The sequence below is a fragment of the Microcoleus sp. A2-C3 genome (genome assembly GCF_036706065.1).
GTDB lineage: Bacteria > Cyanobacteriota > Cyanobacteriia > Cyanobacteriales > Microcoleaceae > Microcoleus.
In genome coordinates this window covers 1-57,671 of the sequence record NZ_JAUBVX010000028.1, presented here as the reverse complement: position 1 = coordinate 57,671, position 57,671 = coordinate 1, and the positions used below count along the sequence as shown (strand labels likewise).

Sequence of the window (57,671 nt, the reverse complement as noted above, 5' to 3'; positions counted from 1 at the left end):
GCCCTTGTGCACATAATACTGAATTCGCTCCTCTTCAAACGCCGGATAAGGCACTTCCGGCTCAATTTCCCACTCTCGCTTAACTTTCTGACTTTCTCCTAAAGGAATTCCGGCGATAAATTCGTCCCAAAAAGTCGAGGTTAAGCCCTTTGTCATGCTGTCAATAATTTTAAAAGCCCATCCCGAAGGATTGCCAAATCCTAAGTTGCGATCTCTGGCATATTCTTCTAAGGTGCGCTGAAAGTTATGCAGTTCTGATTGAGAATTCCAAGGCCCGCTAAATTGGTAATTTGGGTTGACTGTAACGGCTATTTTTTGGCGAGGTTCCCCGAAATGTTTGTCGCTTTTAACTACAGGCTCTGGGGGTGAAGTTTCGGCGAATATTTCTAAAGGACGATTGTTATGTTCGCGGCTTGTTTTTGTTATAATATCATCGGAATTAGTTGTCCACAAGTTATTAACTTTTTCCTCAAAAGCGTCAATATCCGCCCAGAGTTCGAGGATTTCGGTGTTGGGATTTGTTGATTTTGCTTTCAGGAGCGATCGCACTTTCAGCAGTTTTATCGCAATTTCTTGTTCTTCGCAATTTAAACCAGTAGCTTTTTCAATTTCACTGCTATTAGTTTTCACCCATTCGTCCGAGTTGCACTGTTGTGCTTGCCATTGCAATAATTGACAAAGAAAAATACTCGCCGTGACTCCGCCCGTAATTTTGCCTAGAGTGGGATAGTAGATGGCGGGATTTCCTAGATTTCCTAAAAATATTCCTATTTTCATTTTTTAGATTCCTAAGTCCCTTGAATCGTAGGGTGCGCATTGCGCACCTTACCCTTGAATCGTAGGGTGCGCATTGCGCACCTTACCTCGACTAAACTAGCATTGAAAAACTTAAGATTTTCTTTAAGCTTCTGTCTATTGCCGACGGAATGGAGTTTCTAGAGGAAAGACGGGGATCGTGTATGCGATCGCCTGATTGACAGAACCGAGTTAAGCGTAATAATAAATTATTCACTGTACAGATCCTCCCAAAATGAATCCAGAACGCCAAGAGGCTTATTTGAACTTAATCGAGCGAGTGCTTACCTGTCCCAACGGCCAAGAACCAGAGGTTTTAAGTTCCTGTTCAGATTTAATAGATGCGGGATTTGTGCAGATGCTAATCCAGATATCAGCTTCAATGGCCGGCGAAGGTGACGCAGATACTGCTAAATTTTTAGTGCAACTTGCTCGTTTGCTGGGGAAATCTTTGGGTTTGTCACCGGATATCGTGCCTGCTGGCTACAGCAGTGCACAGTAGTAGGGGAAAAGTGCGATCGCCTCGTTATATCATGTTTTGATAAATTGCGGCGAATTTAACTGCATCGATGGCTTTACAGTTTATATTCCAGAGGCTCACAAAAATCATTCACCCCAGTTTTAAATACATAAATAATCACCGATGTTACCAAAATCTGCGGGCAAGTTTTGGCTGCGACTAAATCTCTAAAAGCAGCATTCAATTGTCCGTTTATCAACTCTTCTTTTACCTCAGATTTGCAAATAGCAACGCGGCATCTTTTTGCCAATCCGTCCAACCAATTTTCAGAGATATTCGGTTCTTGTCCAGCTTGAATTGCTAGAGAAATCGCTGCATCTTCGATGTTGCCTTCACAATCTTCGATTTCGTCTAGGGCTTTGAGGGCTTCGGGATATTCCGCTAATTGCGATCGAAATTGGGCAATTTCTTGTGAGGTAATAATCACCATAAGATTTTCCTGTGTTTCCTGCTGGCGGATATGTTTAGAAGTTAAAGTTGGTATTATAGCATTTTTTGCTTGAGGTTGGGATTGGGCGATTCCCTAGGGGAGAGCTCTACCGCGCGTACTTAATTACATTTTCAACTGATTTTTGCCACTTCGCAATAGCCAGCCTGGAGGTTAAATCCTCATCTCAAAGCGGAAGTCGGCGCGATGAAGACTGATGTTAAAATTGATTGATTTCCTCTGTTATTGCGAAGTTCGTGAATCAATCGCAGACATTAGGCGATAAATCTGTCATTGACACAAAAGTGACTGAATATCAAGACTGCAACCACTTCATCAGCTTATCCGTCGCAGTACCGATAGACTCTCCCACCTGTTTTTTCAAACGCCATCGCTGAAACGCTTGTTCGTAATCTTCCCCTTCAGTTTGATAAACATTCCAAGCATTTAGCGACAATCCCAATCCCCACGTTAGTAAAATGAACAATGACCAAGAAAGCTCGTGCGATCCTGCTAGATTAAACAAAACTAAAAAAGTATTGATAATGCCGTACTTTGTCAAGTTTTTCCGCAATTTGCCGCGACGGTAAGAGTTAAAAACCAGCTTTTCTTGAAATTCCCCTCTAGTGGCTAACCATTGCTGTTCCGCCACCACAATATCCTGTTCGGAAATGCCCAATTCCGCCGCAATCTCGAAAAGCTGCACTCGGGAAAGTTCGCCTTCATCTTGTCGCCGTGCGATCGCAAGCTGTAAAATACCTTGAGCATCCTCTGAACCGTAAATTTGACTTATTTGACTGTCATTGGTTGCCATAACAAGTTTCCTATAATTCCTGATATCCTTTCTATGATAGAGATAAGCGCAGTTAAACGGTAGGTAGGGACATTGGCGGATTTCAACACCCGAACAGTTGAGTTGACGCATTGGGCTGAGGGCATTGCTAATTGGTAGTAAATAACCAATAACCAATAACTCATAACTAATGACTAATGACTACTGACTACTGACTACTGACTAACCCAAAGTATACATCCAGCCATCCCGCGCACAAATCCTCACAATGCCATCCCAAACAACAGGCGTCGCCTCAAAGGATAAACCCGGTTTAAATCTCCCCGATTCTTTTACCTTCAAACGGTAAAACTCGCCCTTAGCATTTTTCAAAGCATTCTTATCTCCAGATTTCGCTCGTTCCCACTTCAACTCAAACAAATAAACACCATTATATCCCGCACTAATCAGTTTATTGCCATCAGCAAAAATCGGAGTCGAAATCGAAGAACCAATCTCTTTTTTAAAGACTATTACAGGAGTATCATAAGACTGGTTGCGCCAAGGTACAGCATTTTTTTTGCCTGTCATCATATCTTGGGAACCGATATACAAATTGCCGTCGATCGCATTTGTGGCAAATAGCAGCGGAAAGTCCCCAGGATTGTACTCGTCATTCAGCGCCACAGAGCCGATTATCCCACCTTCCCAACTAGAAAGTCGGCGATTTCCGGTTGGCAAAAACCATTCAACGCTGGCATTCGGTGCTTTGTTCGGATTTAGTTTGAGGACTCCACCGTTACCCGCAATGTATTGTTTTTCAATCGCACAAAACAGTTTTCCAGATTTAGAAATTACAGCACTTCCATCTATATCTGAACCAGTATAGAAATCCCAAACAATTTTTTTTGTTTTAATGCTGATACCGTAAATATGACCAGAACCCGCAGCGATAAATAGTTGATCTTTGAGCCTGGACGGCGATGATTCTGCTACCAAATTGCCGCCATGCTTGCGGATATCTCCCGCTGCATAAAGCTGCACTTCCGACAAGATCTGCGGTTGCTTGATTCCTTGTTTAACTTTAGCTTTGCTGGCAGAACTATTCAGAAAATAGCCGATCGCATTTTCCCCCGCATTAAACAACACGCCATCGCCCAGATACAAAGCGCTGCTGTCATTATCCTGACTGTAGCTGGGCGTTCTCCTGATGTCCAGATTCCAAAGTTCCTTGCCTGTTCTAAAAGATATTGCCCTAAAACTCGGTACAACATTTTTGCCACCCCCGCCGCTGCGGCTGCCTTGCAAAATCACAATTCTATTCTCGGCCTTGGCTGTTTTGTCAATATAAATTGTTGAACTTCCTTTAATTATATCATCAAATTTATAGCGCCAAACTTCTTTATTGGTCGCCATATCTATTTTGTGCAAATAGTGGTCGAAAGAACCTATAATTAAATAAATTTTGTCTCTATCTCTGGTAATTGTTGGCTGTCCAGTCCAACCGGCGCCACTCCAAATTTGCGATTGCCTACCCAGAAAAGTCCGGCCGCTTCCTAGCTCAAATTTGTTGATTAACTTCAAGCCCTTGGGAACACCTCGACCGTAAAATGTGCGCTGGTCGTTTCCTAAAAAAGTCGGCACGAATAATTCTACTTCTGGAACTACTTTTTTGGTCGAAACTTTGTTGTTATTAATTTTTAATACAGGTGGACTCGATGGTTCGGCTTGGTTGGAGGATTCGGCTTGGCACTGTTTGAGAACAGCGGGAGGAACTGCCACACTCAGCAAAAATTGTCCAAGCCGTAGATTGAATTTTCTGCGAGATGATAAACTCATTTTATATGGAAATAATCAGTGATTATATTAAAACATGATTGTCGCCAACAACTCAACTTAAATAGTCCGCGCTAAACTACTATAGAACTAACAAGCGCAGTCAGTAAGAGTTAAAGTAGATTTGATTATGGTCAACCGTCTTGCTCAATCCCAAAGCCTTTATCTGCGGAAACACAGCGAAAACCCGATCGACTGGTGGCCCTGGTGCGACGAAGCCCTAGAAACGGCCCGCAGCCAAAATAAGCCGATTTTTCTGTCCATTGGCTACTCTAGCTGCCACTGGTGTACAGTGATGGAAGGGGAAGCATTTTCCGATCGCGCGATCGCCCAATACATGAATTCGCACTTTATACCGATAAAAGTCGATCGCGAAGAACGCCCGGACATCGACAGCATTTATATGCAAACCCTGCAAATGATGACAGGCCAAGGCGGTTGGCCCCTCAACGTTTTTCTCACTCCCGACGAGCGAGTTCCCTTCTACGGTGGTACTTATTTCCCCGTAACTCCGCGCTACGGACGCCCCGGATTTTTAGAAGTTTTGCAATCAATTCGCCGATTTTACGACACAGAAAAGCAAAAATTGCAAGCGTTCAAAGGAGAAATTTTAGACAACCTCCAACAGTCGGCGCTGCTGTCAGCAGCCACCGCAGAATTGAATCGCGAAGTATTCCAAAAAGGCTTAGAACTCAACACCGGAATTATTGCCGGCAGCAACCCAGGGCCCAGTTTTCCAATGATGCCTTATGCTGAGCTAGCATTGAGGGGAACGCGCTTTAATTTTGATTCAAAATATGACAGCAAACAAGTCTGCACTCAGCGCGGATTAGACTTAGCATTGGGCGGCATTTACGACCACGTAGCGGGGGGATTTCACCGCTACACGGTTGATGCAACTTGGACTGTGCCACACTTTGAAAAGATGCTCTACGACAACGGTCAAATTGTTGAGTATTTAGCGAATTTGTGGAGCGCGGGCTTCCAAGAACCAGCTTTTGAAACTGCGATCGCAGGAACTGTAGAATGGTTGAAGCGAGAAATGATCGCACCAACTGGCTATTTTTACGCTGCACAAGATGCTGATAGTTTTAACACTTCAGAGGAAGTTGAGCCGGAAGAAGGAGCTTTTTATGTTTGGACTTACACCGAACTACAAACGCTGTTAAATACTCAGGAATTGGGGGAAATTCAAACACAGTTTACTGTGACTCGTGGTGGCAATTTTGAAGGCAAGAATGTATTGCAGCGCTATCAGCAGGAAAAACTCAGTGCAACGGTAGAAACTGCTTTAGCTAAACTTTTTGCTGTACGCTACGGCGACAATCCCGATACTGTGAAAACTTTTCCGCCCGCCCGCAATAATCAGGAAGCTAAAAACGACACTTGGCCCGGTAGAATTCCCGCAGTTACTGACACGAAAATGATTGCGGCTTGGAATAGCTTAATGATTTCGGGTTTGGCGCGGGCGGCGGCTGTTTTTGGAAATTTGGAGTATTTGGAATTGGCTGTGAATGCTGCTAATTTTATCTTAGATAATCAGTGGACTGACGGGCGGTTTCAGCGGCTAAATTATGATGGACAATCTGCTGTGGCGGCGCAGTCGGAAGATTATGCTTTGTTTGTGAAAGCTTTGTTGGATTTGCATCAAGCGAGTTTGATGTTAGGAAACGGGGAAGCAGTACAACAATTGCCGAATTCTCAGTTTTGGTTGGAGAAAGCTGTGCAGGTGCAAGATGAGTTTGATGAGTTTTTGTGGAGCGTGGAATTGGGAGGGTATTACAATACTGCTAAGGATGCTAGCGACGATTTGTTGGTGCGGGAACGCAGTTATATCGATAGTGCAACTCCGGCGGCGAATGGAATTGCGATCGCTTCTTTGGTTCGCTTGGCATTGCTGGGCCAGAATTTAGAATATCTCGATCGCGCCCAACAAGGTTTGCAAGCTTTTAGCAGTATTATCCGAGATACTCCCCAAGCTTGTCCGAGTCTGCTTTCGGCTCTGGATTGGTATCAGCATTCTACCCTGATTCGCACGTCGTCAGACCAGATTTCGGGGTTGATTTCGCGGTATTATCCGACTGCTGTATGTCAGATTGAGGCTGATTTGCCTGAAGGTGCGATCGGGTTAGTTTGTGAGTGTTTGACTTGCAAAGAACCTGCAAAAAATCAAGAGATGCTATTAGCAGAAATTCGGCACAGTCAAACGCGAGGATAGAAGGAGAAGGAGTGAAGTCCGAACGATCAAAATGCTTCCTAGTAAGGAATGCAAGTCTTTTCAAGTTTAGCCCTCAATTTGCCAAAATCTTGACTAAATTTTCTATCGTCACCTGGAAAGCATGGGCGATTAACGCCTGCAATTGACACAAGCCCCGATGTACGAGAGTCTTCGGCGGTAAAAATTATGTAGGAAAAAAACTTGACATCAGCGGGTAATCGAAAGTAAAAATAAGTAAAAGCAATAACAATAATGAGGCTTTATGTTTGATTCGCGATCGGCGATCGGCAAGTATGGCATTGATATAGCCTTTCTCAGAAAGATCAGGTACGCGAACGGGATATGGGATATGGGATATGGGATATGGCATACCTCACTTTTTTGAGAATCGCTATAAGTTGCTATCTCTTACAACAATTTTGGCTAAAATACATCCGGGAAAATACGGAGTATTTCTGAGTTTTTCACAATAATTTTTCACAATCTAAAATCTAAAATGGCAACAGCTATTCTCGACCTGGAAATATCCAAACTCCCGCCAGAAATTACGGTTGAGGAGCGTTACAGCAAAGCCTTGGTTTTAATTCGACTGCACGGAAAACCGATCGCCCAAGCTCAACTTTCGGTAGTCGGAGGTCGCATTGAGGGTTCCCAATTGCGGGAAACTCTGATGAATGCTGCGGGCGATAACCTGTGGAAAAATTGGCTCTACGATGCTCTGGAATGGGACGAACGCGGGGCGGTAGAGACAATCCCGATCGCCACTGTAGCGGTTTGTACGCGCGATCGCCCGGAAGATTTGCAGCGCTGTCTGGACGCGCTGATGCTGCTCCCAGATGACGGTCAGGAATACTTAGTAATTGATAATTGTCCCGCCACGGATGCTACTCAGGAACTGGTCAAAAATTACCCAAAAGTCCGCTATGTGCGGGAAGATGTACCAGGCTCCAGCGCCGCCCGTAACCGTGCTTTACGTGAGGCTAAACACGAATTCGTAGCGTTTACAGATGATGATGCGGCCCCAGATCCGAATTGGCTGCGATCGCTCTTGCAAAATTTTAGCGATCCGCGAGTTATGTGCGTCACGGGGCTGGTGATGCCCTTGGAGCTCGAAACAGAAGCGCAAGAATGGTTTGAGCGCTACAGCCCCCACGGACGGGGCTTCTATCGCCGAGTTTTTGACGGGGCGCAGTGCAATCCGCTGATTGTGGCTCCGGTGGGTGTTTCGGCGAGTATGGCTTTGCGCAAAAGTTCGATCGACCATATCGGCTTGTTTGATGAAGCTTTGGGGGCGGGAACGCCTACTGTCGGAGGCGAAGACTGCGAATTGTTTGCTCGTATTTTGCGATCGGGCTACTGCATCGTCTACGAACCGAGAGCCTTGAGTTGGCACCGCCACCGGCGCACTTGGGAAGAATTGCAAAAAACGCTCCAAGGCTACGGCATCGGAGTCTATGCTTTCTGGACGCGGATGTTTGTCATCAACAGAGAATTCAGTGTGCCTCTATTAGCTTGGGGATGGCTGCGGCACAAGCAAATTCCTGAATTAGTTGCTTCTTTGCGAAAGCAACCGGATTCGATTCCGAGCGATTTGCTGTTGGCTCAATTGCGGGGCTGTGTCAGCGGGCCGATGGCTTATTTTGCTTCTCGCAAGCAGTTGAAAGTTGACAGTTGACAGTTGTCAGTTGACAGTTGTCAGTTGACAGTTGACAGTCAATTACCGATTACCAATTACCAATTGCCAATTACCAATTACCAATTACCAATTACCAATTGCCAATTACCAATTACCAATCAAATCGAATATGAATAGAGAAAATCCAACTGTTAGCGTAATTATTCCCACTCACAATCGCAGTTCTTCGCTGCGGCGGGCTCTCGATGCTCTGCACTCGCAGACTTATCCGATCGACCTGATGGAAGTTATCGTAGTCGCAGATAGCTGCATTGACGATACTTTGGCAATGCTACAAGACTACAAAGCTCCGTTTAAACTGCACGTGATCGAGGTAAATTGCCGGAGTGCTTCCATCGCCCGCAATACGGGCGCAGCTTCGGCTACTGGGCAGTTGCTGCTGTTTCTGGATGACGATATCGAAGCGCTGCCGCCTTTGGTGGAAAGTCACATTGGCACTCACCAAGAACGTCCGGGCTGTGCTGTCATGGGCCCTTATCCGCCAAAGTTGCAGGGAGGAACTAGATTTTTTGATGTGGAAGTGCGGGCTTGGTGGGAAGAAAAATTTTACCAGATGAGCCGCCCGGATCACCGGTTCGAGTACCAAGATTTGCTCAGCGGCAACCTTTCTCTGGATGCAGAATTGTTTGCTCGTCTCAATGGCTTCGATTCAGCTTTCGGGAACTGCGGCGGAGAAGATTATGAGTTTGGGGTGCGCTTGCTGAAAGCTGATGTCTCTTTTCTGATGGCTGCGGGCGCGGTGGGCTATCATTACGAACACGAAACTAACAATCTCGATCGCTCTTTCCGGCGTGCTCGTCAGGAAGGGCGATCGGATGTTTTGATCGGTCATCGACACCCGGAACTCAGACCGCTACTGAAGATAAAAAACTACGAAGTTCCTTATTCTTTGGCAGACAAAATTTTGGTGGCGATCGCATTTTTCTGGCCGGCGGCTGTAGATTTACTGGGCCTGGGGCTGAGGAAATCCCTTGATTTGTTGGAAAGTTTGGGGATGCGGACTACTTGGCGGTGGCTGCGGGGCAAATTGCGGGGTTATTGGTACTTCCGGGGAGTGATGGATGAATTGAAAAGTCGATCGGCAATTTCTAGTTTTATGCAAGGAGGCTGGGCCCGTGCCGATTTGAGCGATCGCGAAATTGAAATCGATTTGCACGAAGGTTTGGAAGCGGCAGAACGATCGATCGACGCTGAACGGCCCGATGGCATTTATCTCCGTTACGGTGAACTGCCGATCGGCCACGTCACTCCCAAATTCGGTGTCGAGCCGCTGCGGGGCGTCCACCTGCGTTCAATTCTGGCAACTCTGGTATCGGATCAATTGCTAGCTGCGATCGCGGTTAACGGTATGCCCAAAAGTGCCGGAACGGATCTCGAAAAGCCTTTGATTGCTGTTGAGAGTTATGAGTTAGTCGCTAGTCAGCAGTCCTTAGTCCTTAGTCCTTAGACAAGATGGAGATTTCAACTTAAACCTGAAAACTTTTCATGTCACCGTCGCACTATTTTTAGGAGCAATTTATGGCAATAAAACTGCTGGAAATCGAATTTTCAGAACCGATAAATCCGATTAGGGGACTTGAGAACTACGAAAAAATTCGCATTTTGGTGCGCTACCGGGGAGTGCCTCTAGAATGGGTGGAAATATCTAACAATCCTTGGCTGGCAATTATTCCGGGCGAGCGGGTGCGATCAACAATTGTTGCGCAAATAGGCAAGGAATTGACGAAAGCAATTCTCGCTCTTCAGTTGGGCCTGCAAACAAAGCCAAATTATCCGCTGCCGCCGATTAGTGTGGTCATCTGCACGCGCGATCGCACCGACTTACTCAAAGGCGCTCTGGAAGCAATTCTCGCGATCGACTATCCCCACCGCGAAATTATCGTGATAGACAACGCTCCTTCCAACACCAGCACCGCTGAATTGGTCGCGCGATTGCCGGTACGCTACGTCAAGGAAGAACGGCCAGGATTGGATTGGGCGCGCAATCGTGGCATCGCTGAGGCCCGCCACGAGATTATTGCTTTTACTGACGACGACGTGCGGCCCGATCGGGGATGGCTGCGGGGGATGGCTGCGGGCTTTGCAGACCCGGAAATTATGGCAGTTAGCGGTTTAGTCGCACCGGCGGAACTGGAAACAGATGCTCAAATTCAATTTGAATTCGGCTACGGGGGAATGCTGCAATATCTCCACAGTTTTAAAGTTGATGGTAGCAAGCTCTCGGCGCGGGAGTTGTTGTGGTCGAGCGCTTACGGTGTCGGGGCGAATATGGCTTTCCGGCGGCAAGTGTTCGCGGAAGTTGGGACTTTTGACCCGGCTTTGGATGTGGGGACTCCGACTCGCGGGGCTGGGGATATTGAGATGTTTCACCGGATTTTGGCGAAGGGATACTCGACTTTTTATGAGCCGAGAGCTTTTGTTTGGCACGTACACCGTCGTAGCGGCGAGGCTTTGAGCAGGCAGTTAAGGGATAATGGGCGCGGTTTTGGGGCTTTTTTGCTGACGTGCGATCGCAACCGTACAGTCAGTCGCCTGGAAATTGTGCAGTTTGCTTGGTCTCAGTGGCTGAACTGGTGGCTGCTGCGTCGATTGAGGCGTCCGGGCTGGTTTCCCCGTAAGTTGGTTGTCAGCGAGCTGCTGGGAGCTCTGCAAAGTCCTTTTACTTACAGGGAAGCGCAGTTGCAAGCTCAACGCTTGGCGGCTCTCCCGGGCCCAGAATTGCAGGAAGTTGAACAGCCGGTAATTGCTGGGGGTGTGCAGTGAGAAATGCGGTAAAACGGGTCGATCGGCGCAAAATTGCTCATTTTTTCGATTTGCTGCGGGAGTTGGTCGATCGCGATATGAAATTGCTTTACAAGCGATCGACTCTGGGGATTGCTTGGACTTTGATCAATCCGCTATTGCAGTTGGCTGTTTTTTCCTTTGTATTTCGATCGGTAATTCCGGTGAATATTCCGCAGTTTTCTTCCTTTGCTTTCAGCGGTTTGTTAATTTGGACTTGGACTCAGACGGCGTTGTTTCAAGCGACAGGACTAATTACTGGCAACCTGGCTTTAATCAGGCAGCCGAATTTTCCGACAGCAATTTTGCCGATAGTTACAACTACAACCGGATTGATTCACTTTTTGCTGGCGCTGCCGGTGCTAATTATCTTTTTGGCGATCGACGGAATTCAGCCAAATGCGGTGCTGTTTTTTCTGCCGTTTTTGATGATTATTCAATTCATTTTGACGGTCAGTTTGGCTTATCCACTTGCTGCCATTAACGTGACTTTTCGCGACACTCAGCACACTTTGGGGGTGCTGTTGCAGATGCTATTTTACCTGACTCCGATTTTTTACGACTTGAAAAGCGTACCCAAAGAATTTCAGCCTTTATATCAGTTAAATCCGATGGTGCCACTGATTGAAGCTTACCGGGCAATACTGCTCAAAGGTACTCAACCGGACTGGCAAGCGCTGCTAATTGTTAGCCTCGTTGTGGCGGCTCTTTTGCCGATCGGACTGGGAATTTTTAGACGGCAAAGCGATCGATTTGTGGAGGAATTGTAAATGCGTCAATCTATTGTTGTCAAGGGTTTAGGGAAACGTTTCAACCGCTACAGTGCCGATCGACCTCTGACAATTATGGAGGCGGCTTTGTGGGGCTGGTGGCGGATGAAACCCCAGGCACGTTTTTGGGCGCTGCGGGATATCAGTTTTACTGTTTCTCCCGGAGAAATGCTGGGAATTCTCGGCAAGAATGGGGCGGGGAAATCGACACTGCTGCAACTGATTGGCGGTATCGGCCGCGCTGAGGAAGGAACTATTCAAGTTAACGGCAGAATTGGCGGTTTGTTGGATTTGGGTGCGGGTTTTCACACGGATTTAACTGGCAGAGAAAATGTGTTTGTGGGTGCGGTGGTGGCCGGTTTAACTCGCCGGGAAGCAGCGCGCCGATTTGACGACATTGTTGAATTTGCAGAATTAGAACAGTTTATTGACAGCCCGATGCGCACTTACAGTACGGGGATGCGAATGCGGTTGGCTTTTTCGGTGGCAATTCATACCGATCCGGAAGTGCTGTTAATTGATGAATATTTGTCGGTTGGTGATGTGTCTTTTCAAACTAAATGTTTGAACAGAATCGCGGAGTTTAAGGCTCAAGGATGTGCGATTGTTTTGATTTCTCACAGCGCGGCGCAAATTCAGAAAATGTGCGATCGGGCTATGTGGCTAAAATCCGGTGAAATCGTTGCTTACGGGGAACCAGAAGTGGTGGCTGGTCAGTATTTGTCGGAAATGCGATCGGAAACTGACAAGCGCACTCCCATGCGTCCTCCTCAAGTCACAAGTACGGGTTCAGAATTGCGAGTTAATGAGAATCGCTTCGGTTCTTTGGAAGTAGAAATAACTGATGTCAAAGTATTGCCGGATGAAGAAATAGACAGCGGCGATACTATTACTATTGAAATTAATTATACGGTTCCGAAACCGATTGCTGCTGCGATTTTTGGCGTGACAATTAGCCGAGAAGATGGTCAAAGTTGTTTTGAAACTAATACTAATCAAATGGGCCGGTTAATCCCGCTGGCGGCAGGTAAAGGCAAAATCCGGCTGCACATAGACAGGCTGGATTTAGGAAACGGGCAATATTACGTGAATCCTGGGGTTTATGAGAAGAGTTGGGCCTACGCTTACGATTATCAGTGGCACGTTTATCCGCTATATGTGCGATCGACTGTACACCAAAAAACGATTCTTTGTCCGCCCTACCACTGGGAATTTGACGGCAAAATGGAGGCGCTGGATTTGCCAGAAACAACTGACAAAGTTCACGCCTTGAATAAAAATAATCCCAGCTACGCCAAGATTTCAACTCAGTTGAAAAATAAGCAATCACCAGACTTTTTAATGATTGGCGCTCAAAAGTGCAGCACCGAGGCTTTATACGGCTATCTAGAAAATCACTTGCAAAATATCAAAGAAGGTGCTAAGCAAGTACACTTTTTTGAATTAAATTTCGAGCGCGGTGTAGAGTGGTATAGCAAGCAGTTAACGCGGAGTGTCGCGGGTGAAAAAGTGCTGCTGTGGGAGATGACTCCTTACTATATTTACCATCCGTTGGTGGCCGAGCGGGTTTACAAGTGTTTCCCGGATGTTAAGCTGATTGTGATGCTGCGAAACCCGGTACAAAGAGCATGGATGCACTATCATTTAGAAGTGGCGATCGGCTGTGAAAAGCTGGATTTTGAAAAGGCGATCGCATCTGAACCAGACAGGCTAAAAGGTGAAATTGAAAAAATCAAAGCCGATGAAGGTTATTACAGTTTCAATCACCAGCATTATTCCTATTTGTCGCGCGGAATCTATGTCGAACAAATCAAGAATTGGCTCGATTATTTTCCCAGGGAACAGTTGCTGATTCTCAAGAGCGAAGATTTTCATAAAAATGCGGAGGATGTGTTTTATCGGGTGTTAGATTTCTTGGATATCAAGGCGAGTGCTGTCAAACAATATCAGGGTAATACTGTTGAGGATTACAGTAATATGCCTGCCGAAATAGAACAACAATTAACCAATTATTTTAAGCCTTACAATCAGGATCTTTCTGATTTATTGAAGGAGGATTTTAGTTGGAGTTAGGCGAAGAGTTTTTAACCGCAGAGAGCGCGGAGAACGCAGAGGAAGAGGAAAGAGTGATGTTGATAAATTATTTGTGATACAATGATATTCTTTATTCTCTGACTTTGTGTCTTCTGCGCTCTCTGTGGTTTATTTAAAATAATCTCATTCACAAACCATTTATCAAGTATAAAAATGCAACGAATATTTTTAGTAGGAGCTCCAAGAAGCGGTACTACAATTCTTCAGAGTCTATTAGCCGCTCATCCCGAAGTTATTTCGTTTCCTGAATCTAAGTTTTTTCACTATCTCTTGTATGAGAAGTTTGCGGGAAAGTTGCAAAGTAGGATGGAAGCTTTTTTTAATGATGAGATTAAGCATCCTGAACTTTTAGAGGGTTTTGATAACAGTCAAAGTGTGGAAACTAAGGCTAGTTGGTTTGTGGGCGTTTTGGATAGCTTGGCTACGGCACAAAACAAAAGCATTTGGTTGGAAAAAACGCCGGAACACATCTATTTTATTGAGGATATAGAGCGCTTTTTGCCGGATGTTAAGTTTATACATATTTTGCGAAACAGTATGGATTGCATAGCTTCTATGTATGAGGCTACTCGAAATTTTAACGAATTATGGGGTGGTGGTTGGGATTTAGACCACTGTATCGAGCGCTGGGAATATGCGCTATTAACTAGCCACAAATATTTTAATAAATCAAATCATATATTAGTTAAGTACGAAGAGCTTTTAGATAATAAGATTAAAATTTTAGAAAAAATATGTAAGTTTATTGGCATCGAGTATGATGGTACTATGCTGGACAATTATAAACAGCAAGCAGCAAAATTGAGTCTGAATTTACCTTGGCATCAAGGAATTCAGAGAGATATTGCAAGCACTAAATCTCACAAATATCATTATTTATTTAATAAATATGAAATTGCTTATATTTTAAATAAAATTACGTTGGTAAATCAAGAAATTGCCGGGAAAGTTACACTGGAAGTTACCGAACCAATTTCGGATATTTGCTGTTTGTCGCAAATATACGATCGCCTGTGCTGTAAAATCAACCTAGAAGGCAATGAACTGGGAACTGTGGAATTGCCCATCTGTGACGGGATTGTGACGGGTGCGGTGTTGGTAGATGCGATCGCAGCTCAGTTTGCTTGGCCAATTCTCGATCAATTTTTTCAACGTAATCCCGGAACTCCGCAACTTGAATGGCTACTATTTTTACAAGAAATCTGGAATCGTCCGCATTGGCTTGAGACTAATTTTTACAATCCCGAAACAGCCGATGAAACAGTCACAATCACCCTCGATGGAGACTTGATTGCTGTGGAAGTTAGCGCAGAATTGCCTAACATCAAAGTTGAGCTTTCTGAAATTGACGTGTTGGTGACAGTAGGCGGTGTGGCTATCGGTATTGTAACTGTTGCGGTGGAAAATAATTTTGTTTCTGCTCAAAAAGTGCGATCGACAATTACCCGAAATATCGGTTTTGAGTTGTGCGTCGCCACCGTGCGAGAAGCTTTGCTGGGACAACCGCTCGATGGTGAGATGTCGCTGCGATCGCGCTTAGCCTCTGCTGCTCAACAAAGGTCGAATCTGCCCAACTGGTTGAATGCAGAGGGTTCTGGGGGCATTTACCCGCCAAATGCCGTGATGTTCGGCAGGCGATGTGGTGCAACAGGAACCAGCATCAGCCGCCGCGCCGCACTCCCAGCGCAGGCGCTGCGGGAATTAGCCAACTCAGCAGCAATCGCAGGGGAAGCGATTATCCAAATTCCCCGAGAAAACGAGTTACCAAATCAAGTATTTTACGCACCAGAAATTATTTGGCAAAAATCGCCTTACCGAGAAGTTTCTCACTCAGTCAAACCTCAAGTATTTGACAATGATAGCGTTACAAAAAAACTGCCGATTCTCGCCTACCGTCGCATTTCTCCCGATGGTTTAAATGCAGTTACTCCGCAGGTTTTTGAACAGCAGTTAGAATCTCTCAAAGAGAATGGTTATTACAGTACGACTTGGGAAGATTGGCAAAGTGCGAAACTAACTAAAACTCCTTTACCAGGTAAAGCCATCTTACTTACTTTTGACGGTGGCTATCTCGACTTTTTCACCTACGCTTTCCCTTTACTAAAATGCTTGGATTTTACAGCCACTGTTTTTTTAATAGCCGAGTCGATAGGAAAGACAAATAGTTGGGAAAAAGCCGAATTTGAAGAAGTGCAGTTAATGGGATGGCCAGAAATTCGGCAACTGCGGGATGCAGGAATTGAATTCGGTTCGATGTCTGCTACTCATCAACCTCTGACTACCTTGTCGCCCACAGAAATTGTGCGCGAGGCGGCGAAATCCCGCGCAATTTTGGAACGAGGATTAGGGAAATCCGTCAGATATTTTGCTTATCCCTACGGGGATGTCGATAAAATTGTAGAGCATTTAATCGGAGCGAGTGGGTATACTTTTGGTGTATCATATAAGTCAAATTTTAGCAATTTTGACGATAATTTAATGTCGCTACCGCGCATTCAAGTCACAGCAGAAAATTTCTGGCAATTAGGTTTTTAGCCAGATTAATTTGTCCTTATTCAAGATACAAGGGGCGGGTTAAGCTAGCAATCTCAACCAAAAGCAGACAATTTCGGTACAAAACCCGCCCTAACCCAGCGACTTTCTCAGCCCCTGCACCAAAACCTGAAATTTCCGCCGCAAATAACCGCCAAATCCCCTAGAAATCTTCTCAAATTTATAATCAAATAAAATATCCATCACATCTTCAGTTTTCATGTACTTCAAATAAGAAATCATTTTATCAGTCAGTTCATCATTAGCATCATCAATATACTTTCTTACCGCCAACTTTTCCGAAATATGCCATTTCTTATCGAACTTGCGGTGCATTTCCGTCTCATAATCTCCAAAATCTGAGATTTTCCCATCCAGATATTTTTCAATGTATTTCCCGGCTATTTGGGCACCATCCATCCCGTGTCTAATCCCCTCGCCGCCCAGAAAATTAACTGTTGAGACAGTATCGCCGATCGCAATTATATTCTCCTTATAATAAATATCCCGCAAACCGCGACTGTACTTAAGCGTCGAACCGTGTTTGTCAATAATTGTATAATTTTTAGACTTCAAATATTCATCAATCAACAAATCAATATATTTTTTCAGCGGTGACAAATGCTTAATTGTTTTGGAATCCAAGAAAATGCGACCCGCACCAACTTTCAGCCTATTTTGTTCCATTGGAAATATCCAAGAATAACCTTTAGGCATCCATTTATCGCCCAAAAAGAAGATTAAATCATTGGCATATTTATTGTAAATTTCCGGTTCTACTTCAATTAAATATTCGATGCCGGTTCCCGACAAAAACTCAGGCTTATCATTTTCTTTTGCATACATAATCGCCCTAGCAAAGCCAGTAGCATCAACCAAGACTTTCGTGCTAACTTTGATAATTTGACCGTCAGATAACTGTTTAAACTCTACTGCGGTTTCGCCGTTAACTTGCGAATGTTCGGTGTAGCGACAACCAAGCCAAACTTCACCGCCAAATCGCTCAACTTCCTCGGCTAAAAATGCTCTAAATTTAGCAAAGTTGAGCACAACTCCCAAGTTTTCGGGAGACTCCCAAGTTTGACTGACTGTGCTAGTTTCAATAGTAAGTTTGTGCCAAAAACTGCCGATGACTGATTCGGGTAAATCGAATTGAGAGAGGGTTTCTAAAGGTGTGGCGGCGCTGGAAAAGTCGTTTTTATTAAAATTGTCGTTTTGTTCGGCAAGCAAGACTTTGCGGCCGGATTTGGCTAATATTCTCGCGCAGTGACCGCCTGCGGGGCCTGCTCCTACTATTACTATATCAAAACTTTTTAAAGTCATCTTGCTATTAATTTACTTCTAATGTCAAAACACCCGCCGAAATATCAACTACCAAGCGCCGATTTTTCAACAGTTGGCGGCCGATTAAAAATTCGGGAACTCCCGCACCTACGTGAATGGGAATGTCAAACTCTTGACCCTCAAGACGCACTTTTCCTGCATAAAGATCGAAATTAAATTCTCCTTTAGCTGTTCGCATTTTTTCTTGTTTCACATATATCCAATCAAGTCCCTCTAAATCTTGATCGTTCATAGCTAACCAGCCTGAAAAACCTGTATCTAGCAGGGCATCAACAGGTAATTCTAAGCCGTTATCAGCAATCAATTCAACTTCAAAAAATAGCTCGTCCTGATCGCCAAATCTTCCTTCAATCATATCGTGCCACAAACTCCAGTTTCATTGATCCGAAAGACGTGCAATTTAACTTTCGGGTATTTTTCATGGGCTATGTTTGCAACTAGCATATCATCCTTGTCGATAAAATATTCACCGCTATCGGGTTCAACGGCCATGTACCAGTTGTAGTGGGTTTTAATCAATTCTGGTTTTAGGCGATCGAAAATAGGTTTGCAGCGCTGATAAAATGCTTCTCTTTCAGCATACCATTGGGCTATTTCTTCTGAAGAACGTGTGCGTTTTGGGTGCAATCTTCTCCGGGGAGTTCTGCTAGTTGGGTTGAGATAAGTCATGGTTGATTCTCCTTTTGTGCAGTAAAGGTGAAGTAAGGTGAGCAGTGCCCACCCTACAATTATAGCTAATTAGACGCTAACGGGTGATTGTTTGCGGCTGAATGTTGCTAAGATGCGATCGCACATTTGCGACGGATTTAATCCCAAACTGGCAAATGATTGTTCAGGCGTTGCATGATCCACCAATGTATCTGGTACGCCCAAGCGCATCAGTGGTACGAGGATATTGTTATCCATCAAAGATTCGGCTACTGCTGAACCGAAGCCGCCCATCAAACAGCCTTCTTCCATAGTGACAACTTTGCCGATTCTCTGTGCTAAAGGCAAGATTAATTCAGTGTCCAAAGGCTTGACAAAACGCGCGTTGATGACTGTTGCTTCGATGCCGTGTTCGCTCAAAATCTCGGCGGTTTGCATTGCCGGATAAACCATCGAACCGTAACCTAATATCAGCACATCGTCGCCGTTGCGGAGAATTTCAGCTTTGCCGATCGCCAATTCTTCCCAACCTTCTTCCATCAGAGGTACGCCGTAACCGTTGCCACGCGGGTAACGCATCGCGATCGGGCCGCTGGTGTGGTTGATTCCCGTGACTACCATCCGCTGCAATTCCGCCTCGTCTTTTGGCGCCATAATTGTCATGTTTGGCAGACAGCGCAAGAAGGAAATGTCGTACATTCCTTGGTGGGTTGGGCCGTCGGCACCGACAATTCCGGCTCGATCCAAACAGAAGAAAACTGGCAAGTTTTGGATGCAGACATCGTGAATTATTTGGTCGTAGGCGCGCTGCAAAAATGTCGAGTAAATCACTACAACCGGGCGCATTGCTTCGCAGGCTAAACCAGCAGATAAAGTGACGGCGTGCTGTTCGGCAATCCCGACATCAATGTACTGTTTGGGCAGTTTTTCCTGAAGTTTGTCCAGGCAAGTTCCGGTTGCCATTGCTGCGGTAATGCCGACAATTTTTGGATTATCTTCTGCTAGCTTGACTAGGGCGTGGGCAAAGACTTTCGAGTAAGCGGGAGGCTTGGGTTTGGTGGATGGAATGCCTTTGCCGGTGGCTAAGTTAAAGGGATTTTGGGCGTGATATCCTACTTGGTCTTTTTCGGCGATCGCATATCCTTTGCCCTTCACTGTCACCACGTGAACTAACACAGGGCCTTGGATAGTATGACCTTGTTTGAAAGTAGCAATTAACTCTTCCAAATTGTGTCCATCAACCGGGCCCATGTAAGTAAAGCCCAATTCTTCAATTACGGCTCCAACTTTGGACACTGCTAACCGTTTCATGCCTTCTTTGAGGCGTTCCATTTCTGGGGTAAAAGTTTCGCCCACAAAGGGAATCTGTTTGAATTGTTCCTCTAAGTTATCTTTGAGAAACTGCACCGGCTGCGAGAGTCGCATTTTGTTCAAATAGCGGGTAATTGCGCCGACATTGGGCGAGATTGACATCTCGTTATCGTTGAGCACCACCATCAAATTGGTTTTCGGCATATGGCCCGCGTGGTTAATCGCTTCCAGTGCCATGCCGCCTGTCAATGCGCCGTCGCCGATGACTGCTACAGTTTTAAAGTTTTCTCCCTTGAGGTCGCGCGCCATAGCCATTCCCAGCGCTGCGGAAATGCTCGTGGAGGCGTGACCGGCGCCGAAGTGGTCAAATTTGCTCTCGCAGCGCTTGAGATAGCCTGCAACGCCGTCTTTTTGGCGCAGAGTGTGAAAATTGTTGTAGCGGCCGGTGATCAATTTGTGCGGATAAGCTTGGTGGCCGACATCCCAGGTAACTTTGTCGCGATCGAGGTCGAGTGTTTGGTAGAGTGCTAAGGTGAGTTCGACTACACCCAATCCGGGGCCTAGGTGTCCGCCACTGGCAGCTACTGTTTCTAAATGCTTTTCTCGAATTTGTCGGGCAATTTGTTCAAGTTGATGAATCGAGAGGCCGTGTAATTGGTTTGGATGAGTCAGTTCGCTGAGATGCATATTTTAAAATCCCGCTCCTAAGAATTAGGACGAATCCTTAACAGATATAGGTTATGCCTGCGGCGTTCGGTACGCGCAAACGTTAGAATAGTTTACCTGTTATTTGAGAAAATTGTTAGGCGTAAAAATTTTGCTATTTATGGCCTGGTAATTATAATAAACAAATTGTGCGCCGTCAATATAAAAAATGCTTATCTTGTTAGCTGCTGAGGGCTAACTGTTAGCTGCACGGGGATTATGAGCCATAATCTGTTATAATTTTACTGAATTCAGTAACGAGGCAAACTATATGAACTTGACCGCTACTCAACACAAGTATATAGAACTGAATGAAAACAACGTTCCCTACATTGCGGGAACAACCATGAAAGTAATTGAATTAGTTTCCGGTCATCTTGCTTTTGGCTGGAGTCCCGAAGAAATTAAATTTCAACACCCATATTTAAGCATGAGTCAAATTTATTCTACCTTAGCTTACTACTGGGATAACAAAGAAGAACTAGACGCCGATATACAGCGACGACTTGAGAATGTTGAAAAATTACGTCAAGAAGCGGGTGAATCTGCTTTGGTTAAAAAACTTCGCACCCAGGGGCTAATTAAATGACTCTAGCCCTTTACATGGATGAACACGTTCGCCGGGCAATTATAAATGGTTTAAAGTTGCGCGGTATAGACGTTATCACGGTACAAGAAGATGGCAGAACTGGCACGCCTGACACTATTTTACTCGATCGCGCTACTGACCTCGATCGCGTTATATTTACCCAAGATGATGATTTTTTAGTAATAGCCAACCGTCGCCAGCAAGAGGGAGTAAAATTTAGTGGAGTTATTTACGCGCATCAACAATATGTAACCGTTGGGGAATGCGTCCGGGACTTAGAAATAATTGGGAAAGCCAACGAACCCGAAGATTTAGTTAACCAAGTTCAATACTTACCTTTATAATTAGTTTTTGCTAAATTAGCAGGTGACACAACTAAATACTTTGTCGTTATTACTAATTACCAATCTAAGTCGATCGATCGCCTTTTCGGTTAGCATTAAGACAAGAAAGCCGATCGCCCTTCACGATTTATCGCTTACCAATTCAAGCACAAAAGGGCGATCGCACTTATCCGTTAAAGCATTCGCTCTATCTCAGATGTCCGAGCATCTGGCAATTTCTCGGCCCCTGTCGTATCAAAAACGATCGCGTGTTTAGTATTTGGCAACAACCGCCGTAAAATCTGGATATAGCCGTCAGCATCGCCACGCCGATGGAAGCGCGCCACTACCAATCGCTGCATATTTGGCAGTTGCCGCACGATGCACCAGGGATGAGTGTTTAATTTTGGCCTTGATGTTGGTATCATAGGGTAATGTTTCCCCGCCGAAAGCGGGGTTGGCTAGAAAAGCGATCGCCCTTAAGTTTTCGAGGCTAGGAGGGCGATCGTTTTTAATGTACATAGATATTATATGTTGCATACGCATCAATGTCAAGTTAAAACATGGGATACGTTAGACTGCGGATTCGAGAACTAGCTGAACAAAAGGGTTGGACGCTAAAGCAAGTTGCCGATCGATCCGGAGTCAATTACAACACTGTCAGAAGCTACGTTCAGCGCGATACTTTGAACACAGTCGATTTGTCTGCTGTCTACAAAATTGCCCGCGCTTTCGACGTGACGATGGAAGATTTAGTCGAGATTTTGGAAGATTGAGGGCGCACCAATGGGGCGAGTCAGGCTAAAAATTCGAGAGTTAGCCCAAGAAAAGGGATCGACACTGCAAGATATGTCTCCTGGATCGCCACAAGGTTTGCTTAGAAAAATGTATCAAACTTTTACAAAGAAACCGATCGAACTCATAAAGCCGCTATCTTCGTGATCAAAGCACTTCGTCAGCATGAGTCTGGTTCTCCAAGTTTGGATTATTGGACTATAAACCGCGCTCAACACCCTATAGATAAAGATTTGTAAGGTTTTGTCAACATCTTTGGGCTACTGAATTAAAATCTTCTCATAAAAAAGACTAGCTTTTAGTAGGCGCAAATTATGAACAAGGTTTAAAACTCAGCTTATGAGACCGAGTTTGCTGCTCTTACAAGGTGCAATAAAATGTAACTTTTGATGCAAGAACCACTAGCATGAACTTTGCCGAAGGCCGAATGCCCATTTCTGCCAATACCTTCGGAAAATCGCTTTCCTCTCCGGGCATCAAATTTTAAGTGCAGTTACTTTGCTTGCACGACGGGAACCGGAGCCCGATAGGAAAAATTTAAGTCCAGGGCAGACGCACCAGAATTTTGAGCGATCGGGTTTTTTACCGAAGCGACGGCGGCAACAAAGTCTTGTCGTCCATCAAACCTGGTTTTTGTGTCCAAGACTCAACTCGATCGAATGAATGCAGTCGCAGCCAACATTTAGATGTTGCGATACTGCAAGTTGCGCGCTTGCACAGGGAGCTAACCGCAGTGATGGATCTCGATTGTTTACCTTACGGCGCAGGCCACGCAGAGGAAGGGGTCTGTCTGCTAGTGCGAATGGGGCCCTACCGCATTTTACTCGACTGCGGTATAGAGGATGTCGCACCCCTGTCAGCGACACTAGATCGATCGCTGCCAGCCGATTTCGTGGTGTGTACCCACGCCCACTCCGACCACGCCAGAGGTTTGCTAGCACTCCACCAAGCTTTCCCCCAGTTGCCAATTTACGCCAGCGAAGTGACAGCGCGACTGCTACCGCTCAACTGGCCGTCCCAGGCTCAGCAGCCGGAGTCCCATTTCTGTCAGGCACTGCCCTGGCAGTCGCGGATCGAACTGCACCGGGGACTGAGCGTGCAGTTGTTCCCGTCGGGCCATTTGCCGGGAGCGGCGACTGTGCTCCTAACTTATCAAGCCCCCCACCGCACCTACACCCTGGTTTACACCGGCGACTTTTTTCTGTCGAATTCTCGTTTGGTGGAAGGTTTGCCGCTGGGAGAACTCCGGGGCATGAAGCCGGACGTGTTAATTTTGGAAGGCAGTTACGGCACGGCGCGCCACCCTCACCGCCGACAACTGGAAAATCAATTAGCCGATCGCATCCACCGGGCGATCGCCGACGGGTACTCGGTACTACTACCTGCGCCCGCCCTAGGTTTAGGTCAAGAATTGCTGATGCTACTCCGCAGCCACCACTACTTTACCGGCCGCGACTTGGATATTTGGGTGGACGGCACTGTCGCCGACGGCTGCGACGCTTATCTGGAACTGCTGCCCCATTTTCCCACCGCCGTCCAAAATTTTGCTCTCCACCAACCTTTGTTTTGGGACGAAAGGGTAAAACCCCGCGTGCGCCGGCTGTCTGCCGAACAGCGAGCCGAATTGGGCAAAACGCCGTGTATTGTGATTACTGACCAAATAGCTGATTTGGGTTTGTACGTTGCCGATCGCACAAATCCTTGGATTTTACTCGCACCTCACAAACCTGGATATCCCACCAGGGAATGGCTGGGCAATTGGGCCGAATCAGGAGTTCGGCTCATTGAAACTTATTTGCTAGCCGATCACTGCGACGGGCCGGGAACTACCCAGCTCATCCACAATTTGCGTCCCCAGCACGTAATTTTAGTGCACGGTTCCCCTGCATATTTGGCTGACTTGGCTAACTTGGACGAGCTGCGAAACCGCTACCAGTTGCACACTCCGGCGGTAGGAACAGTTGTCGAATTGCCGATCGGGGAAATGTTTTTGCAGCCCGCCATCCCCGAAACTAACTATGAAGGAGAACTCAGCGAATTAGGTACAGAAGTAGCAATTAGCTTGCCAAGTCCGATTACAGCCGATCCTCGGTGGGCAAATTTTGCCGATACAGGTTTAGTAGAAGCACGCTGGCAAGGCGAAGAACTCGTACTGCGTGGCATCTCCCAGCGGGAACTGCTGTTTCAAGGCAGCGCCGTTCAGGCTAACCTAGAATGCTGTGGCAATTGCCAGCACTACCGCGGCCAGCGCTGTTGGAACCAGTCCAGTGCTTTATTTGGCTTTAAAGTTACCCCCGACGGTTACTGTCCGGTATTTGAAGCGATACCGGAGTCCGAACTTTTCTTAGATGAGGAAATAGATGGCGATTGAGATCCTCCCCGGCGTAAACGCACTCCTGATTCCCAAACATCGCTATTTGGGTTCTGCGTCCGGGACTGTTCTGGTGGCGCAGACTGGAAAACCTGCGATCGAGCTTAAATTTAAATACAAAACCAGCTTGATTGGTGACAATCCAGTAGATTTTTCCCCTCAACCGGGTTTTTTGCCCAATTCATCCACAAAAAAGGGAGAAAAGTCGTTTTCCTTTCCCCCAACTATTCTTTTTGCCTCAAGCTCTAGCTCAAAACTATTCTAAATTCGAGTCCGGGTAGTGATTGCGAATTTGCTCGGCTTCGGGACAATCGTCAGTAACTAGGGGTTCGCAGTTAGTTCTCGACACCGAAGCCAACTTCTGGGAAACAGCTCCAATACTCTCTAGACGCACCATTTCTTCCCAGGAGCTAATTTCGTCTTCTTCGTCGGTTTCGTAGCGCAGCGTGACTAGATCCCCTTCAATATCTAGGATACGAGCGCGCTCTATCCAACGTTGCTGATCTCGAAGAAAAATAGAAACCTCACGACCATCACAACAGAGTTGATAGATTTTGCGCTGTAGCATTTGTCAGTTCTCCTGCGCAGTGTATTTAATCAAAAAAGATTGCCTGTTTACAGTTAACGTACTTTGGGTTTTACATCGGAAGGCACAGCCCTATGGACTGGCCAGTTTCACCAAAAAACGAGCGGGAAGCCCCTGGCTTTAGACATGGGGAGGAACGTGGTTGCGACGACCCTCGCCTTGAAAATTCCCTTTCTGGAAAGAGGGGTATGGTTGCCCCTCTGTGGAGATATGGTTGTCTCCGAACTCCCATTTCTGGGGTAATGTTAGCTTCGACCTGTTATAAGAGCTTGTTAGACTTGCCGCACTGTTCCAGTGACCTTGGAACTGTTTAACTGCAAATGACAGAGCAGGGAACTAGCTACGCATTCGCCTGGTGTCGTGACTCAAATAACGGCTACCTATTGCTAGGTGGTCTGGTCAGAATGGCTTGTTAGATTGCTCTTTCAAGCCCCTAGCTTTTAGCTATGGGGTTCCTGACGTTTTCCGAAACTGTGGCACCGATGGGAGTTACCAAATTTTATTTTACCATCAAATCTCTCCTGTACGCCATTTATCGAATTGCAGATTTTGCAGCCTGCGACATCCCTCGCGGGAGGCATTTGCCAGAATAGATCGGAGCATCCGGACTTGACTGCCGCGATCGCTCAAACAGCCACCCTCAAAACAGACTGTGCTGCTTTGTCGATCGGGATTGCCGCTGTTCTCAAACCTTTACAATCAGTAGGTCGGCAGATAAATGGTACGTCAGTTTTGCCGTAAAAGCCTAAAAACTCCCCCCTTTGTACCATCCCGTTACAGAACCTACGGGCATAGACTTAGGATTATCCACGTTGCTCTGCCGGGAGTGACGGTAAAAAAATACAACTGCCAGTTTCCCTAAAAAAGGCGAAAATCAAGCTAGGGAAATTGCAGTATATCCATCGAAACAAACAGTTAGGCAACCTAAAATCGGGAAGAAAAGCCTCAAAAAACGCCAAAAAATATTAATTATCCAATCCTCGCCAAAAAACACGGGCATATTGCCAACAACCGACGAGACTTTCGGCAAACAACAAAAACAAAAATTAGCCAGAAATACGATACCGCTCTGGGTATTTTTGAAGGCTATCTGGCTGATTACCAACGCACTATTATTTAAAAATATGGGCACTGCCAAATGAAACATTCTCTACATATACTATGACAAAGCATTGCTGTTTCTTGTTACAGGAAGTTCAGCAAATTACTTTCCTAGAGTTGGCTCTTCCTCTTTGTCTTTCTCCTTTTGGGTAGATTCATCATCAGCTTGACCGACCCCTTCCTTGAAACTCCGCAGCGTTTTGCCCAAAGCATTTCCCAACTCAGGAATTTTTTTGGGCCCAAAAATTAGAATAGCGACTACCGCAACAATGCCCAATTCGGGCAATCCCAGACCAAACATACAAAATCTCCGTGCTTACCTACTTGGCTTTTTCTCTGCGAATTACCGCTAGTGCATTCATTTTAGCGGAGAGTTTCGGCAAATGTTACCTATTACTCTGGTTTTTAGGGCAATTTATTGCCCCGTGCCGCTGGGAATACCTAGACTCAAGTCGCAGGGCTTTCTATCTTGGGCAGATTTTTCTGTAAAACTTACTCGATCGCACGTCGCTCTGCTGGTATCCTTAAAAGTATCTACCTTTTTTACTGCATCCTGCAACCGTAGAATCAAGTTTTATTAAGCGATCGCCCGATAAATAGAAATGTTAGAAATATCCCAGTCTTCCCTGCGCGAGCAACAGCACCCTCTCATCCGCGAATTAGCAGACCGGATAGAATCAGTATGGCGTCGGTACCTCGACCTCGAACCCTACCACCTCCCCGCTGAGTTGGGATACGTAGAAGGGCGCTTGGAAGGAGAAAAACTGATCATAGAAAACCGCTGCTATCAAACTCCCCAGTTCCGCAAAATACACCTCGAACTCGCTAAAGTCGGGCCGCTGCTGGATATCCTGCACTGCGTGATGTTTCCGAGACCGAATTATGCTTTGCCGATGTTCGGCACAGACATCGTAGCAGGCAAAGGTCAAGTTAGCGCGGCGATCGCAGACCTTTCTCCCCTTAATCCCGATCGAACTTTGTCGGAAACCTATCGCACCCAACTGGAAACTCTGCCGGTTAACCAATTTTCTTGTCCCCGCCAAATTCCTGAATGGGGCGATATTTTTTCGGAATTTTGCCTGTTTGTGCGGCCAGATTCACCGGAAGAAGAAAGCCGATTTATCGACATAGTTGAATCCTACGTGGAAATTCACTGCAAACTCGCAGTGGCTTGCGAACCAGTTTCTGCCGCCGAAGCATCGAAAATTCTCGACGCTCAAATTTACTACTGTACGCAGCAGCAGCAAAACGACAAAACTCGCCGCGTACTCGAAAAAGCTTTCGGTCAAGATTGGGCCGAAAATTACATGACTGAGGTGCTGTTTGATTTCCCTAAATAGTTGAGATGAGTTTACAATACTTCATAGTAGGTGTGCAAAAACTTAATCAGGAAATCACCTACTTCTATAAGTCATGGGCAAGGAATCACGGGATAAGGATCAATCATTTTTTAAACCCCCAGGGCCGGGAATCATCGGTTTAGCGATCGCCGCTACTCTCCTTACCACAGGATTCGGTTTTTGGCAAGTATCTCAAATCAGAAAAGCTGAAGAGTTAAAGGCGGCGGCTGCAACTGCTGCTGCAACTACTGCCTCCACCCGCAACAGCGTCACAGCTTTGGGTAGGTTGACTCCGCAGGGGGAAGTGATCAAATTGTCTGCCCCTTCGGCGTCGGAGGGCGCGAGAATTGAACTGTTGAAAGTCGAAGAGGGCGATCGCGTCAGTCAAGGACAAATCATAGCAGTTCTCGATACGCGCGATCGACTCCAAGCAATCCTCCAACAAGCTGACAAAGAAGTCAAAGTCAAACAAGCAGAATTAGCGAAAATTCAAGCAGGCGCAAAAACAGGCCAAATCGGCGCCGGGAAAGCCGAAGTTGCCAAGTCTGAAGTTCAACGTCAAAGAGAAACCGAAGGCGAAGGAGCAAATGTTGCCCGCTTAGAAGCTCAAATGCGAAGAGACATCGAAGCTGCACAAGCTAACGTCGCTAAATTTGAGGCTCAACTACAACGAGAAACCGAAGCCGAACGAGCTAATCTTGCCAAATTTGAGGCACAACTGCAACGAGAGACAGAGGTACAGCAAGCTAAACTTGCCAGGCTGGAAGCTCAAGTGCGTGGCGAAATTACCTCTCAAAATGCTACAGTCGATCGACTAAAAGCCGAATTAGCCAACGCCCAAGCCGAAGAACAACGTAATAAAGAACTCTCCGAAACAGGCGCAATCTCTGCTTCAGCCTACGATACCAAACGCTTAGGAGTAGAGACAGGCCGCCAGAAAGTTAAAGAAGCTGAAGCTATATTAGAAAAAACCGTACAAACACTGCGACAGGAAATAATTGAAAATCAAGCCACAGTCAAACAAAAAGTAGAAACAGGCAAGCAGGAAATCAATCAATCCCGCGCCAATCTCAAACGCAAATTAGAAACAGGCAGGGAGGAAATTAACCAAGCTAGAGCCACTTTAAATCAAAAGATAGAAACGGGCAGAGAAGAAATCAATCAAGCCGAAGCAATGCTCAAGCAAAAAGCAGAAACCGGCGCAGAACAAATCAATCAAGCCAAAGCAAATCTAGACCAAATTGCCGAAATTCGTCCCGAAGATGTGCAAGCCGCCCAAGCCGCCGTCGAAAGTGCGATCGCCACCAAACAAAAAGCCCAAGTAGACTTAAACTTAAGCTATGTCAAAGCACCCGTATCCGGTTCCATCCTCAAAGTTAACACCCGACAAGGAGAACGCATCAACACTCAAGACGGCATCGTAGAACTAGGCCGTACCGATCAAATGTACGCCATAGCCGAAGTTTACGAAACCGACATCACCAAAGTGCGAAACGGCCAGCGCGCCACAGTTACCAGCTCAGTTTTTGTAGGCACATTAGAAGGAACAGTCGCTAGAATCGGCAAACTAATCGGCAAAAAAGATGTCCTGAATACAGACCCCGCCGCCGACACCGATGCTAGAGTTATCGAAGTAAGAATTCGCCTCGACCCCGAATCGAGCAAAAAAGTTTCTGAGCTGACAAACTTGCAGGTTGAAGTCAAAATAGCTATCTAAATAATAGTATTTTTAAATCAAACCCCCTTGTTTTTGCTTGTTTGTTTCTTGCTCCTTTTTTCTTCCTTCTTCCTTCTTCCTTCTTCCTTAATTAGATATGGCAAAAATACAGCTAGCTTGGGCACAGTTAACCCGCGAAAAAATGCGCTTAGTCATCGCGCTAGCCGGGATTGGTTTTGCCGATTTACTAATGTTTATGCAGTTTGGATTTAAAGACGCACTATTTGAAAGTTCCGTCAGCTTTCATGCGAAGTTAAAAGGGGATATTTTCATCACCAGCACTCAATCTACGGCTTTAATAGCCATGAAAAGTTTTCCCCAGCGTCGCTTGTATCAAGCCTTGAGTTTTAACAGCGTTACAGAAATTAGCCCGGTATATCTAGGCTTTGGATTATGGAAAAATCCCGATCCAAACGAGCGCAAAACCCGCCAATTGATGGTCATAGGTTTTGACCCGACTCGTCCGGTTTTTGATCTGCCGGAAATCCAAAATAATTTGGACAAAATCAAAATTGCCGATGTGGTTTTATTTGACCAAGCTTCCCGCCCGGAATTTGGGCCAGTAGTGGAATATTTCAACCAGGGAAAACCTGTTGAAACAGAAGTTGACAACCGCCGCATTGTGGTAGATGGTTTATTTACTTTAGGGGCATCTTTCAGTGCTGATGGAAATATTGTCACCAGCGATTTGAACTTTCTGCGGATTTTTGCGACGCGGAGAACCAAAGGTTTAATTGATATCGGTATTGTGCACTTGCAGCCGGGAACGGATGTGAAGGCTGTTGTCGAAAAAATGAGGGCAACTTTGCCGTCAGATGTGCGAATTGCTTCAAAGGAAGAGTTTGTAGCTTTTGAGAGAAAGTATTGGGAAGAAGGTACAGCAATCGGATTTATTTTCACTCTCGGCGCGGCAATGGGATTTATTGTGGGGATAGTGATTGTTTATCAAATTCTTTATACTGATGTTACCGATCATTTGCCGGAATACGCGACGTTGAAGGCGATGGGATATAAGGATTTTTACTTTTTGATCGTGGTGTTTCAAGAAGCTTTGATTCTGGCAATTCTTGGTTATTTGCCTGGATTTGGGATTTCTGTAGTGCTGTACAATTTAGGGAGAAGTGCTACGAGTTTGCCGATGTATATGACTGTAGGGAAGGCTGTAACTGTGTTTGTAATGACAGTTGTTATGTGTTCTGTGTCGGGGGCGATCGCAGTTAGGAAGTTGCAGGCGGCCGATCCAGCAGATATTTTTTAGGGAATTAATTAATTAATAAGTTCTGCCTAAGTAATTATGGCTCTAACGCTATAACGCTATGCTATTAAGATAGCATTCATCTCGATCGCACTCTCCCTCGGTTCTGCGCTATGACCCAAAGCTTCAACCCCACAGCGTTGCCTCCCGCCTTTCCCGATCACACCCAACTCCCAGAATCTGACGGCACGTTTGTGAAGAACTTTCAAGAACATCCTCAGAGCATCTTGCTCACGGACTCCCTAGAAATTACCCTACAAAATCTGCATCCCGACGGACAGTATGCGATCGGGCAAGATTGTGGCATCTACTGGCGCGAAACCGAGCCTCCCGAACGCGGAGCCGAAGCACCTGACTGGTTCTACGTCCCTAACGTGCCTCCCCGCTTAGACGGGCAATATCGGCGTTCCTACGTGTTGTGGCGCGAGTATATGGTGCCGTTAATTGCGATCGAATTTGCTAGCGGTGATGGTTCAGAAGAACTCGACAATACTCCTTTATCTGCTTTGCCATCCGGGGGAAACCAGAAACCGGGAAAGTTTTGGGTATACGAGCGGATTATCAGAATTCCCTACTACGCTATTTACAAGATCCAAACCAATGAATTAGAAGTCTACAATTGCGTAAATACTAGATATCACCGCTTGGAACCGAACGATCGCGGACATTACCCGATCGACCTGATGGGTATAGAGTTGGGCGTGTGGTCTGGTAGCTATCAAAATCAGACACAACATTGGTTGCGCTGGTGGGATCGCGAGGGAAATTTGTTGTTGACGGGAAGTGAGCGAGCTAGACTGGAGAGCCTCCACGCCGAACAGGAACGGCAACGCGCCGATGCTGAGACTCAACGCGCCGATTCTGAGACTCAACGCGCCGATTCTGAGACTCAACGCGCCGATCGCGAACGAGAACAAAAAGAGCGATTGGCGGCTTATTTGCGATCGCAGGGCATCGATCCGGATCTCATTTGAGCCTTGGCTGTTGCTCCATTTTTTGAGGATAGGAATAGGGAGCGATCGAACATTCGAGACTCTTCCTCGCTAAATAATGCCAAAACAAGGAGCGATCGTCAATTATTTATGAACGCTAAACCAGTTGTTTCAATTAAAAATCTCAATCATTCCTTCGGCGAAGGACAACTTCAGAAGCAGACATTATTTGACATCAATCTCGAAATTGATCCGGGCGAAATTGTGCTAATGACTGGGCCTTCTGGGTCTGGCAAAACCACATTGTTAACCTTGATTGGAGGTTTGCGATCGATCCAAGAAGGTAGCTTGAAAATTCTTGACCAAGAATTGCGCGGAACTAAGAAAAATAAATTAGTAGAAGTCCGCCGCGACATCGGCTATATTTTCCAAGCTCATAATTTGCTGAAATGTTTAACAGCGCGGCAAAATGTGCAAATGTCTCTGGAACTGCACAACCATCTTTCTGAGCAAGAAACTAATGATAAAATAGAGGGAATGTTGGAAGCTGTAGGGTTGGGTGACAGAATGGATTATTACCCGGACAGTCTTTCTGGCGGACAGAAACAAAGAGTTGCGATCGCCCGCGCGTTAGTCAGTCAGCCAAAATTGGTATTAGCAGACGAGCCCACAGCAGCCCTAGACAGCAAATCAGGTCGAGATGTGGTAGAAATCATGCGAGGTTTAGCCACATTACAGCACTGTACCATTTTGCTTGTCACCCACGACAACCGCATTTTAGATATAGCCGATCGCATTATTCACATGGAAGACGGCCACCTCGCACAAGACACAGCCACAACCGCCACAACCGGCGTTCTTTCCGGCAAATAACGTTAATTAACATCAACTTATTTGCGGGAACTAGGGCGCTTCACCCCTGTCTTTGTAGAACTCTTAGATGAACTTTTACCGGGCATCTTTGTCGTACCTTTCGTTACTTTTGAACCCTTAACAGCGGCCAACGCACTATCATTTTCATTCCCTGGTCTGCCCGCGGCCGCTCTAGTAGTCCTAAAGGTGACATTCACCCCTTCATTTGACTGTTCCAGCACCAACATCGGCGTTGGCTTTGCTTTTTGATCCCACTCAATGTGAACGATGCGACCTTGAATTGTCGGCTGCCAACTGTCGTGATCGTCGGAAGGACTAAGGTAAGTTTCCAAACAGTCAATAATTTGATTAATTGTTGCCGATGTTGCCTGAGTCGGCAGTTTCATCAGCTTAATTTGAATCCGAAACAGCACTCGCTTTTCTATTTTTACTGCCGGATCGCCAGTTTCGTATTCGATATCAAACATCGAATCCACTTGTCTGCCACTGCCCGCATTCCCACTTTTGTCTCCTACACTACTCTGAGTCGGACGCAGGGCAATACTAATTTTATCTTTGACTTTTACTTTAATTTGGTTCACAATGGCAAAGTGAAAAACTTCTTCCGCCATCCGCATTCTCAGGTAGTCTAAATTAAAGTCTCGCGAGTGGATGAGGTCGGGATTTTTCTCCATCTTTGACAGAGTTTCCAGAGCCATCTTGTATTTTTTCTGGAGTTCTCGATTTCTGAATTCCTCAAAGTTTAGTTTCTTGCTCAAACTGTCCATTTTTAGCTTGCTAAACACAGCTAAACCGACAAGCAATAACAACAGTAATCCCGACGCTCCCATCAAGATTTGATCTGAGGCTAAACCGGAATGTTTAGCCTGTTTGGGTTTGGGAGAGGCTACTGCCAACCTTGGTTCTACAAGGATGATTTGGGTTGACATGGGCTTTTAAAGGGTAAATTTTGACGCTATATTTATACAGGACTCCAGAGTAGAGCTGGCAGTGCAACTCGATCGACCAACATTGACATCATTCCACCACCATCTTGATACAACTGGATTTCTGCAACTCGAAGACGCACCCTCTAATTAATACTCGATCTTTAACTGCAAGCAAGTTCCCGAAATATCGGAAAATCCCGCGCTGGCACTGGCAAAAAGAAATGGTGAATTGTCTGTGATAGATTATACCAATATAAGTCAAAAAAATGTTGGTTCGGCGAGCTCCGTTTCTAGGCAAAAGAACAGTAGATACACATAAACTAATAGTAACTCTGCGATCGATCGCAAAAAACACTTCTCTCCGAACAACCCATCACCCGGACGATCGAGGGGCGGACTCTCGCTGGGGTGCTAATTGCTACTGTTCGATCGCTCCCGCCCTGCCAGTCCACCGGGCGGCTGGCTGTGAGAGTCGAACTCTCTTTGCGATCGAACAACGTGTCCTTAGCTAAGATTACAGCTAATACCACCAATATTCGATCGTGACCTACGAACCCCTCCACCACAAATATCGCCCTCAGACATTTGCCGAATTAGTCGGTCAAGAGGCGATCGCCCAAACCCTAACCAGCGCCATCCTGCAACAGCGCATAGCACCAGCATATCTATTTACCGGCCCCAGAGGCACCGGCAAAACCTCCAGCGCCAGAATTTTCGCCAAATCCCTCAACTGTATTTCTACCGGCGTTCCCACCCCAACACCCTGCGGCAAATGCAACGTTTGCCAAGAAATTGCCAGAGGTTCCACCCTAGATGTCATCGAAATCGACGCGGCCAGCAACACCGGAGTAGACAACATCCGGGACTTGATCGAACGAGCGCAATTTGCCCCCGTACAGTGTCGCTATAAAGTATATGTAATCGACGAAGTTCATATGCTCAGCAACCAGGCATTTAATGCCTTATTAAAAACCTTAGAAGAACCACCAGATCGCGTCGTATTCGTCCTCGCCACAACCGACCCTCAAAGAGTCTTACCAACCATCATCTCACGCTGCCAAAAATTCGACTTCCGCCGGATTCCCCTCGACTCAATGACCGCCCACTTGCACAAAATTGCCCAATTAGAAAACATCAACATTGCCAGCGATGCAATACAAATGGTTGGTCAAATTGCTCAAGGAGGACTGCGAGACGCCGAAAGCTTGCTAGACCAACTCAGCTTATTTCCCGGTCAAATAACAGTAGAAAAAGTTTGGGATTTAGTCGGCGCAGTCCCCGAAAACGACTTAATGGAACTGCTGCAAGCGATCGCAAACGATGACTCTACAGCATTAATAGACATGACCCGTCACCTAATGGATCGTGGCAGGGAACCGCTAATCGTGCTGCAAAGTCTCGCCAGCTTTTACCGAGATTTGCTCATAGCCAAAGCAGCACCAAAACGCTCAGATTTAGTCGCTTTAACAGCCGCGACTTGGGAAAAACTATGCAATTTTGCCCGCAATTGGGATGCCGAGTTAATTTTAGCAGGTCAAAAACACTTGCAAACCCACGAAGTGCAAATTAAAAACACCACTCAGCCGCGATTGTGGCTGGAAGTGACCCTGTTGGGATTATTGCCCTCAGCCATTAGAACTCAGCCACAACCAACAGCCGAACCAGGTAGAAATATTGCTCAATCCCAAATTCACCCCCCCCAACCCCCCCTTGCTAAGGGGGGGAGTTCCACAACTGATATCGAACAGCCTCCGGCAGCCAAACCTCAAAATCAACATCCAACTTCGCAACCTATTGCCGATCGCACAGAAAGCACACCTGCCGCACCGATTTCCGCACCTATACCAACTGCTGAAACGAATCCAACAAATTATTCACCAACTAATTCAGGTAGCGAAATTGATTTAGATAGAGTGTGGGAACAGGTACTTGATCGCGTGCGACCCAACGGGACTCAATCGCTACTCCGCCAACACGGACAGCTAGTAATTTTTAGCAATGATAGTGCTTATGTTAAGATTAGTTCCCAGCCGTTGCTCAAGATGGTTAAAGACAAAGTAGCTAATCTTGAAGAAGCTTTTGTGCAAGTTTTCAACCGTCAAGTCACAGTAAAAGTGGGAGTGACAAATCCCGCTGAAATTAATAGTTCCCGCGATTTACCAAATTCTCACGGACTTGTTGCCGAAAATCCTAGAAATTCTGCTTCTGTTATTGATGCGAATCAACACTTGCAGAACTCGGCGGCTTCTGAGATTTCCGATGATTTTTTGGGGAACGGAGCAACAGAGCAAACAACATCCTGGACGCCTGAAAATACCGCCACCAAGCTACCAAATGTTTCTGAACCGCTGCGGCAGACAAACATTTCTACAGACTCTCAGAATAAGTTAAATACTCAAGCTGTAGCGGTGCGGGCTGATGCTCAATCTGTCGCGAATACGAGTAAACAATGGGCTGAGATGTTTGAGGGACAAGTAGTCGATTTGTCGGATGATTTAGAAATTTGGGAGTCGGAAACTTTTAGATTGGAATCTGAACCGGATTTTCCTGAGTTATCTGCTGAGGTTGATGGGGATGATTTTATGGGTTGGTAAATTTCTACTGGGGCGGCAGCGAAATGTGCAAGATTTCGCCAATCGCCGACAATCCCGCCCTAGTGTAAACTCGAAATTCCTCCTCCTGTAGCGTCATCAAAAAAGCCACCTCAACACCCGCATCAAAAGCCTCTCGCAACAACCGCGCCGTCAAAGCCCCTGCGACACCCCGCCGCCGAAAAGAAGGGCGCACACCAATTCCCGCGATTTCCGTCGTTTGATTTTTCGGGGGCGTGCAGACTCCAGCGCCAGCAGGTTCGCCCGTTGCTGCGACGCGGGCGAGTACCGCAATGCCACCCGCCGCCAGACTTTGCCGAAGACTGTCAACATCTTCAGCGGTGGGTGCAGCCTCTCCGTAAGCCTCATTTTGTGCAGCCACAGTACCCAAAAGTTCGTCATCGGAAACTGGCAGAATTAGCTCGATTTCGGGCGGAATGGGAAGCATTTTCTCCGAGCCCGGAGTGCAAATCATCAGCGGTAAGCGTCCCTCAACGGTGAAACCGGCGGATATCAGGGCTTCTTCGACAGCGGGCGCTAGTTTCGTGAAATATTCCAAACGTGGCTGTCGCCCACGCCCAGAGTATGCAGCGATTAGCGCGTTGACATCGGCGAGGGAGGGTGCGGCACCGTCTTCGGGAATCGCATAGTTGAGATAAGGGTTGGCGCTGTGGGGGCTGAAGGTAGCGAGGAAGGGCCCGATGCGCTCGGTGTCGCGCTGCTGGCTGGCGGCAAAGCGCAGGTATGCTTGAATGCGAGATTCCATTGATTTCTGGCAAAAATAATTAAGACGGGCAGGATTCCCATCGCACAAAAACTTTTTTTCTTGTGGAATGTGCATCTTGCCCGTCCGAAAATTTGATGATCAGGACTTTTACAATTTTGTATGGTAAAATTGCTATCCTGAAAACCGATGCTTTTAGGCAGATTCTGGTTTTGGTAGCGAAGACGGAAGGACTAACAATTCGGCAGTCGATCGCTTCTCGACCATTTCCTTAGTAATCGTACACCGCGTCACATCCTTGCGCGACGGCAACTCGTACATCACATCCAACATCAACTCTTCGACAATTCCCCGCAGCGCCCGCGCTCCAGTTTTGCGACGGTAGGCTTCCTGGGCGATCGCCCGAATTGCATCCGACTCAAAATCCAACTGCACACTATCCATCTTTAGCAGCTTTTGGTACTGCTTCACCAAAGCATTGCGCGGCTCAGTCAAAATCGCCATCAGCGTCGCCTCATCCAGCGGATCTAAAACCGCAGCCACCGGCACCCGCCCGATAAACTCTGGAATCATCCCATATTTTACCAAATCGTCTGGTTCCAGTTGCCTGAGGACATCGGCGGCCCGCTTTTCCTTCGGCACAGCTTCTCCCGGCTGAATAAAACCCATTGACTTTTTACCAGTTCTCTGCTCGATCACTTTGTCCAGGCCGACAAAAGCGCCCCCGCAAATAAACATGATATTGCTGGTATCAATTTGGATGCAGTCTTGATAGGGATGCTTGCGGCCGCCTTGGGGTGGTACATTGGCGATCGTCCCCTCAAGCATTTTCAGTAGCGCCTGCTGCACCCCTTCTCCAGAGACATCCCGCGTAATCGAAGGATTTTCGCTTTTCCGGGCAATTTTGTCAATTTCATCAATATAAATAATTCCGCGCTGCGCCTCTTCCACATCCATATCTGCCACTTGCAGCAGTCGCAGCAAAATATTTTCCACATCTTCCCCGACATAGCCCGCTTCCGTCAGAGTCGTCGCGTCAGCCACCGCAAACGGCACGTCCAACATATCCGCCAAAGTCTGAGCGAGCAGCGTTTTACCGCAGCCCGTCGGCCCGATTAACAAAATATTCGATTTTTGCAGTTCTACTTCTTCTGGTGGGTGCTTGCCGCTATTTTTGGCATGGATAAAGCTGAGGCGCTTGTAGTGGTTGTAAACCGCCACCGAGAGGACTTTTTTCGCCTCTTCTTGACCGATCGCATTTTCGTCGAGATAATTTTTAATTTCCCTCGGCTTGGGAATTTGGCTCATCGAGATACTTTTGCCCGAGGTAGCGCGGCGCTTTTGAGTAGTTTCCTGTTTCGGAACCGCCGCCGCCGCGGGCACAGCACTGGAATCAAACAACTCCTCATCTAAAATTTCATTGCACAAGTCAACGCATTCGTCGCAGATATAGACCCCTGGGCCTGCGATTAACTTGCGAACTTGCTCTTGAGACTTGCCACAAAACGAACATTTTAGATGGGAGTCGTACTTAGACATAACAGCCTCTTATTTCAGTGCAGTGACGTTTTCTCCCGCAGCCGGAAGGTTTTCTTTTTCGATCACTCGATCGACCAAACCGTAATCTTTGGCTTCTTCGGCGGACATAAAAAAGTCGCGCTCTGTATCAGCCTCTAATTTGTCGATCGGTTGACCTGTGTGATGCCCTAGCAGTTCATTCAGCTTACGCTTATGATACAGGATTTCCTTGGCTTGAATCTCAATATCAACTGCTTGACCTTGAGCGCCTCCGAGCGGTTGGTGAATCATAATCCGCGAACTCGGAAGAGACATCCGCTTCCCGTGAGCTCCTGCTGTTAGCAGAAATGCGCCCATACTCGCTGCTAAACCGTAACAAATCGTCACCACATCTGGTCGAATTTGCTGCATCGTATCATAAATTGCCATGCCTGCTGTCACCGAGCCACCGGGGGAATTGATGTACATTTGGACATCTTTTTCTGGATCTTCGGCATCTAAATACAATAGCTGAGCTACGATCGAGTCAGCCACTTCGTCGGTGACGGGAGTTCCTAAAAACACGATTCTATCCCGCAGCAAGCGCGAGTAAATGTCAAATGCCCGCTCGCCCATCCCCGACTGTTCTAGTACCATCGGCACTACATTGCTGGGACTAGAGCTGACATCAAAATCGTTATAGCTCGTAATTAGGTAATTGGAAGATTGAGATACAACCATAAGACACCAGTCAAGGATTATAGACAATTTGCTGCTGTTGAAAGCTTTAAATTAAGCTGCCAGCTTCTAACTATTATGCCTTGTCTTAACCCAGATGGGGGGGAATGGGAGTGAATGGGTGCGTGAGATTGCTTTCTAACTTGCAAAGCTGGCGTGACTCGCCGCGCTCTGAGGGTAAATAAGTTAAAACACTTACTTACAAATTATCGCTTCTTGGTTCTGGGGGGTTGATTTCTGGGCAGACTAGACTAATCCCAACAAATTTGTTCGGCGCTTGCAGTCAGCATAAGGTGCGCAGTGCGCACCCTACACTTGTAGTTTTTGGTAGCCAACCTCTAGTTTTACTCTTCGCCTACAACTTCCACGTCGATAGTGCTCGTGGCTGCTTCTTCAGAAATTTCAGCGTCCTCTTCTGCTTCTTCTGCTTTGGGAGTCAGAGAGCCTTCAGGTACGAGTTCGATCGTACCTTTTTCCTCCAACCATTTCAGAGTTTTTTGTTTGAGCAAGTCTTCTCCTACAAATTCCCGCAACTTTTCAGGGTCAAAATTTCCTTTAGGAAACTGCTTTCTGACTTTTGCCACTTCTGCTGCTACTTCTGCTGGTTCAACAGATAAGGATTCCAGCTTAGCTACTTCTGCCAGAGCTAGAGTTTGTTTGAGCCTCTCTAATGCTTCGGGACGAGAGCGTTCCCGCATCGGCCCCATATTTTCTTCGGTAAACAGTTGGTTGATATCTATGCCATAATTTTTCAATTGCATGGCTTGTTGGTTCAGCAAATAATCGATTTCGCGATCGAGCATTGTTTGGGGAACTTCTACCTCTATTAGCTGCACCAGTGCTGCTGATATAGCTTTTTCCTTATTAGCTGATAGCTTGTTTTCTTGCTCTGTTTTAAACCGAGTTTCCAGGGATTCGCGCAGTTCGGCTAAAGTTTCAAATTCGCTAACTTCTTGGGCGAAGTCGTCGTCCAACTCCGGCAATTCCTTTTCCTTAATTTCTTTCAGAGTAATTGTAAAGACTGCTGGTTTTCCAGCCAATTCTTCACTGCTATACTCATCAGGGAACTGGACAGAAACTTCTCTAGTTTCTCCCGAATTCATCCCAATCATGCCTTGGATGAAGCCCGGTACAAACTGATTTTCCGACAATTCTACTTGAAAGTCTTCGGCATCGCCGCCGGGAATTTCTGCGGGAGTTTCGCCTTCGGGTGCTTCGGCAAATTTACCGGAAAAATCAACCAAAGCCACGTCTCCCAACTGAGCGGGCCGGCCTTCTACGGGGATTAAAGTCGCTTTGTCCGATCGATATTTTGCCAGTACCTCATCCACCTGAGCTTCATCATACTTAACTTCTTCTGCTTGAAGCTGCAAGCCGGTGTACTGCCCCATTTTCACTTCTGGTTCTACATCAACCTTAGCCGAAAAAGTCAGAGGCTGTTCTGGATCGAACTTTTCTAGCAACTCTTCAAATTCGGTGCGCAGTTCAAAACTGCCAATTGCCGGAATTTTTTCTTGTTCGAGAGCTTTTTGCAGGGAATCATTAATCAAATTTTCCAAAGCCGTCGCCTTCAAGCGAGTCTGGCCTAGGCGCTGTAGCAAAATTTGGCGGGGAACTTTGCCTTTGCGGAACCCAGGAATATTGACCTCGCGAGCGAATTGTTTAATTACCTGCTCGTAAGCTTGTTTTGACTTTTCTGATGGGACTTCGATTTCCAGACCAATTTGACTGGCTGGAAGTTTTTCCTGGGTTACTTTCATCGGCTTTTTTTGGGATATTTAACAATAGTGATAAAATACATACAAATCTAACTTTGCCTGCATTTTATTTTTGTACGCTTTGACTTGTAACGGCACAACTACAATCACCTCTACTGGATCAGAGTGTAAGTCATAACCAGCTACTTTTTGGGATCTTGCCAAATAGTTCTAGTTTGAGGATACTGGCTTTTGCTGCTAATAATGTGGAGGTTAAGTCCACCAATTGCCGATGCACCATAGCATATATCGCCGCCTGATGTCAATGTTTTTGGCTGCGTGGCCAGTCAAAGTCAATGGATGCGTCTGCTAAAGTGGAGATATATCAGCAGCTAACCGGATGCGGATTAGGCGCGGGCGATTTTCTTCGTTGATGAGCCTCCCGTAGGCGCGGGCTTTCATAAGAGATCGCTTCGCTAACGCTAACGGCAAAAGATGCTAAACTAGGATTGGTGGCGATCGACCGCTGTGGCTAACTGCACCCTTGCCATCTGCATCGCGCCCCGATGTCGCATAAGATTAATTGAGTTTGATATTTAGTATTGCGGTTATTTAAATTTTAGATTTCGATGTTTAGACTTTAATTTTTGGAGGAAACTAATTTGTCTCAATCCTATCGAGTTGCCATTTTAGGAGCTACCGGCGCAGTCGGTGCCGAGTTGCTAGAACTATTGCACAGCCGGAGTTTTCCGATTTCCAACTTGAAGCTGCTGGCTTCGGAACGTTCAGCAGGTACAAAATTGCCTTTCGGCGACGAGATGCTGCCAGTTGAAGCAGTGTCCGAGCGATCGTTCGATAATGTAGATCTAGTGCTAGCCTCAGCCGGCGGCTCTACTTCTAAATTCTGGGCTCCGAAAGCGGTGGCCGCCGGGGCCGTGGTAATCGACAATTCCAGCGCTTTCCGCATGGATGCGACCGTACCGCTAGTGGTTCCCGAAGTCAATCCCCAAGCGGCGGCAGCTCACCGAGGTATCATTGCTAATCCCAACTGCACGACGATTTTGATGGCAGTTGCCGTTTGGCCTCTGCACAAAGTTAAACCAGTCAAGCGCATAGTTGTAGCGACTTACCAGTCTGCCAGCGGCGCGGGCGCAAGGGCTATGGAGGAAATGAAAGATCAAGCTAGAGCAATTTTGGCAGGGGAAATTCCCAAAACCGAGATTTTTCCCTACCCCTTGGCTTTTAACTTGTTTCCGCACAATACACCGATTAACGATTTGGGGTATTGTGAGGAAGAGATGAAAATGGTGAACGAAACTCGGAAGATTTTTGGTACGGACGAGATGAGAATTAGTGCGACTTGCGTGCGGGTTCCCGTACTCCGCGCCCATTCCGAGGCGATTAACCTGGAGTTTGCAGAGCCTTTTAGCCCGATCGACGCTAGGGAAATCTTAAAAGAGGCGATCGGCGTTAAGCTGGTAGAAGACTGGCAAGCTAATTATTTCCCGATGCCCGCCGAGGCTAGCGGTAAGGATGAAGTGCTAGTCGGCAGGATTCGCCAAGATATTTCTCACCCCTGCGGGTTGGAGATTTGGCTGTGCGGCGATCAAATTCGCAAAGGGGCGGCTTTAAATGCGGTGCAGATAGCCGAGTTGCTCGCAGACAAAGATTTGCTGCGAATCCCAGCGCAGGCGGCTTCTATTTAGCGGGAAGCTGGCAATACGGTAATTGAAATGAAGATTTTAGATAAACCTTTCATCTGAAATCAAAAATTTAAAATCAAAAATCAACAGTCTAAAATCGGAGAAAGTGTGGTAAAGTTTGGACGGGTTCTGACTGCAATGATTACGCCGTTTAAAGAAGACGGCAGTGTTAACTATGCGGTAGCAGAACAATTGGCAGTTCATTTAGCCGATCGCGGTACGGATAGCTTAGTAGTGTGCGGAACTACGGGCGAATCTCCCACTATGAGCTGGGATGAAGAGTACCAATTATTTCAGGTGGTACAAAAGGCAGTTGCCGGTAAAGCTTTGGTAATCGCAGGAGCCGGATCGAATTCGACCTCAGAAGCAATCGAAGCTACGCAAAAAGCAGCTAAACTAGGGTTAGACGGCTGTTTGCAGGTGGTTCCTTATTACAACAAGCCACCGCAAGAAGGTTTGTACAATCATTTTCGGGCGATCGCGGAATCTGCTCCAGAATTGCCTATAATGTTATATAACATCCCCGGTCGCACAGGCCAAAATATGTTGCCGGAGACAGTAGCTCGATTGGCAGAAATCCCCAACATTGTGGCAGTCAAAGAAGCAAGTGGCAACCTAGATCAAGCAAGTCAAATTCGGTGCTTGACATCACCTGAATTTGCGATCTATTCTGGAGATGATTCCCTAACTTTGCCCATGTTGGCGGTAGGAGGATCTGGTGTAGTTAGCGTAGCCAGCCATCTGGTAGGAGAGCAACTGCAACAGATGATCAAAGCTTTCGAGGCCGGTCAAGTTCAAGTCGCTACCCAGATTCACTTGCAACTTTTTGACCTGTTTAAAGCTCTTTTTCTCACCACAAATCCCATTCCCGTTAAGGCAGCTCTTAAACTTCAAGGCTGGGATGTAGGTTCCACCCGTCCGCCCCTGTGCGCTCCGCCCGTTGAGGTAACTCAAAAGTTAAAGGACGTACTGAGTCAGCTAGCCACAGTATCTGCTAGCTAGATAGGCGAGAACGAGTTTTCAGACAACTGAATATTGGTTGTAATGAGTCATTAGTCATTAATCATCAGTCATCAGTCATTAACTGTTAGTAATTACCTAATGGTGATAGACCAAAGACTGAAGATTAAGGACTGAAGGCAAAAGACAACTGACTGTACGGGTATAGAAAAACCCGCCGGGGAGTTTTCCATAAATATTTGGAAAATAATCGCCCTACGAACGAAAGACGAAAGACGAAAGACAACAGACAAATAACAAAAACAACTAACAAAGGATACGCATGATCAAAAATACAACTGCACAAGTTCTAAAAGTTATTCCCCTCGGCGGGCTGCACGAAATCGGCAAAAACACTTGTGTGTTCGAGTACGGCGACGAAATAATTCTTTTAGATGCAGGTTTAGCTTTCCCCACAGATGGAATGCACGGTGTAAATATTGTCCTCCCAGACATGACTTACCTGCGGGAAAACAGCCACAAAATTCAAGGTATGATAGTGACTCACGGTCACGAAGACCACATCGGTGGCATCCCTTACCACCTCAAGCAATTTGAAATTCCAGTCATCTACGGCCCGCGTTTGGCGATGGCCTTGCTCGCTGGAAAATTGGAAGAAGCCGGAGTATCTCACCGCACTGAATTGAGAACAGTTCGACCACGGGATACGGTCAGAATTGGTAAGCATTTCTTAGTCGAATACATCCGCAACACTCACTCGATGGCCGACAGTTTCACTGTGGCAATTCACACTCCCGTCGGAATTATTATTCACACTGGAGACTTTAAAATTGACCACACTCCTGTAGACGGCGAGCATTTTGATTTGCAAAAGCTGGCTGAGTACGGCGAAAGAGGCGTGCTGTGTTTGATCAGCGATTCTACTAACTCGGAAGTTCCTGGTTTTACCGCTTCAGAACGTTCTGTCGCTCCGAATTTAGACAGAATTATCGCTCAAGCAACGGGACGGGTACTGCTGACGACTTTTGCTTCGTCGGTACACCGATTGCAAATTGTTTTGGACTTGGCTAAGAAAAACAATCGGTATGTCGGAGTGGTTGGCCGCTCGATGCTGAACGTCATCGCTCACTGTCGCAATCTTGGCTACATCAAATGCGAAGATAGTATTTTCAAACCGCTGAAAGAAATCCGCAATTTGCCCGAAGACAAGGTTTTGATTTTGACTACGGGTTCGCAAGGTGAACCGATGGCGGCGATGACTCGGATTGCTAACGGCGAACATCACGAACTGAAAATCAGAAAAGGTGATACAGTCATTTTCTCGGCTAATCCGATTCCGGGAAATACGATCGCAGTGGTAAATACGATCGACAAACTGATGATGCTGGGTGCAAACGTGGTTTACGGCCGCGACAAAGGCATTCACGTTTCCGGGCACGGCTGTCAGGAAGACCAAAAGTTAATGATTAACATGACTCGTCCCAAGTTCTTCTTGCCGGTACACGGGGAACATCGGATGCTGGTTCAGCACTCCAAGACGGCTCAAAGCATGGGCATTCCCGCGAGCAATATGGTGATTATTGACAACGGCGATGTCGTAGAATTAACTGAAAATTCGATGCGACTTGGTACTAAAGTACCTTCAGGAATTGAATTGGTAGACTCTTCTCGATCGGGCGTAGTGAAGGCAAACGTCCTCAAAGAACGTCAACAGTTGGCTGGAGATGGCGCGGTGACAGTAGCTGCGGCGTTAAATGCAGAAGGTAAGTTAGTTGCTACGCCGCAAATACACTTGAAAGGTGTAGTCACATCAGCCGATCGCGAACTGCTACAACAATCGATCACACAAACGATTGAGACTATTTTAGGCGATCGTTGGTCAGAATTTGTCAGACCTTCAACAACTGCCGAATCAGGAGTTGATGTGGACTGGGTTGGAGTGCAAACGCAAATAGAACGGGCAATTCAGCGGGTACTGCGTCGGGAACTTCAAAGCAATCCCATGCTAGTATTCCTGATGCAAATTCCCGAAGGAGCATTATTTGTCCAATGGGAAAAAGCAGCAGTAGCTCCAGGTTCTTTAGAAGCACCCAAGCTATTAGGCCCATCATCGCCATCATCGAAATCAGCACCAGAGGCAGCGCCAGCGCCTGTTCCTGCTAATGCAGTAACCGGTCGTCGTCGCCCCCGGACAGCAGCAAAAGTTGCTTCCGTAGTTTCCTAGAGTTAACAATTCCTGGCCAAGCCAGGGATTTGTTTCTCAACCGCAGATGAACGCAAATAAACGCAGATAGTAATTAATTAATTCTATCTGCGTTCATCTTTGTTTATCGGCCACCATCTGCGGTTGCAAAATTAATCAACCACCAGCAACTGCTGGAACAATACTAACTTCATCACCATCTTGGAGTGCTGTTCCTGTCCCATCCAAAAAGCGGATATCTTCGCTGTTGACGTAGAAGTTCAGGAATCTGCGGGGTTCTCCCTTTTCATCGCACAGGCTTTTTTTGATGCCGGGACAATTTGTTTCGAGGGATTCAATCAGTTCGGAAATATTGCCGCCGCCGCATTCGATGGTGGCTTGATTGTTGGTGAATTTTTGCAGGGGAGTGGGAATTAAAACTTTGACGGTCATTTTTTTGAGTCCTTAGTCAGTAGTCAGTAGTCCTTAGTCAGTAGTCAACAGTTAACAGTTAACAGTTAACAGTCAACAGTTAACAGTTAACAGTCAACAGTCAACAGTCAACAGTTAACAGCTTGATAACTAATGACTAATAATTAAACCGAAGCTTGTTGCCATTCTAAGCGTTCGAGGGTGCGGGCGCGTTCTAGGGCGCGCTCGAAGGCTTCGAGTTTGGGTTCGAGGGTGATGGGTTCGCCGATGTAGCCTTGGACGGCTTCCTGAGTCTTCAAGCCGTTGCCGGTGATGTAGGCGACGGTGGTTTCGTCGGGATTGATTTTACCTGCTTCTACGAGTTTCTTCAAGACTGCGATCGTGGTGCCGCCTGCGGTTTCTGTGAAGATGCCTTCAGTTTCTGCTAGTAGTTTCATGCCTTCGATGATTTCGGTGTCGCTGACGGATTCGATGTTGCCGTTGGTTTTGCGGGCGACTTCCAAGGCGTACATACCGTCTGCTGGATTGCCGATCGCGATCGATTTAGCAATTGTATTCGGTTTGACTGGTGTTACGAAATCGCGACCTTCGCGGAATGCTTGGGCGATGGGGGAACAACCGTCAGCTTGAGCACCGCTGAACCGGACTTTCTTGTCATCAACTAAACCGACTTCGATGAATTCATTAAAGCCTTTGTAGATTTTTGTGAACAAAGAGCCGGAAGCGAGGGGGGCGACGATGTGATCGGGCAATTGCCAACCTAGTTGTTCAGCAACTTCGTAGCCGAGGGTTTTCGAGCCTTCGGAATAGTAGGGACGCAAGTTGATGTTGACAAATCCCCAGCCGTGTGTATTAGCGACTTCGCAGCACAGGCGGTTAACTTGGTCGTAGTTGCCGTGAACTGACATGACAGTTGGATTGTAAATCAGAGTTCCGAGGACTTTGCCAGCTTCTAAGTCTGAAGGGATGAAGACTACGCAGTCGAGACCGGCGTGGGCGGCGATCGCAGCGGTAGAGTTAGCTAAGTTGCCAGTGCTGGCACAGGATACCGTTGTGAAACCCAATTCTCTCGCTCTACTGAGGGCGACTGACACCACTCTGTCTTTAAAGCTAAGAGTGGGCATATTGACGGCATCGTTTTTGATGTAAAGATTTTTTAGACCGAGGCGGCGCGCCAAGCGGTGGGATTTTACTAAAGGAGTCATCCCCGTGCCAACATCGATGACGTTATCTGTAGCGACTGGTAAGAATGCCCGGTAGCGCCAAATCGAGTTAGGGCCGGCTTCGATGGTTTGGCGAGTAACTGTGCGGCGGATTGCTTCGTAGTCGTACTTGACTTCAAGCGGGCCAAAACAGCAATCGCAGACGTGCTTGGCTTGGAGTTCGTACTCTTCGCCGCATTCTTTACATTTGAGGGCTGTGAAGGTGGCTGCTGTGGATTGTGTTCTGGTGGCCTGGGTCATAGCTCAACTCTCTAGTTTTGCGATGTTTTCTAATTCTTAAGGACAGATTAGCACGGTGAATCTAGCCCGTCAACCATACCCGACTTTTTTAGTCTGGATTAATTTTGTGGCAGTATTTTGTCCGAAACCAGAGGTGGTTGGATAGTCCTCAATTTCTTTCTGAGAGACGTTTCTAGGCTCTGCAGAACAGTGTTGGTTCAGTGGGAAAATCTCTTGCTTAACCGAACTCAAGAAGGATTTGGCGGCAAAACTAATTTCAAAACTTTATAAAGTTTTTTTTGCATGGGGCGGAGAAACCGGGTTTCTACGAGATTTTCTGTAGAGTCACGAGAAATATAGCCAGAAACCAGGTTTCTGAATTCACCGCGCGGGCTGTTGGGGGCCTAGAAACCGGGTTTCTACGAGATTTTGGGTTGAGTCACGAGAATATAGGCTTCCCCCTCTCCCTCTCTCCCCCTCTCCCCCTCTCCCCCTCTCCCTCTCTCCCCCTCTCCCCCTCTGCTTACCCACCGCTGACGGGGGGGATGAGTACAACTTCGTCGCCGTCTTGGAGGATGGTGTCGGGAGAGACGAATTCTAGGTTGACTCCGAAGCGGGTGAGCTCGCGCCACTTTTCTAATTGAGGATATTGGGCGATCGAGCTTTCGAGCACTTCAGATACTGGGGTTTCGGGAGGAAATTCTAGTGTAAGTTCTGAAACGCCGTAGGCTTCACTGAAGGCGGCGAATAGTTTAACGGTGATGGTAATCGAAGAGTTAGACACGGCTGTTTTGTGTGATCGACAGTTGGGCAATTATTAACTAAACCATATAATTAATTGAGAATTACGCGCGCCGAGGCTTAGAATTGAAAGCGGCAATCTCTAGTTGAGTTTGGCGCGATCGGGTAAAACGTAACTAGAGATTGCAGTAGAAAGTCCGAACAGCATTTTATTTATATCGATCGATCTCACCAACCAGGCTTCATAAGTAGTTGTCATTCACTTAGATGCAGATAGCGAAGGTCTAGTTGGCTGCTGTTTAGGCTACTGCCAAACTATTTTTTCAGGATACGGTATAGATACTTTCCCGTAATTGTGGGAGAGTACAATGATCGCACAAAATTTAGTGAGCAACAACGCAGATAACGCCCAGCTAACCTGCTGCTGCCCGACTAAAAATCTGGTCGTCAAGTCCATCTGGGAATTCCCGAAGCTTTGCCCCGATACGCAAACGTGCCGTTCGATCTAAAAATAATAGTCAAGTTAACGCGATCGAGATATTTATGGCAAATAACGATTTTAAAGTGCTGCAAATTATTGAAGCTAAAGGCTGGTATGCCTTTGGGAGTACGAAGCAAAGCCAGCACATTGAGAGGTGGGTAAGACCTGTGGTGTGTTGGGTTTTAATAGAAGACAAAAAAAAGCGGCGGATTGTGACTGCTACCGCTAGCTATCAGATCCAGATTGACGACAAAGAAGTCGAGTTTTTTGCCCACGAAAGCGAAATTCAAGATATCGAGAGTCTCCCGAAGTCTGTCTCTGTCTCGGAATTTCTGAAAACAGAAGATTGAGAGAAGAGCCAGAAGGAGAGCGTTTAACAAGTTATTAATTTTTTCTTAGTAATTCCTTAAACTTGCTGCCGGATTCTATTTCAATTGCAGGCAGAACCTCCCTAATTGAGGAGAGGGGCAGATGGGGAGAGAGGAGAATGTATACTTTTGTCTTGCTTTCTGCATCTCTAGCCGCAAGTCTTCCAACCCCAAAAAATAAAGAAGCCGGAAGATTGCGGGCAATGCCAACACGCTTCCGACCTTTGCTAAATAACAGGGTATGCATATGTTTCTAAAGTATGGCAGGGAAGCCTTCTAGATATCAAGAGGACTATTGCAATCACCCACAGAAATTTATTAAACTTGGTGGCGGATGCTTTTTCAATTCGAGGAGAAACCACTCTAATTCAAGAGAGGGGAGTTGAGAAGATAGGGAGAATTTATACTTTTGCCTTGCCTTCTGCATCAGAATGCCGAAGGTCTAAAGTAGCCAAAAAAATAAAGAGGCCGGAAGATTGCAGGCAATGCCAACACGCTTCCGACCTTGCTGAATAACAGGGTATGCATATGTTTTTAAAGTATGGCAGCCAGGTCTTCTAGATATCAAGAGGACTATTGCAATAACCCACTTTTGCTTTCAGGTTGTGTTTGCAAGGTTCATACCATTTTAGACTGAAAATTTGAATATTGAGAGCGGCTGATGGTTACAGGTTAAGGATTATAGCTGTTTTTGTGTAGCGGGTGCTACAAAAAATGGGCGCTTGCCGATCGTAAGCGAAGCAGGCCGAAGGTATCGCCCATTCTTCCCTAATTATTTGCCGCTACAAAATCAAACCCCACTAGCAACAGGTTCAGGCTTTGACAGCCGCATCCGCCGCCCCAGCAGCGCCATCCGCACACCGCCCGCTGGCCCTAAAGTCACCCCTCGGCGTTTGGCCTGTACCGGCTTTTTCTCGGCCAATACTAAGTCGAAATCGCGCAAAATGGTTGCCACCACCAGTTTCATCTCCAACTGCGCCAGCGCTAAGCCGATACAGCGACGACTACCGCCCCCAAACGGCAAATACTCGTAAGGCGAGAATTGCCTCTCCAAAAACCGTTCCGGCTTAAATTGCTGCGGTTCTGGATACAAATCCTCCCGCCTGTGGGTTAAATAAATGGAGCCGAAAACCACCGTACCCGGTTCGAGTTGATATCCCATCAGTTCCACGGGCTCCCGCACTACTCGCGGAAACGTCAGCATTCCCACGGGATAAATTCTGAGTGTTTCTTGACAAACCGCACTCAGGTACGGCAACCGGGAAATCTCCATCGGGTCGGGATTTTCGCCCAAACTGTCCAATTCTTGCAGCAGTTTCTGGCGCACTGAGGGCAAACTGTGAATCCAGTAAAATGCCCAAGCTAAAGCAGTTGCTGTGGTTTCGTGGCCTACAAACAACAGCGTCATCAACTCGTCGCGCAATTCTTCATTAGTCATCGGTTCGCCGTTTTCGTCGCGGGCGGCCATCATTAAGCTGAGAATGTCGGTGCGGTTGCTGTCTGGTTGCTGTCTGCGTTCTGCTATTTCCGCGTCCATCAGTTCCTGAATTTTCCGCTGCTTTTGTTTCATCCGTCCCCAAGGACTCCAAGCGCCCCAATCTTGCTGCATCCAGGACAGAAATAGCATACTCGATCGCAGCGGAGAGCCGGTCATATCGAGAATTGAAGCCAGCAGCGGGGACAGTTGCTGCAACCGCGGCCCTTCATCCAAGCCGAAGACTACTTGCAAAATTACCCGCATGGTGATTTCCTGCATGGCGGTGCGGGCGACAAAAGGTCGATCGACATTCCACTTACTGGCAACATCTTGAGTAATATCGCAAATTTGCTGGCCGTAGTTGCGCATCCGTTCCCCGTGAAAGGGCGGCATCAATAATTGGCGCTGGCGTTTGTGCTTTTCTCCAGAGATCACAATCATCGATTGTTCTCCCAGCACCGGTTTGAGAATACCGTTGATATCACCTGGGGCGTCAAGCGCTTTGCTGTTGAGCATTTCCTGGATCGCTTGGGGGTTGTGGATCATCACGAATGGTTCAAGGTTGCCCCATCGAATCGTGAAAATCTCCCCATACTTTTTGGCACTTACATCCATGTACGTAAGTGGATCGCCGATCCATTGAATTAGTTGCACGAAGCGGGGGGTTTTGGGGCCGTCAGGTAGAGTCATAAAAATTGTGGTGCTGTTAGAGGACGCGGGTAACATCCATAGGAATCTCGCAGAAAGCGGGTTATACGCTCTCCCATAATTTTAAGAGATTATTCTCGAACGGTGCTTACAATGTCCTGTCCCAGCTCTGTAAAACGCACTGTTTTGATTTGCCAAGGAGCATAACTGGTTAAGGTTTGGCGCACGCCTCCAAACAAACCTAGCATTTGACAACTTGACAAATTTTGCAATTTTTGCCGGGAATTCCCGGAAGCCCGTAAATCTACGGTAGCGATTCCAAGGTTGCGATCGATTTTAAGCCGATAACCAACTAAACCCAGACTAGCGAAAATCTCCTGCTTTAACACTTCATTAACGGCCGATGACATTAACTGATTGTCTGGGCCTGTAACTGTTTCAGGCTTCAGACTTTGACAGAGATTGTCTACGGTATAAACCGTAACTGTCGCTGTGCTGTCTGCTACTTTGGTACTCGCTAAAACTGAGCCAACAGAGTTAGAGGGATGCGTTACTGGAGTCGATCGACCATCAATTTGATTTCCCGTTAGCTGTAGGTGTCGGAACTGACGGGTGCTGGTTGGGGGCTGGCTCTGGTTTTCGGGTGATTTAGCTGCTGCATCGTAGTTAGAACAACTGCTAGCGCCCATCAAAATTAAGCCAGTCGCTAAATACCCGAACTGTTTGCAGATAAGGTTCATAGTTTTAAATACTCAACTAAACGTCAGTGTAGGTCGGGGGATTTTGGTGGTAGCAAGCACTTAATCCCTGATTACACTCACTTATGAGTATTTCCCGGCATCCGCAATACTAGACTTCTTGGATAAGTTCTCGATGATAAGTTCTCGATCGATACATAAACCGCAGATGAACAGCAGATAAACACACTCTAGAGCAGATAATTTCAGACAATTTGTGAATCCGTGCCAGAGATATACGTAGATGATAAAAAGTTAAAAGTTATGATTAATACCTGGCTTTTAGTGTGGTATCACGTAAACGGGTAAGGCACTTTATGCGTGCAACGCTGCTACAGGCTCGGTATCTCATCAGATGCGAGCTCGTAACGCTAGACTGCCAGTCAGATCGAATAACCTATCAGCGGTGTGATTTAGCGTTGCAAATCGCTCGATCGCGTCCGATTGAAACAGCTTTTTTCCGGTTGGCGAAACCTTGACCTTGATTAGTAGTAATGAGGACATATTTTCGACGGTTGCGCGCATTTTACGAGGGCTTCGGAGCGGCATAACTGGGCTTTCGGTGCAGTTACAGAACAAAATCCGCATTAAAAATCCCTGATGACTCGGCGGTTGAAACCTCGACTGTACAAGCTTTCCTCCGCCGAGACGGACTAAGAAATAAAGCGGGTATTTAAGCCGGATTTGGCACAAGCAAACGTGCAAGTCGCGAACAACATAATTTTGCAGCCAGCCTCTGGCGCATCCAGGGTGCGATCGCAATATTTGGTGATTTTTCTACCGAATTCCATCAAAAATAGTGAGAACATCATCATGAAACAGCAATTATTGACGAAGGTTTTGGCGGCAAGCGCGATCGCCCTCAGCAGCCTGACAGTGCCTTTTGAGCCTAGTTACGGCTGGAGTTCAGCCAGGGAAAAGGGATTTTCGTGCAGCGCCGTCAGGGGCGCACCGGTGACGGTGTACCAAAACTCTCAAGGTGCGGTAGAGCCTTGGATTGAGTGGAATTCAGATTATTTTTCCGGTTCTGGCTACAATCCACAAACTCGGTGCCAATTAGTCAGCCAGCGCCTCGAAATCTATCGCCGCAACCGGGTGCTCAAGTACATTACAGCAGGCCGGATGAACGGCCAAAATGTCATCTGCACGGCGAATCAAGTCAACGGTTTGTGTCAAAATTTGATTTATACTCTCAGGCCAGGCCAAGACCCGATCGGTTCTTTATATAATTTGTTAGCTTGGCGTCAAGGATATGTCGGGATGCCGTCTTTTGATGAAACCCGTAATATTCCTTACATTGACGTTAGGTCAAAACTAGGGGAAAACACGGATGATGGGGCGCAATAGCCGATTTTGTCGCCATCCTCCAGCCTTGCTTAATGGTTGGGCAATTTTCAAGATTGAATTATCTGCGTCGATGGGTGTTTGTACGCTTGAAATCTGCGGTTAACTCATCGAACGAAAGCAGTTCCTACACCAAGCGCTGGGAATTGCCAGGAGGCTGGGCGATGTTGGGTTCCCCCTGGCGGTGGGACAGTCGCCGCCGCCGAATTCCCTGCCGGTGGTGAGGTTTTGGCAGTAGCGCGCGGTTTTGTAGAGTTGCTGCTGCCAAAATCTTTTTGTCAAGGCTATAGCTTGCGGTATACAAATAACGTTAAAATTGCCATGAACCGCCGCCGGATTTTTAATGGCAAAGGTTTCTTGGTTGCAATTAGCGATCGGGGCTGCGATCGACATCCCGGTTTTGAGGTCTATACTTTTGAAGATGGAAGCGCGCCGACGCGAGAATTATTAGAAAAAATGGTTAAATCCAGTTGGGGAATTCCGATCGGTATATATTTGCAGTTCGTCTCGTCATGTCTGGGGAGTTAGCGATGAATTTGTGGAGTTCGCGGTTCGGGGCGCTGACAATCATCTTGACCGGTGCAATAACGGCGATAGCAATTGTCGGCCAACAATATGCTGCTTGTGCCAAAACAGCGGAAGAAATTGCCCAAGTAGCAATGTTGAGCACCGTAGAAGTTAATAATACGCTGGGTTTTGCTACTAGCGGTTCGGGAGTAATTATTGCGAAACAAGGCAATATTTACACCGTTCTGACGGCGAATCACGTTGTTGCAAGTCTCGCCCAAGAATACAGCATTCGCACTCATTTGGAAAAAAATTATAGAGCAATCAGAATACAGCGGCTGCCGAAAAGCGATCGCGATATAGACTTAGCTCTGATCCAGTTTTACAGCCGAGACAATTATCCAGTAGCGCCAATTGGCGAATCAAAACGTGCTGTAGTCGGTTCTACTATTTATGTTGCTGGCTATCCACTGCCCATCGCTTCTTGGTATGAAAGAAAACTCGAATTTACTGCTGGTATTGTTTCTTCTCGTCTCGATCGCGCATCATCGGGGTACGGACTGCGGTATCAAGCAGTCACCAGGCGCGGCATGAGCGGCGGGCCTGTATTTGATGCTGATGGCACTGTTGTGGGAATTCACGGTCAGGGTGATACTGTTGGTACGGTGATCAGCCAGTGGAACGGTCAGATTGAGGAAATTAAAACTGGGTTGAATGCAGCAATCCCGATCGATTCTTTGATGTCGTTGCGATCGCAAACCTTACCTAACGGGTTTGATATTCTCAGCAATATTTCGATCCAGCGCGGCTACAGTCAAACTCAATCGAATCTGGGGCCAGGAGGCTTTGTCTGCGATACCTCCACCGGCGAACCGATGACGGTTTATCAAAATCCGCAAGGGTTTAGGGAGCCTTGGATTCGCTGGAATTCTAATTTCTTTTCGGATTCTGGCTACGATCCTCTGACTCGCTGCAAACAAGTGACTCAGCGCCTGGAAAATTACAGCCGCAACAAACAGCTAAATTATGTCACTGTCGGCACAGTCAACAATCAGAAAGTGATTTGCACCACCAGCCGCGTTAACGGGCCGTGCGAAGGTTTGATCTACACGCTGCGCCGCGATCAAGATCCTGCTCCTGCACTCAGCAGTTTCTTTGTGTGGCTGGGGAATCAGAAGGCTAGACCTTCTCTTTTTGAGAGCAGCACTCCGATTTATATTAATGTTAGGGAACGGCTCGATTTAGATGTTGGCGAAGAACCCTAATTGCTACTCAGTAATGATTTTTTATTGGGCTGAATTACGCCGATTGTATTGTTGAAATGCGGGGCGTTCTCAGCTTTAAAATAGAGATATTTTAATTATTTATGATTATAGATAGCAGAAGTGATGATTTTTTGCAACAAGAAAGCTATAAAATTACTGTTACATTAATCCAAGTCAAATTTTTCAGGTATCAAGAATGACTGCAACTACGCCGAAGGCAACGTCAGCAATTCCCAGTTTTTGCGAAGGAATCCAGTATTTCTCGGAGAATGTGCCGGGTTTTGAGACTTACGGGAAAACACCTGCGATCGCCCAGGGGAGCAAGTCGATCGCCGATGCGGCAGATCCCGCCGCCGTCTTTCAAACAATGCTGGGAGCAGACGCCCTGCGCTACCTGACGCTGCAAGTCACCGCCAGCAAGGCATCGGGACATCCGGGCGGTTTTGCCAGCCAAGCTGAAGCCTACGCCGCGTTGGTGATGCTCGGACACAAGAACATTGTCACCGAAGTCGGGCACCACGCGCCGGGATTTTACAGTGCCATGTTTCTCGATCGATCTTTAGAAGACATGGGAATTGTCAACGTACAGCAAGTGCGCGATAAATTCCGCGAAAAAGATGGTTTGTTAGGACATCTTTCCGGTTTCATTCCCGGCCTTTTAGCACCAGCAGGCCCCCTCGGACAAGGGCAGCATTTCGCAATGGCGGGAGCGCTTTTGCACCCCGGCAAACTGTTTGCTTTCACAATGGGCGACGGCGGCATGGGCGAACCCTATCCAATGAGCAGCATGGGGCATTTCCACACTGCTTATCCGAAGGCTACTAACTTTTTACCAGTGTTAGTTTGGAACGGATATTCCCAAGAACATCACAGCATGGTTTCGACAAAAACCAATGCTGAAATGATTGCTTATTGGCAAGGAAACGGTTTTGAAGAAGTCATCTTAGTTGATGCTAAGGAATTTGACGATAAAAATCAACCGGAAGCTTATGTTGACAGCACTGCTTTTTCACTCGAACAGCGCATGGCATTTACCAAAGCTGTTTTACAAGGAGTTGACAAAGCGGCAAAATCTGCTCTCGGCGGAAAATTAACTGTGTTTATTATCAAACAGTTAAAAGGTGCTGGCGTGCACGCATTGGGCGCAAAATCTCACAATCTTTATCCAAAAGATACGCTGGATGCTCCGCACATTATCAGCGCTTTAAAACAGCGCGCTTTGACTGCTGAGGCTTGGCAGTTGGTGCGGACAAATTGCGAGCGCGCGGGTGGCGGGCCTGCCGCGAAAACCGTTGTTACTGAGTTTACATTGCCACTAGCAGATTTAGGCGAATTGCCTTTAGAAGAATTTGCGGTGGGCGGAGAATCGAAGATTTCGACAACAGCAATGGGACGTTTGGTTGCGAAAGTCGGCGAGTGCGATCGGACTTTTCTAGTTACTAATGCTGATGGTAATGAAGCATCGGCAATTGCCAACATCAACCAAGCTCTGAAAATCATTCACCCGACGACGGATGACTTGTACAATCAAGCGCCAAACGGTCAAGTTTACGAACCTTTGAGCGAAGATGCTTGCGCGGGTTTAGCAGTAGGTTTGTCGCTATTTGGAGCGCGGAGTTTGTGGTGTTCCTACGAATCTTTTGCCATCAACGGTTTACCAATTTGGCAAACTGTAACGCAAGCAATGGCAGAATTGCGCCGTCCAACTCCGGCTACTGTCACCTTATTTACGGCAGGTGCATTGGAGCAAGGCCGCAACGGTTGGACGCACCAACGCCCGGAAATTGAAGCTTATTTTGCGGCAATGATGCGGAATGGAAATGTGTTTCCTTTGTTTCCACCGGATGCTAACAGCATTCAAGCTTGTTACGAGTGGGCTTTGAATGCCAGAAATAAGGGAGTTGTGATTACTGCGAGCAAGTCGCCGCTGCCAATTCGCACTACTTTTGAACAGACTCGCCAAGGATTGCAAGACGGTGCAATTGTGCTGCACGAAATTGATTCTCCGCAAGCATCCCAAAATCAAGGGGGAAGTAAGAAAGTGGTGTTTGCTGTTGTGGGCGACATGACTTTAATGCCAGTGTTTGAAGCCGCAGCATTTTTGGAAACAGAAGGGATTGGAGTACGGATTGTTTCTGTTGTGAATCCGCGCCGCTTGTACCGTCCAAGCGATGTTGCTTGGGATACTTGTTCGGAAGCTGACGGCGGCTTTTTGAGCGATGAGAATTTTGCCAAAATGTTTGGTGGAGATGCCTTGATTGGCGTGACAGGCGGTGCTTCTGGGATGTTGGAGCCGGTGATGCTTCGCAGCAATTGCCCGCGTGATACTTTCGCTTGGAAGCGGGGGGAAACGACTGCTAGTGCGGGTCAGTTGATGGCGTTTAATGGGTTGACTGCTGAGGCGTTGACTAAAAGGGCGATCGAGCTAGTTCATTAAGTTATAATACGGTTCACTTAAGACTGATCTCCCTGGCACACCCCTGAAAAAGGGGGGGACAAGAATGCTCTCAAAGTCCCCCTTGCTTTCGGGGGATTTAGGGGATCTCCGGGGCATAAATAGTGTTAACCCACATTCCGCACTTCAAGTTGAAGTACGATAAAATAGAATACCGAAAAAGCCAAAAACCAGGATAATTCATAAAAAATACTGAACTTATTTGCGGAAATAAGAGAAATAAATAATATATTAAATCTTTGATTCATAAAATGGTTTATGTAAAGCACTAAAAAGTTGAGGAAGAATTACTTCCCCTTTTGATCTTAATATTTTTTTTGACTCTATTTTGTGGTGGCAATTAAGAACTGTAGTTTAGACTAACTAAAGATGAGAACGGTGGCCAAAGAAGAACTAGAGCCACCGCGCCGGGAGAGAATGAG

At 46.7% G+C, this 57,671-nt stretch carries 52 protein-coding genes (1 of these 52 running past the window's edge); 30 read left to right on the top strand and 22 right to left on the bottom strand.

All coding sequences use genetic code 11. The features are described from left to right. A protein-coding gene (locus tag QUB66_RS16715) for a hypothetical protein (RefSeq protein WP_332968788.1) crosses the window boundary here: on the bottom strand, window positions 1-777 show its 5' portion. 447 nt of this gene lie to the left of the window's left edge; only the first 777 of its 1,224 coding nucleotides appear in the window; the start codon lies at window positions 775-777; its stop codon lies beyond the left edge, outside the window. A 253-nt stretch (window positions 778-1,030) separates the two neighbouring features. Between QUB66_RS16715 and QUB66_RS16710 the strand changes: the two genes are divergently transcribed. After that, window positions 1,031-1,297, top strand: a complete 267-nt coding sequence (locus QUB66_RS16710) for a hypothetical protein (protein WP_265236365.1) — start codon at window positions 1,031-1,033, stop codon at window positions 1,295-1,297. Between the two features lie 73 nt (window positions 1,298-1,370). On the opposite strand, the gene QUB66_RS16705 is transcribed toward QUB66_RS16710, so the two are convergent. The 3 genes from QUB66_RS16705 to QUB66_RS16695 form a co-directional block, all read right to left on the bottom strand. Continuing rightward, on the bottom strand, window positions 1,371-1,745 hold the full coding sequence (locus tag QUB66_RS16705; protein ID WP_265236363.1) for a hypothetical protein: 375 nt from the start codon (window positions 1,743-1,745) through the stop codon (window positions 1,371-1,373). A gap of 313 nt (window positions 1,746-2,058) precedes the next feature. Further along, entirely contained in the window at window positions 2,059-2,556 is a 498-nt protein-coding gene (locus tag QUB66_RS16700; protein WP_265236362.1) for a 2TM domain-containing protein, read from the bottom strand. Between the two features lie 201 nt (window positions 2,557-2,757). After that, window positions 2,758-4,353, bottom strand: coding sequence for an outer membrane protein assembly factor BamB family protein (locus QUB66_RS16695; RefSeq protein ID WP_332968786.1), 1,596 nt, complete (start codon window positions 4,351-4,353; stop codon window positions 2,758-2,760). 127 nt (window positions 4,354-4,480) lie between these two features. On the opposite strand from QUB66_RS16695, the gene QUB66_RS16690 reads away from it, so the two are divergent. The 8 genes from QUB66_RS16690 (at window position 4,481) to QUB66_RS16660 (ending at window position 16,444) form a co-directional block, all read left to right on the top strand. Then, window positions 4,481-6,568 carry a thioredoxin domain-containing protein gene (locus QUB66_RS16690; protein ID WP_332968784.1) on the top strand — a complete coding sequence of 696 codons (2,088 nt, stop codon included), beginning with the start codon at window positions 4,481-4,483 and terminating at the stop codon, window positions 6,566-6,568. 496 nt (window positions 6,569-7,064) lie between these two features. Beyond that, complete coding sequence (locus QUB66_RS16685; protein WP_332968782.1) at window positions 7,065-8,243, top strand: glycosyltransferase family 2 protein; 1,179 nt, start codon at window positions 7,065-7,067, stop codon at window positions 8,241-8,243. Window positions 8,244-8,284: 41 nt separating this feature from the next. After that, window positions 8,285-8,377: a hypothetical protein gene (locus QUB66_RS29760; protein ID WP_442923297.1), complete on the top strand. Its 93-nt coding sequence runs from the start codon at window positions 8,285-8,287 to the stop codon at window positions 8,375-8,377. Beyond that, on the top strand, window positions 8,374-9,711 hold the full coding sequence (locus QUB66_RS16680) for a glycosyltransferase family 2 protein (RefSeq protein WP_332968781.1): 1,338 nt from the start codon (window positions 8,374-8,376) through the stop codon (window positions 9,709-9,711). The genes QUB66_RS29760 and QUB66_RS16680 overlap by 4 nt, the downstream gene beginning before the upstream one ends. A gap of 71 nt (window positions 9,712-9,782) precedes the next feature. Further along, window positions 9,783-11,027: a glycosyltransferase gene (locus QUB66_RS16675; RefSeq protein ID WP_332968780.1), complete on the top strand. Its 1,245-nt coding sequence runs from the start codon at window positions 9,783-9,785 to the stop codon at window positions 11,025-11,027. Then, window positions 11,024-11,815 (top strand): ABC transporter permease, encoded by a 792-nt coding sequence (locus QUB66_RS16670; protein ID WP_332968779.1) that lies wholly within the window; start codon window positions 11,024-11,026, stop codon window positions 11,813-11,815. The genes QUB66_RS16675 and QUB66_RS16670 overlap by 4 nt, the downstream gene beginning before the upstream one ends. Continuing rightward, complete coding sequence (locus QUB66_RS16665; protein ID WP_332968777.1) at window positions 11,816-13,888, top strand: ATP-binding cassette domain-containing protein; 2,073 nt, start codon at window positions 11,816-11,818, stop codon at window positions 13,886-13,888. It begins immediately after the preceding gene. A gap of 174 nt (window positions 13,889-14,062) precedes the next feature. Next, window positions 14,063-16,444: a sulfotransferase gene (locus tag QUB66_RS16660; RefSeq protein ID WP_332968776.1), complete on the top strand. Its 2,382-nt coding sequence runs from the start codon at window positions 14,063-14,065 to the stop codon at window positions 16,442-16,444. Window positions 16,445-16,534: 90 nt separating this feature from the next. Here QUB66_RS16660 and QUB66_RS16655 read toward each other — a convergent pair whose 3' ends face one another. The 4 genes from QUB66_RS16655 to dxs form a co-directional block, all read right to left on the bottom strand. Continuing rightward, the gene (locus QUB66_RS16655; protein ID WP_265236343.1) at window positions 16,535-17,764 is read right to left on the bottom strand and encodes an NAD(P)/FAD-dependent oxidoreductase; all 1,230 of its coding nucleotides are present in this window, start codon (window positions 17,762-17,764) and stop codon (window positions 16,535-16,537) included. Window positions 17,765-17,771: 7 nt separating this feature from the next. Beyond that, the gene (locus QUB66_RS16650) at window positions 17,772-18,140 is read right to left on the bottom strand and encodes an aspartyl protease (protein ID WP_265236342.1); all 369 of its coding nucleotides are present in this window, start codon (window positions 18,138-18,140) and stop codon (window positions 17,772-17,774) included. Next, entirely contained in the window at window positions 18,137-18,454 is a 318-nt protein-coding gene (locus QUB66_RS16645) for a hypothetical protein (RefSeq protein WP_265236340.1), read from the bottom strand. The genes QUB66_RS16650 and QUB66_RS16645 overlap by 4 nt, the downstream gene beginning before the upstream one ends. A 69-nt stretch (window positions 18,455-18,523) precedes the next feature. Further along, window positions 18,524-20,431: a 1-deoxy-D-xylulose-5-phosphate synthase gene (gene dxs / locus QUB66_RS16640; RefSeq protein WP_265236337.1), complete on the bottom strand. Its 1,908-nt coding sequence runs from the start codon at window positions 20,429-20,431 to the stop codon at window positions 18,524-18,526. Window positions 20,432-20,720: 289 nt separating this feature from the next. Between dxs and QUB66_RS16635 the strand changes: the two genes are divergently transcribed. Further along, the gene (locus QUB66_RS16635; RefSeq protein ID WP_332968775.1) at window positions 20,721-21,038 is read left to right on the top strand and encodes a DUF433 domain-containing protein; all 318 of its coding nucleotides are present in this window, start codon (window positions 20,721-20,723) and stop codon (window positions 21,036-21,038) included. Further along, the gene (locus QUB66_RS16630) at window positions 21,035-21,382 is read left to right on the top strand and encodes a DUF5615 family PIN-like protein (protein ID WP_265236333.1); all 348 of its coding nucleotides are present in this window, start codon (window positions 21,035-21,037) and stop codon (window positions 21,380-21,382) included. Before QUB66_RS16635 ends, QUB66_RS16630 begins: the two co-directional genes overlap by 4 nt. 173 nt (window positions 21,383-21,555) lie before the next feature. Here QUB66_RS16630 and QUB66_RS16625 read toward each other — a convergent pair whose 3' ends face one another. Beyond that, window positions 21,556-21,789 carry a hypothetical protein gene (locus tag QUB66_RS16625; protein ID WP_332968773.1) on the bottom strand — a complete coding sequence of 78 codons (234 nt, stop codon included), beginning with the start codon at window positions 21,787-21,789 and terminating at the stop codon, window positions 21,556-21,558. 135 nt (window positions 21,790-21,924) lie between these two features. On the opposite strand from QUB66_RS16625, the gene QUB66_RS16620 reads away from it, so the two are divergent. The 3 genes from QUB66_RS16620 (at window position 21,925) to QUB66_RS16610 (ending at window position 24,792) form a co-directional block, all read left to right on the top strand. Continuing rightward, window positions 21,925-22,137, top strand: a complete 213-nt coding sequence (locus QUB66_RS16620) for a helix-turn-helix domain-containing protein (protein ID WP_236502947.1) — start codon at window positions 21,925-21,927, stop codon at window positions 22,135-22,137. A gap of 755 nt (window positions 22,138-22,892) precedes the next feature. Next, entirely contained in the window at window positions 22,893-24,527 is a 1,635-nt protein-coding gene (locus QUB66_RS16615) for an MBL fold metallo-hydrolase (RefSeq protein WP_332968818.1), read from the top strand. Then, on the top strand, window positions 24,517-24,792 hold the full coding sequence (locus tag QUB66_RS16610) for a hypothetical protein (protein WP_265236323.1): 276 nt from the start codon (window positions 24,517-24,519) through the stop codon (window positions 24,790-24,792). Before QUB66_RS16615 ends, QUB66_RS16610 begins: the two co-directional genes overlap by 11 nt. Here the strand turns inward: QUB66_RS16610 and QUB66_RS16605 are convergent. Next, entirely contained in the window at window positions 24,784-25,095 is a 312-nt protein-coding gene (locus tag QUB66_RS16605) for a DUF6679 family protein (RefSeq protein ID WP_265236321.1), read from the bottom strand. The genes QUB66_RS16610 and QUB66_RS16605 overlap by 9 nt on opposite strands. A gap of 627 nt (window positions 25,096-25,722) precedes the next feature. Between QUB66_RS16605 and QUB66_RS16600 the strand changes: the two genes are divergently transcribed. Then, window positions 25,723-25,854 carry a hypothetical protein gene (locus tag QUB66_RS16600; RefSeq protein ID WP_265236313.1) on the top strand — a complete coding sequence of 44 codons (132 nt, stop codon included), beginning with the start codon at window positions 25,723-25,725 and terminating at the stop codon, window positions 25,852-25,854. Window positions 25,855-26,317: 463 nt separating this feature from the next. Here QUB66_RS16600 and tatA read toward each other — a convergent pair whose 3' ends face one another. Next, on the bottom strand, window positions 26,318-26,515 hold the full coding sequence (gene tatA, locus QUB66_RS16595) for a twin-arginine translocase TatA/TatE family subunit (RefSeq protein WP_265236311.1): 198 nt from the start codon (window positions 26,513-26,515) through the stop codon (window positions 26,318-26,320). A 301-nt stretch (window positions 26,516-26,816) separates the two neighbouring features. Here tatA and QUB66_RS16590 point away from each other — a divergent pair, with 301 nt between their 5' ends. The 5 genes from QUB66_RS16590 (at window position 26,817) to QUB66_RS16570 (ending at window position 32,331) form a co-directional block, all read left to right on the top strand. Continuing rightward, entirely contained in the window at window positions 26,817-27,554 is a 738-nt protein-coding gene (locus QUB66_RS16590) for a phycocyanobilin:ferredoxin oxidoreductase (protein WP_265236307.1), read from the top strand. A gap of 73 nt (window positions 27,555-27,627) precedes the next feature. Continuing rightward, complete coding sequence (locus QUB66_RS16585; protein ID WP_332968769.1) at window positions 27,628-29,271, top strand: HlyD family efflux transporter periplasmic adaptor subunit; 1,644 nt, start codon at window positions 27,628-27,630, stop codon at window positions 29,269-29,271. Between the two features lie 97 nt (window positions 29,272-29,368). Continuing rightward, window positions 29,369-30,529, top strand: coding sequence for an ABC transporter permease DevC (devC, locus tag QUB66_RS16580; protein WP_332968768.1), 1,161 nt, complete (start codon window positions 29,369-29,371; stop codon window positions 30,527-30,529). A 110-nt stretch (window positions 30,530-30,639) separates the two neighbouring features. Continuing rightward, entirely contained in the window at window positions 30,640-31,500 is an 861-nt protein-coding gene (locus QUB66_RS16575; protein ID WP_332968767.1) for a Uma2 family endonuclease, read from the top strand. A gap of 108 nt (window positions 31,501-31,608) precedes the next feature. After that, window positions 31,609-32,331, top strand: coding sequence for a DevA family ABC transporter ATP-binding protein (locus QUB66_RS16570; protein WP_265236299.1), 723 nt, complete (start codon window positions 31,609-31,611; stop codon window positions 32,329-32,331). A gap of 17 nt (window positions 32,332-32,348) precedes the next feature. Here the strand turns inward: QUB66_RS16570 and QUB66_RS16565 are convergent, their stop codons facing one another. Together QUB66_RS16565 and QUB66_RS16560 are read right to left on the bottom strand one after the other, a co-directional pair. Beyond that, a complete protein-coding gene (locus QUB66_RS16565) occupies window positions 32,349-33,260 on the bottom strand; it encodes a hypothetical protein (protein WP_265236297.1) in 912 nt (303 codons plus the stop codon). A 320-nt stretch (window positions 33,261-33,580) separates the two neighbouring features. Further along, window positions 33,581-33,826: a hypothetical protein gene (locus QUB66_RS16560; protein ID WP_332968765.1), complete on the bottom strand. Its 246-nt coding sequence runs from the start codon at window positions 33,824-33,826 to the stop codon at window positions 33,581-33,583. Here QUB66_RS16560 and QUB66_RS16555 point away from each other — a divergent pair. Next, window positions 33,803-35,854 carry a DNA polymerase III subunit gamma/tau gene (locus tag QUB66_RS16555; RefSeq protein WP_265236293.1) on the top strand — a complete coding sequence of 684 codons (2,052 nt, stop codon included), beginning with the start codon at window positions 33,803-33,805 and terminating at the stop codon, window positions 35,852-35,854. The two genes, QUB66_RS16560 and QUB66_RS16555, sit on opposite strands and share 24 nt — an antisense overlap. A 4-nt stretch (window positions 35,855-35,858) precedes the next feature. On the opposite strand, the gene QUB66_RS16550 is transcribed toward QUB66_RS16555, so the two are convergent. From QUB66_RS16550 to tig, 4 genes are all read right to left on the bottom strand, one after another. Next, on the bottom strand, window positions 35,859-36,617 hold the full coding sequence (locus QUB66_RS16550) for a GNAT family N-acetyltransferase (protein WP_265236290.1): 759 nt from the start codon (window positions 36,615-36,617) through the stop codon (window positions 35,859-35,861). Window positions 36,618-36,770: 153 nt separating this feature from the next. Continuing rightward, window positions 36,771-38,114 carry an ATP-dependent protease ATP-binding subunit ClpX gene (gene clpX / locus QUB66_RS16545; RefSeq protein WP_332968763.1) on the bottom strand — a complete coding sequence of 448 codons (1,344 nt, stop codon included), beginning with the start codon at window positions 38,112-38,114 and terminating at the stop codon, window positions 36,771-36,773. Window positions 38,115-38,123: 9 nt separating this feature from the next. Continuing rightward, window positions 38,124-38,813 (bottom strand): ATP-dependent Clp endopeptidase proteolytic subunit ClpP, encoded by a 690-nt coding sequence (gene clpP / locus QUB66_RS16540; protein ID WP_265238504.1) that lies wholly within the window; start codon window positions 38,811-38,813, stop codon window positions 38,124-38,126. A gap of 341 nt (window positions 38,814-39,154) precedes the next feature. Then, window positions 39,155-40,570: a trigger factor gene (gene tig, locus QUB66_RS16535; RefSeq protein ID WP_332968761.1), complete on the bottom strand. Its 1,416-nt coding sequence runs from the start codon at window positions 40,568-40,570 to the stop codon at window positions 39,155-39,157. A 599-nt stretch (window positions 40,571-41,169) separates the two neighbouring features. On the opposite strand from tig, the gene QUB66_RS16530 reads away from it, so the two are divergent. From QUB66_RS16530 to QUB66_RS16520, 3 genes are all read left to right on the top strand, one after another. Next, on the top strand, window positions 41,170-42,213 hold the full coding sequence (locus QUB66_RS16530; RefSeq protein ID WP_332968760.1) for an aspartate-semialdehyde dehydrogenase: 1,044 nt from the start codon (window positions 41,170-41,172) through the stop codon (window positions 42,211-42,213). A gap of 105 nt (window positions 42,214-42,318) precedes the next feature. Beyond that, window positions 42,319-43,212, top strand: coding sequence for a 4-hydroxy-tetrahydrodipicolinate synthase (dapA, locus tag QUB66_RS16525; protein WP_332968759.1), 894 nt, complete (start codon window positions 42,319-42,321; stop codon window positions 43,210-43,212). A 280-nt stretch (window positions 43,213-43,492) separates the two neighbouring features. Further along, window positions 43,493-45,394, top strand: coding sequence for a ribonuclease J (locus QUB66_RS16520; protein WP_265238512.1), 1,902 nt, complete (start codon window positions 43,493-43,495; stop codon window positions 45,392-45,394). A gap of 135 nt (window positions 45,395-45,529) precedes the next feature. Here the strand turns inward: QUB66_RS16520 and QUB66_RS16515 are convergent, their stop codons facing one another. The 3 genes from QUB66_RS16515 to QUB66_RS16505 all read right to left on the bottom strand — a co-directional run bounded on the left by QUB66_RS16515 (window position 45,530) and on the right by QUB66_RS16505 (window position 48,010). After that, window positions 45,530-45,805, bottom strand: coding sequence for a MoaD/ThiS family protein (locus QUB66_RS16515; RefSeq protein WP_265238514.1), 276 nt, complete (start codon window positions 45,803-45,805; stop codon window positions 45,530-45,532). A 143-nt stretch (window positions 45,806-45,948) separates the two neighbouring features. Beyond that, a complete protein-coding gene (gene thrC, locus QUB66_RS16510) occupies window positions 45,949-47,247 on the bottom strand; it encodes a threonine synthase (protein WP_265238515.1) in 1,299 nt (432 codons plus the stop codon). A gap of 502 nt (window positions 47,248-47,749) precedes the next feature. Then, window positions 47,750-48,010 (bottom strand): MoaD/ThiS family protein, encoded by a 261-nt coding sequence (locus QUB66_RS16505; protein WP_332968757.1) that lies wholly within the window; start codon window positions 48,008-48,010, stop codon window positions 47,750-47,752. A 500-nt stretch (window positions 48,011-48,510) separates the two neighbouring features. On the opposite strand from QUB66_RS16505, the gene QUB66_RS16500 reads away from it, so the two are divergent. Beyond that, window positions 48,511-48,798 carry a hypothetical protein gene (locus tag QUB66_RS16500; RefSeq protein ID WP_265238519.1) on the top strand — a complete coding sequence of 96 codons (288 nt, stop codon included), beginning with the start codon at window positions 48,511-48,513 and terminating at the stop codon, window positions 48,796-48,798. Between the two features lie 808 nt (window positions 48,799-49,606). On the opposite strand, the gene QUB66_RS16495 is transcribed toward QUB66_RS16500, so the two are convergent. Continuing rightward, window positions 49,607-50,983, bottom strand: a complete 1,377-nt coding sequence (locus QUB66_RS16495) for a cytochrome P450 (RefSeq protein WP_265238549.1) — start codon at window positions 50,981-50,983, stop codon at window positions 49,607-49,609. An 89-nt stretch (window positions 50,984-51,072) separates the two neighbouring features. Further along, window positions 51,073-51,681 carry a hypothetical protein gene (locus tag QUB66_RS16490; protein WP_332968756.1) on the bottom strand — a complete coding sequence of 203 codons (609 nt, stop codon included), beginning with the start codon at window positions 51,679-51,681 and terminating at the stop codon, window positions 51,073-51,075. Between the two features lie 681 nt (window positions 51,682-52,362). Between QUB66_RS16490 and QUB66_RS16485 the strand changes: the two genes are divergently transcribed. The 5 genes from QUB66_RS16485 to QUB66_RS16465 all read left to right on the top strand — a co-directional run bounded on the left by QUB66_RS16485 (window position 52,363) and on the right by QUB66_RS16465 (window position 57,231). Beyond that, window positions 52,363-53,025: a COP23 domain-containing protein gene (locus tag QUB66_RS16485; RefSeq protein ID WP_332968754.1), complete on the top strand. Its 663-nt coding sequence runs from the start codon at window positions 52,363-52,365 to the stop codon at window positions 53,023-53,025. 53 nt (window positions 53,026-53,078) lie between these two features. Then, entirely contained in the window at window positions 53,079-53,246 is a 168-nt protein-coding gene (locus QUB66_RS16480) for a hypothetical protein (protein WP_332968753.1), read from the top strand. Window positions 53,247-53,250: 4 nt separating this feature from the next. Beyond that, window positions 53,251-53,550: a hypothetical protein gene (locus QUB66_RS16475; RefSeq protein ID WP_332968752.1), complete on the top strand. Its 300-nt coding sequence runs from the start codon at window positions 53,251-53,253 to the stop codon at window positions 53,548-53,550. Then, the gene (locus tag QUB66_RS16470; protein WP_332968750.1) at window positions 53,535-54,794 is read left to right on the top strand and encodes a COP23 domain-containing protein; all 1,260 of its coding nucleotides are present in this window, start codon (window positions 53,535-53,537) and stop codon (window positions 54,792-54,794) included. The genes QUB66_RS16475 and QUB66_RS16470 overlap by 16 nt, the downstream gene beginning before the upstream one ends. Before the next feature lie 196 nt (window positions 54,795-54,990). Further along, window positions 54,991-57,231, top strand: a complete 2,241-nt coding sequence (locus tag QUB66_RS16465) for a phosphoketolase (RefSeq protein WP_332968749.1) — start codon at window positions 54,991-54,993, stop codon at window positions 57,229-57,231. Window positions 57,232-57,671 lie beyond the last annotated feature (440 nt).

Coding starts and splice junctions, on each gene's coding strand:
- QUB66_RS16495 (WP_265238549.1), bottom strand. CDS start 50,983: ATGACTCTACCTGACGGCCCCAAAACCCCCCGCTTCGTGCAACTAATT.
- QUB66_RS16620 (WP_236502947.1), top strand. CDS start 21,925: ATGGGATACGTTAGACTGCGGATTCGAGAACTAGCTGAACAAAAGGGT.
- clpX (WP_332968763.1), bottom strand. CDS start 38,114: ATGTCTAAGTACGACTCCCATCTAAAATGTTCGTTTTGTGGCAAGTCT.
- QUB66_RS16710 (WP_265236365.1), top strand. CDS start 1,031: ATGAATCCAGAACGCCAAGAGGCTTATTTGAACTTAATCGAGCGAGTG.
- tig (WP_332968761.1), bottom strand. CDS start 40,570: ATGAAAGTAACCCAGGAAAAACTTCCAGCCAGTCAAATTGGTCTGGAA.
- QUB66_RS16705 (WP_265236363.1), bottom strand. CDS start 1,745: ATGGTGATTATTACCTCACAAGAAATTGCCCAATTTCGATCGCAATTA.
- QUB66_RS16550 (WP_265236290.1), bottom strand. CDS start 36,617: ATGGAATCTCGCATTCAAGCATACCTGCGCTTTGCCGCCAGCCAGCAG.
- QUB66_RS16630 (WP_265236333.1), top strand. CDS start 21,035: ATGACTCTAGCCCTTTACATGGATGAACACGTTCGCCGGGCAATTATA.
- tatA (WP_265236311.1), bottom strand. CDS start 26,515: ATGTTTGGTCTGGGATTGCCCGAATTGGGCATTGTTGCGGTAGTCGCT.
- QUB66_RS16575 (WP_332968767.1), top strand. CDS start 30,640: ATGACCCAAAGCTTCAACCCCACAGCGTTGCCTCCCGCCTTTCCCGAT.
- QUB66_RS16520 (WP_265238512.1), top strand. CDS start 43,493: ATGATCAAAAATACAACTGCACAAGTTCTAAAAGTTATTCCCCTCGGC.
- QUB66_RS16655 (WP_265236343.1), bottom strand. CDS start 17,764: ATGACTTTAAAAAGTTTTGATATAGTAATAGTAGGAGCAGGCCCCGCA.
- QUB66_RS16585 (WP_332968769.1), top strand. CDS start 27,628: ATGGGCAAGGAATCACGGGATAAGGATCAATCATTTTTTAAACCCCCA.
- QUB66_RS16625 (WP_332968773.1), bottom strand. CDS start 21,789: ATGATACCAACATCAAGGCCAAAATTAAACACTCATCCCTGGTGCATC.
- dxs (WP_265236337.1), bottom strand. CDS start 20,431: ATGCATCTCAGCGAACTGACTCATCCAAACCAATTACACGGCCTCTCG.
- QUB66_RS16650 (WP_265236342.1), bottom strand. CDS start 18,140: ATGATTGAAGGAAGATTTGGCGATCAGGACGAGCTATTTTTTGAAGTT.
- clpP (WP_265238504.1), bottom strand. CDS start 38,813: ATGGTTGTATCTCAATCTTCCAATTACCTAATTACGAGCTATAACGAT.
- QUB66_RS16645 (WP_265236340.1), bottom strand. CDS start 18,454: ATGACTTATCTCAACCCAACTAGCAGAACTCCCCGGAGAAGATTGCAC.
- QUB66_RS16515 (WP_265238514.1), bottom strand. CDS start 45,805: ATGACCGTCAAAGTTTTAATTCCCACTCCCCTGCAAAAATTCACCAAC.
- QUB66_RS16665 (WP_332968777.1), top strand. CDS start 11,816: ATGCGTCAATCTATTGTTGTCAAGGGTTTAGGGAAACGTTTCAACCGC.
- QUB66_RS16615 (WP_332968818.1), top strand. CDS start 22,893: ATGGATCTCGATTGTTTACCTTACGGCGCAGGCCACGCAGAGGAAGGG.
- devC (WP_332968768.1), top strand. CDS start 29,369: ATGGCAAAAATACAGCTAGCTTGGGCACAGTTAACCCGCGAAAAAATG.
- thrC (WP_265238515.1), bottom strand. CDS start 47,247: ATGACCCAGGCCACCAGAACACAATCCACAGCAGCCACCTTCACAGCC.
- QUB66_RS16690 (WP_332968784.1), top strand. CDS start 4,481: ATGGTCAACCGTCTTGCTCAATCCCAAAGCCTTTATCTGCGGAAACAC.
- QUB66_RS16565 (WP_265236297.1), bottom strand. CDS start 33,260: ATGTCAACCCAAATCATCCTTGTAGAACCAAGGTTGGCAGTAGCCTCT.
- QUB66_RS16500 (WP_265238519.1), top strand. CDS start 48,511: ATGGCAAATAACGATTTTAAAGTGCTGCAAATTATTGAAGCTAAAGGC.
- QUB66_RS16695 (WP_332968786.1), bottom strand. CDS start 4,353: ATGAGTTTATCATCTCGCAGAAAATTCAATCTACGGCTTGGACAATTT.
- QUB66_RS16590 (WP_265236307.1), top strand. CDS start 26,817: ATGTTAGAAATATCCCAGTCTTCCCTGCGCGAGCAACAGCACCCTCTC.
- QUB66_RS16675 (WP_332968780.1), top strand. CDS start 9,783: ATGGCAATAAAACTGCTGGAAATCGAATTTTCAGAACCGATAAATCCG.
- QUB66_RS16660 (WP_332968776.1), top strand. CDS start 14,063: ATGCAACGAATATTTTTAGTAGGAGCTCCAAGAAGCGGTACTACAATT.
- QUB66_RS16685 (WP_332968782.1), top strand. CDS start 7,065: ATGGCAACAGCTATTCTCGACCTGGAAATATCCAAACTCCCGCCAGAA.
- QUB66_RS16465 (WP_332968749.1), top strand. CDS start 54,991: ATGACTGCAACTACGCCGAAGGCAACGTCAGCAATTCCCAGTTTTTGC.
- QUB66_RS16700 (WP_265236362.1), bottom strand. CDS start 2,556: ATGGCAACCAATGACAGTCAAATAAGTCAAATTTACGGTTCAGAGGAT.
- QUB66_RS16570 (WP_265236299.1), top strand. CDS start 31,609: ATGAACGCTAAACCAGTTGTTTCAATTAAAAATCTCAATCATTCCTTC.
- QUB66_RS16490 (WP_332968756.1), bottom strand. CDS start 51,681: ATGAACCTTATCTGCAAACAGTTCGGGTATTTAGCGACTGGCTTAATT.
- QUB66_RS16605 (WP_265236321.1), bottom strand. CDS start 25,095: ATGCTACAGCGCAAAATCTATCAACTCTGTTGTGATGGTCGTGAGGTT.
- QUB66_RS16470 (WP_332968750.1), top strand. CDS start 53,535: ATGTCTGGGGAGTTAGCGATGAATTTGTGGAGTTCGCGGTTCGGGGCG.
- QUB66_RS16680 (WP_332968781.1), top strand. CDS start 8,374: ATGAATAGAGAAAATCCAACTGTTAGCGTAATTATTCCCACTCACAAT.
- QUB66_RS16635 (WP_332968775.1), top strand. CDS start 20,721: ATGAACTTGACCGCTACTCAACACAAGTATATAGAACTGAATGAAAAC.
- QUB66_RS16610 (WP_265236323.1), top strand. CDS start 24,517: ATGGCGATTGAGATCCTCCCCGGCGTAAACGCACTCCTGATTCCCAAA.